At 43.3% G+C, this 48629-nt stretch carries 15 protein-coding genes, 3 tRNA genes, 2 rRNA genes, 1 pseudogene and 2 CRISPR repeat arrays (2 of these 23 running past the window's edge); of the genes and pseudogenes, 12 read left to right on the plus strand and 9 right to left on the minus strand.

The genetic code is table 11. The annotated features are described in order from the left end of the window. From ABWT76_RS01910 to ABWT76_RS01935, 6 genes and pseudogenes are all read left to right on the plus strand, one after another. Nucleotides 1–1491, plus strand: the 3' portion of a protein-coding gene (locus ABWT76_RS01910; protein ID WP_354635560.1) for an S-layer homology domain-containing protein. Its footprint begins 15 nt before the window's first position; the window shows 1491 of its 1506 coding nt (coding positions 16–1506); its start codon lies off the left edge, out of view; it ends in the stop codon at nt 1489–1491. Between the two features lie 412 nt (nt 1492–1903). Continuing rightward, entirely contained in the window at nt 1904–3508 is a 1605-nt protein-coding gene (locus tag ABWT76_RS01915) for a B12-binding domain-containing radical SAM protein (RefSeq protein WP_190878005.1), read from the plus strand. A 100-nt stretch (nt 3509–3608) separates the two neighbouring features. After that, on the plus strand, nt 3609–4394 hold the full coding sequence (locus tag ABWT76_RS01920) for a YdcF family protein (RefSeq protein WP_242049866.1): 786 nt from the start codon (nt 3609–3611) through the stop codon (nt 4392–4394). Between the two features lie 210 nt (nt 4395–4604). Then, nucleotides 4605–4677, plus strand: a tRNA-Glu gene (locus ABWT76_RS01925). 344 nt (nt 4678–5021) lie between these two features. Beyond that, nucleotides 5022–6056 (plus strand): tRNA dihydrouridine(20/20a) synthase DusA, encoded by a 1035-nt coding sequence (gene dusA, locus ABWT76_RS01930; RefSeq protein ID WP_354635561.1) that lies wholly within the window; start codon nt 5022–5024, stop codon nt 6054–6056. Between the two features lie 359 nt (nt 6057–6415). After that, a CRISPR array of direct repeats spans nt 6416–10674; the repeat unit is 37 nt; unit sequence GTTGCAACTATATTGAATCCCTATTAGGGATTGAAAC. A 111-nt stretch (nt 10675–10785) separates the two neighbouring features. Next, a CRISPR array of direct repeats spans nt 10786–24938; the repeat unit is 37 nt; unit sequence GTTGCAACTATATTGAATCCCTATTAGGGATTGAAAC. Between the two features lie 42 nt (nt 24939–24980). Beyond that, nucleotides 24981–26052 (plus strand): annotated as a pseudogene (locus ABWT76_RS01935) (IS630 family transposase). Between the two features lie 260 nt (nt 26053–26312). On the opposite strand, the gene ABWT76_RS01940 reads toward ABWT76_RS01935, so the two are convergent. The 5 genes from ABWT76_RS01940 to ABWT76_RS01960 form a co-directional block, all read right to left on the minus strand. After that, nucleotides 26313–26666, minus strand: coding sequence for a DUF1257 domain-containing protein (locus ABWT76_RS01940; protein WP_054470250.1), 354 nt, complete (start codon nt 26664–26666; stop codon nt 26313–26315). A gap of 174 nt (nt 26667–26840) precedes the next feature. Next, nucleotides 26841–28361, minus strand: coding sequence for an AAA family ATPase (locus ABWT76_RS01945; RefSeq protein ID WP_054470251.1), 1521 nt, complete (start codon nt 28359–28361; stop codon nt 26841–26843). A 95-nt stretch (nt 28362–28456) separates the two neighbouring features. Then, nucleotides 28457–28825 (minus strand): hypothetical protein, encoded by a 369-nt coding sequence (locus ABWT76_RS01950; RefSeq protein WP_054470252.1) that lies wholly within the window; start codon nt 28823–28825, stop codon nt 28457–28459. Nucleotides 28826–29224: 399 nt separating this feature from the next. Then, nucleotides 29225–31645 (minus strand): hypothetical protein, encoded by a 2421-nt coding sequence (locus ABWT76_RS01955; protein ID WP_156332128.1) that lies wholly within the window; start codon nt 31643–31645, stop codon nt 29225–29227. 64 nt (nt 31646–31709) lie between these two features. After that, nucleotides 31710–32939: a glycosyltransferase gene (locus ABWT76_RS01960; protein ID WP_054470258.1), complete on the minus strand. Its 1230-nt coding sequence runs from the start codon at nt 32937–32939 to the stop codon at nt 31710–31712. A gap of 701 nt (nt 32940–33640) precedes the next feature. On the opposite strand from ABWT76_RS01960, the gene ABWT76_RS01965 reads away from it, so the two are divergent. Then, nucleotides 33641–34495: a hypothetical protein gene (locus ABWT76_RS01965; RefSeq protein WP_354635562.1), complete on the plus strand. Its 855-nt coding sequence runs from the start codon at nt 33641–33643 to the stop codon at nt 34493–34495. A 750-nt stretch (nt 34496–35245) separates the two neighbouring features. On the opposite strand, the gene ABWT76_RS01970 is transcribed toward ABWT76_RS01965, so the two are convergent. The 3 genes from ABWT76_RS01970 to ABWT76_RS01980 form a co-directional block, all read right to left on the minus strand. Beyond that, nucleotides 35246–38050 (minus strand): DUF1156 domain-containing protein, encoded by a 2805-nt coding sequence (locus ABWT76_RS01970; RefSeq protein WP_354635563.1) that lies wholly within the window; start codon nt 38048–38050, stop codon nt 35246–35248. Between the two features lie 335 nt (nt 38051–38385). Continuing rightward, nucleotides 38386–40185, minus strand: coding sequence for a serine/threonine-protein kinase (locus tag ABWT76_RS01975; RefSeq protein WP_354635564.1), 1800 nt, complete (start codon nt 40183–40185; stop codon nt 38386–38388). A 46-nt stretch (nt 40186–40231) separates the two neighbouring features. Then, nucleotides 40232–42505, minus strand: coding sequence for a serine/threonine-protein kinase (locus tag ABWT76_RS01980; protein ID WP_054470243.1), 2274 nt, complete (start codon nt 42503–42505; stop codon nt 40232–40234). A 129-nt stretch (nt 42506–42634) separates the two neighbouring features. Here ABWT76_RS01980 and mnmE point away from each other — a divergent pair, with 129 nt between their 5' ends. Next, nucleotides 42635–44047 carry a tRNA uridine-5-carboxymethylaminomethyl(34) synthesis GTPase MnmE gene (gene mnmE, locus ABWT76_RS01985; protein WP_354636378.1) on the plus strand — a complete coding sequence of 471 codons (1413 nt, stop codon included), beginning with the start codon at nt 42635–42637 and terminating at the stop codon, nt 44045–44047. A gap of 704 nt (nt 44048–44751) precedes the next feature. Here mnmE and ABWT76_RS01990 read toward each other — a convergent pair. Next, on the minus strand, nt 44752–45945 hold the full coding sequence (locus ABWT76_RS01990; protein ID WP_354635565.1) for an iron-containing alcohol dehydrogenase family protein: 1194 nt from the start codon (nt 45943–45945) through the stop codon (nt 44752–44754). A gap of 413 nt (nt 45946–46358) precedes the next feature. Between ABWT76_RS01990 and ABWT76_RS01995 the strand changes: the two genes are divergently transcribed. The 4 genes from ABWT76_RS01995 to ABWT76_RS02010 form a co-directional block, all read left to right on the plus strand. Further along, nucleotides 46359–47848: ribosomal RNA gene (locus ABWT76_RS01995) — 16S ribosomal RNA — on the plus strand. Nucleotides 47849–47961: 113 nt separating this feature from the next. Beyond that, nucleotides 47962–48035: transfer RNA gene (locus ABWT76_RS02000), tRNA-Ile, on the plus strand. 52 nt (nt 48036–48087) lie between these two features. After that, a tRNA-Ala gene (locus ABWT76_RS02005) sits at nt 48088–48160 on the plus strand. A 153-nt stretch (nt 48161–48313) separates the two neighbouring features. After that, nucleotides 48314–48629 (plus strand): 23S ribosomal RNA (locus tag ABWT76_RS02010); it runs 2570 nt beyond the window's last position. The 16S and 23S rRNA genes sit together here with 2 tRNA genes alongside, the layout of an rRNA operon.

Consider the following 48629-nt stretch of genomic DNA (forward strand, 5'->3'; position numbering starts at 1 on the left):
AGCCCATCTAATTCATTTAAAATTGACAACGATCATTGCTTAAATATGAATGTGATGCTGCCTAACCTATCCTGTTTGCGATTCCGCCTTGGCGATCGCGAAAGCAAATCGCTCATTTCCACGATTGTACTCTTAATGCTTCTGACCTCTTGTGCGAATAGTCCGGCAGGCGAATCACTACAACGTTCATTAGAAGCGGATCCGCAACTGAAAGAGAATCAGCCCGATCTCGTCCAACCAACCACTCCCACTCCGGCCCCAACCGTGGCATTACCCCAGGATTTCCCCTTTGAGATTCCTTTATATCCAGGGGCAAAACTGCTGGCAGTGGAAACCGAACAACTCCAAGCAGCTACGGAAACGCCGTCGGTTACCACACCGCCAAAAACCGGGCAGATCGTCTCTACCCGTTGGCAGACTGGTGATAGTCCCGAACAGGTGAGGACTTTTTGGCAATCGGAGTTGCAAAAAAATAATTGGCAGTTGGTTGGGGCATCCACCGATAGTCAACCGGATATTCAGGGAGATAAAATCATCGCTCGTCAAGAGAATCTAGAAGTCACTTTTTCCATAGTTCAAAAGCCCGATGCCGCAGCATCTAATCCCCAAAGTCCCACCCCTTTACCGACACAATATCTGATTTCTTACCATCGTCTTGACTCGGATGGGGTGGCAACTACCCCAGAAACCACCCCTGAGACGATCGCATCCACTGCACCACAAACCGCAGAAACTACAGAAACCGCGATTTCTACCGATCTTGACCAAGCCCCCGAACCGTTACGCTCATATATCCAAGACTTGAGTAAACTAGGGGTGTTGCAAATGCCCGTCAGTAAAGAAATCAATAGACAGAATGGTAAGGTCTTAGAACCGAATAAAGTTATTACTCGTCGTCAATACGCCCAATGGCTGATGTTGGCGAATAATAAAATTTATGCCAACCAACCGAGTAAACAAATTCGTGTAGCGACTACTAATGCTCAACCAGCTTTTCAAGATGTGCCCATCAGTGACCCGGATTTTCCGGTGATTCAAGGGTTAGCGGAAGCGGGAATTATTCCCAGTTCTTTGGCTGGGGAAACCACCACGGTGACTTTTAGCCCCGACCAACCCCTGACTAGGCAAGATTTGATCCTGTGGAAAGTTCCTCTGGATATTCGGCGATCGCTTCCCACCGCTTCCGTGGATACAGTTAAGGAAACGTGGGGTTTTCAAGACACCAGTAAAATTGATCCGAGGGCGCTGCGGGCAGTTTTGGCCGATCACCAAAATGGCGATTTGGCCAATATTCGCCGCGCTTTTGGTTATACCACCTTGTTTCAGCCCCAAAAGACGGTGACTCGCGCTGAAGCGGCAGCAGTGCTCTGGCATTTCGGCATTTCTGGAGAAGGGCGATCGGCTGCGGATGCCCTAGCCTTGTCCGCTACTCAGTCCACTCAGCCTACTCAGTCTACTCAGCCTACTCAGCCTACTCAGTCCACCCCATAAAGCTGCCAATTGTGCTGCTACGTTATATTATCGTCAAAAGTTATAATGTTCAAAAATTGCTGGAGGTTTCTGATTAAAATATTCTTTGAGATATGATGGAACTATTGCCTTTGTTTTAGAGAGAATGGTGCAACCAATGATGACTTCACGCGATTTTGAGGAAAACTAAACTAGGAAGTTGACAATGGCTTTGTCCTTGGAAATGATTTTGCCTTAGTAGGATCATCCCGATTGTGTAAATCAGCCTGTAGGGGCGAAGCATTCGCGGATTTATCTCTAAACCTAAGCCGAAAAGTTTATGCGCGAATGCTTCGCCAGGAAACTAAACTCCCCGCAGAATCAACCGATAAAGCCTGGACAATATATCCTAGTTTAGTAATTGATTACAAGTGTTGTTTCACAGAGAACATATATGCGAGTTTTACTGATTTATCCTCGATTTCCGAAAAGTTTCTGGTCATTTGAAAAAAGTCTAGAGTTAGTTGGTCGTAAAGCCCTGCTACCTCCTCTGGGTTTGATTACGGTCGCCGCCATTCTTCCTGATGAATGGGAATATAAATTAGTCGATCGCAATATTCAGGAAACCACCGAAGCAGATTGGGATTGGGCGGAACTGGTGATTCTGTCTGGAATGATTGTCCAAAAAGAGGATTTATTGGCGCAAATTCGGGAAGCCAAACGCCGAGGCAAACCTGTGGCTGTGGGTGGGCCTTATGCCACGGCATTACCCCATGAACCGGAAGAAGCTGGGGTGGATTATTTAATTTTGGATGAAGGGGAAATTACCCTGCCCATGTTTGTGGCAGCCCTAGAACGCGGCGAAACTCGTGGGGTTTTTCGGGCGAATGGAGAAAAACCCGATGTCACCTCTACCCCAATTCCTCGGTTTGAATTGGTGGATAAAGATGCTTATGATTCAATGGCGATTCAGTTTTCTCGCGGTTGCCCATTCCAATGCGAATTCTGCGATATTATTGTGCTTTATGGGCGCAAACCCCGGACGAAAACTCCAGAGCAGTTGTTAGCTGAATTAGACCGCCTTTATGAGTTGGGCTTTGACCAAAGTATTTTCTTGGTAGATGACAATTTTATTGGCAATAAACGCAATGTTAAGTTATTGCTAAAAGAGTTAAAGAAATGGCAAGAAGCACATAATTATCATTTCAAGTTTCATACAGAAGCTTCGGTGGATTTGGCTAACGATCCAGAGTTGATGGAAATGATGGTTGACTGCAATTTTATTGCGGTATTTTTGGGAATTGAAACTCCCGATGAAGCTAGTTTAACTCTAACTAAGAAGTTCCAAAATACTCGCGATTCTCTGAGCGATTCGGTGGAGAAGATTATTCGCGCTGGGTTGCGGGTGATGGCTGGGTTTATTATTGGTTTTGATGGGGAAAAACCAGGGGCAGGCGATCGCGTAGCCCGGTTTGTCCAGCAAACTTCCATCCCTATTGCCATGTTTAGTATGTTGCAAGCGCTGCCAGATACAGCCCTGTGGCATCGTCTGACGAAGGAAGGACGTATGCTCAACCAACAAGCGGCTGGCAACCAGACAACTTTGATGAACTTTGTCCCTACTCGACCGATTGAAGATATTGCTCGCGAATATATTGACGCCTTTTGGAAAATTTACGAGCCAATGCAATTTTTAGACCGCACTTATCGTCATTTTCTAATGTTAGGCGCACCGAGAAATCGGGTGCAACGGCGGAAGTTAGTTAGCTGGACGACGATTCGCGCTTTATTGATTCTGTTTTGGCGTCAAGGAGTGGTGCGGGAAACTCGCAGTAAGTTTTGGATTTATCTGTATAACATTTTTAAGCAGAATCCTCGGGTTTGGGATCATTATTTGACGGTTTGCGCTCACTTTGAACATTTTTATGATTATCGTGACCTGGTGCGTCAGCAAATCGAAAGCCAGTTAGCCGAATATTTGGCAGCAAAAGCGGCTACGGATCGGGCAATGGCTGAAACCGAAGCAATGAAACCGGAAATTGAGTCCGCAGCGGCTTAATCCCATTTTCGATAAATTCGGCAACAGATCCCCCCAACCCCCATACGCTCAGGGGCAACCACGGGGGGATTGCCCCTACAAAAATTTTCGCATCACTCGCATGAATTGCTATAGCTATAGTAGGGTGGGCAATATTTTGCCCACCCTACAGTTGCGATTTTCCCCTGTGAATATGAAACTTAAGTCAAAAGCCATATCCCGCAGTAGGTCGATCGCCAGAAGATTTAGCCGATTTTGCCTGGTTCTCTTTGCGGTTGTGCTGATTTTTGGCGTCAGTTTTATTCCCCTGCGAATTGCGATCGCCTCCTGGCAAGTACCGGAACCCCAGGCAATTTTAGTCTTGAATGGCAATCCTAACCGGATTAGATTTGCGGCTGAGTTGTGGCAGTCTCACCAGAGTTTGGATATTTGGGTTTCTGCGGGCTCGGAGAGGGAAAAGCGCTTATATAGCGGGATTTTTGCCGCAGCAGGTATTCCCCCAGAGCAAATTCACTACGATCCTTGTGCTACGGATACGGTGACTAATTTTACTTGCACCGTAGATGATTTTATTCGGGCCCAGCGGCGGCATCTCTATTTGATTACGTCCGATTATCATATCGACCGTTCCCGAGCGATCGCGACTTTTGTCCTGGGGAGTCAGGGCATCATTGTGACTCCCATATCTGTGCCTTCGGGAAATTTTCCCCGCGAATCAAGATGGCGCATTGTGAGAGACTGTATTCGTTCGATTGTCTGGATTTTTACCGGACGCACTGGCGCCAGCCTTAATCCCCGCGTGGAAACCGAGGTGCCCAATTCGGCTTTAGATGAAAGTCAGCGATCGCGCTTACGGGAGCGGTTGTGCCGGATGGTTCCGGGGTTCTGCCAGGGACATAAACGATAAAGCCTAGGCAGGACAAGGGTTATAGCCTTTTAAGTCCCCCGCCAACCCAGGGGTGATTTTGCCCCAAAAAAATTTTTTAAATTTTTTTTGGTTTAGGGGTTGACATATCTAAAAAGATAGGTTACGGTATTAAAGGTGTGAGGGACAAACGAACACAAAGCGCACAAAACGCTTAAGATAACGTGAGTCTCAAGCCCAAACAAAAACCTAGCCCCCATCGTCTAGAGGCCTAGGACACCTCCCTTTCACGGAGGCGACGGGGATTCGAATTCCCCTGGGGGTATTCCCAAAGGAAAAGCACCTCAAAAGAGAGTCACAAACAACAAGTGATTCTCTTTTTTGTTGTTTGTTGGTTGGGGTGTAGGGTGTAGGGTGTAGGGTGTAGGGGAAGAGAGGGTGTAGGGTGTAGGGAATAGAGAATAGTGAATAGTGAATAGTGAATAGTAAATAGTGAATAGTGAATAGTGATATTTATTTTGTACGGGCGAATGGCCATTCGCCCCTACGACTACGGGCGAATGGCCATTCGCCCCTACGAATGCATCACTTTCTTCCCCCACACCCCCCACACCCCCCACACCCCACACCCCACACCCTACACCCCACACCCTACACCCTGTTCTATAAATGATGACTCTGAAAGATTGCATAAATCCATTAACACTCCAGGGCAACCCGTTAAGTGTGGCGCCGATGATGGATTATACCGATCGCCATTTTCGCTATTTTATGCGGCAGATTACCCGTCGGACGCTGTTATATACGGAGATGGTGACGACCGCAGCGATTATTCACGGCGATCGCCCCCGACTGTTGGGTTTTTCTCCAGAGGAAAAGCCCGTATCCCTGCAACTGGGGGGGGACGATCCGCAGGAGTTGGCGGAATGCGTTCGCATTGGGACGGATTTTGGCTATGACGAGATTAATTTAAATGTCGGTTGTCCCAGCAGTCGGGTGCAAAATGGCAATTTTGGGGCTTGTTTGATGGCCCAACCAGACCGAGTTGCCCGGGCAGTGGAGGCTATGCAGCAAGCGACCCATTTGCCGATTACGGTAAAACATCGGATTGGGATTGACGATCGCGATCGCTATGAGGATATGGCGAATTTTGTCCGGGTTGTTTCTGGGGCTGGGTGTCAGCGGTTTACCGTTCATGCCCGCAAAGCCTGGTTACAAGGGTTAAGTCCCAAGGAAAATCGCGATGTTCCGCCGTTGCGTTACGGTGATGTGTATCGTTTAAAGCAAGATTTTCCCCATTTGTTTGTGGAAATTAACGGCGGTGTGACTACTTTGGCCGAGGTTAAAGCACATTTGCAGTTGGTGGATGGGGTGATGATTGGTCGGGCAGCTTACGATCGCCCTTATTTGTTTGCGGAATGCGATCGGGAGATTTATGGGGAAAATACTACGCCCCTGACGCGGCATCAAGTGGTTGAAGCCATGCTGCCTTATATTGAGTATTGGCTGAGTCAAGGGTTGAGTTTAAATAAGATGAGCCGACATTTGTTGTTATTGTTTAATGGACAACCGGGGAGTCGTGTTTGGAAACGATATCTGAGTGAAAATGCTCATGTTCCTGGGGCGGGAGTTGAGGTGATTCTGGCGGCTTTAGCCCAAGTTCCTCCCCCAGAGATGGCCGGTTTAACGGTATCAAATATTTGACAACGGTCTGAATCGGCTAGGTTATGGGGATGGGTGCTTATCGGTTTTGCGGTTGGTTATGGGCGGGGTATAATAGAGGTTGACCCGCAATCTGCGTCAGGGGATATTTGCGCGGAGGGGTGGGTGTAAAAACAGGGCAGGGCATTTTTTCCTCTGAACTGTTTATGGGGTCGAGGTTTGAGAGTTTTTGAGTCTCGAACCGATCCGCGCAAATCCTGAAATCCTTTGTGAGTCAGGGTTTTGGTTTATTCAGGTTTGAGGTCTGTTGACAAATTTGGGGGGTTGCATGGTATGATGAAGTCGATTCGCGCAAATGAACCTGGAAAATTAAATAAATCAAGGGTTCCGAGCCCCGGCCTGTTGCAACTATATTGAATCCCTATTAGGGATTGAAACGCTTAACCCGCTTACTTTGGGCGTAAGTATCCCAGTGGTTGCAACTATATTGAATCCCTATTAGGGATTGAAACTTGGCTTCTGGTAGCAGCGGGGTGTCGGTCGCGGGCGGTTGCAACTATATTGAATCCCTATTAGGGATTGAAACGCAACCCTAGATTAGCTTGTAAGTCGTAATTGCTGTTGCAACTATATTGAATCCCTATTAGGGATTGAAACAAGGCGCAAATTGATGCAATTTGTCTTGAAAACTGGTGTTGCAACTATATTGAATCCCTATTAGGGATTGAAACCACCACCCGAACCGAAAACGGACGGACGCTGACCAAGCTGTTGCAACTATATTGAATCCCTATTAGGGATTGAAACTTCCGGGTTGCGATCGCGCTTCTCTTAATAGCGGAAAGTTGCAACTATATTGAATCCCTATTAGGGATTGAAACTGGCAGGTAAGCAATACCCGCTACACCGGCCACCTTAAGTTGCAACTATATTGAATCCCTATTAGGGATTGAAACAACAAACAGTAAACTATTTACGGCTTCTGAAAAAGTGGTTGCAACTATATTGAATCCCTATTAGGGATTGAAACAAGCTTATAGGGATGCCAATGATGAATTTGAAGGCATAATGTTGCAACTATATTGAATCCCTATTAGGGATTGAAACCAACAAATGACCAATTCATCAGGTGTGCAGATATGAGTTGCAACTATATTGAATCCCTATTAGGGATTGAAACTAAAATATATAGATTTTAGAATGGATCCAGCTTGCCTGTTGCAACTATATTGAATCCCTATTAGGGATTGAAACGTTTGGGGTGTGGGATGCGGTGAATCTGCCAAACGTTGCAACTATATTGAATCCCTATTAGGGATTGAAACAGTTGCCGGGCCTCTGAGGGTGAAACCGACGGCCTGATGGCGGTTTGTTGCAACTATATTGAATCCCTATTAGGGATTGAAACAGTTGCCGGTAAATTTTGAGAATTTCCAGGCAATGTTGCAACTATATTGAATCCCTATTAGGGATTGAAACGACAGCAAAATTTCTGGGATATGCTTGATAAAGTAGAGTTGCAACTATATTGAATCCCTATTAGGGATTGAAACTTCTAACCGATTGAGAACCGAATAAACCGATTTAATGTTGCAACTATATTGAATCCCTATTAGGGATTGAAACTTGTAAATTTCTTTCTTTCTTTTTCCCCTAAAAAAATGTTGCAACTATATTGAATCCCTATTAGGGATTGAAACTTAGCTAGTAAGAAATCAGGCAAAAATAAACCAGAGAGTTGCAACTATATTGAATCCCTATTAGGGATTGAAACAGATACTGAGAGTGAGGGTCGGTTGCTGAAAGGTGTGTTGCAACTATATTGAATCCCTATTAGGGATTGAAACCAAAATGAACTTAACCAGTCTGGCTGCCTTCTCATGTTGCAACTATATTGAATCCCTATTAGGGATTGAAACTAGGGCTGACGAACGATCAAAAACTTTGGCTGACTCGTTGCAACTATATTGAATCCCTATTAGGGATTGAAACGTTATGCGGCAAACTGCTTAAAATAGCTTTGGCCAAACGACTCGTTGCAACTATATTGAATCCCTATTAGGGATTGAAACGTTATGCGGATCCAGAATTACCAGGGATTCTGGTTGAGTTGCAACTATATTGAATCCCTATTAGGGATTGAAACTGATGCGGCTTGTTGACTTGATTTATTGGTAGCAAGTGTTGCAACTATATTGAATCCCTATTAGGGATTGAAACTTCAGACAACATAAAGCCTCGGTCACGCCAGACTCCGTGTTGCAACTATATTGAATCCCTATTAGGGATTGAAACTGGGAATACGATCGCCCGGCTCCGACTCCGGCATGGTGTTGCAACTATATTGAATCCCTATTAGGGATTGAAACGATAGATAGGAAAATGTTGACCAAAAACTTCAACAAAGTGTTGCAACTATATTGAATCCCTATTAGGGATTGAAACGCTGCGGCCCAAACACCCCCGCGCTTGGTGGCGATGTTGCAACTATATTGAATCCCTATTAGGGATTGAAACCCTGAGTTGCAGCGTTTATCAGTCGAAAATTATGGTTGCAACTATATTGAATCCCTATTAGGGATTGAAACTCGCCAAAAACAAAAACCCCGACGCCTTACGGCATCGGGTTGCAACTATATTGAATCCCTATTAGGGATTGAAACTTAAACTATCACTTAACTGCTGACTTTTTTCCTTTGTTGCAACTATATTGAATCCCTATTAGGGATTGAAACAGCAACCACGCCGTTGCCGTAATGTTGAGAAGCGGTATGTTGCAACTATATTGAATCCCTATTAGGGATTGAAACCTCGAATTGCAGCACCGCGAAGCTGCAAATCATGTTGCAACTATATTGAATCCCTATTAGGGATTGAAACCGTTGCCGACGCGGGTAGTGGACTTCAAGGGTAAGCAGGTTGCAACTATATTGAATCCCTATTAGGGATTGAAACTTTTTTGAGCGATCGCACCCGACCTCCTACACCCCCAGTTGCAACTATATTGAATCCCTATTAGGGATTGAAACGGCTTTCATTTCATACACCCCCAAAAATTGCAGCGATGTTGCAACTATATTGAATCCCTATTAGGGATTGAAACGATGCTGTGGCAACCAATCAGCCCAGAAACCGGGGAAAAGTTGCAACTATATTGAATCCCTATTAGGGATTGAAACAATTGGATTACGATCATCAAAAATAAAGGCTATTTTAGTTGCAACTATATTGAATCCCTATTAGGGATTGAAACGGGGGGTGGAGCCCAGGAACCCAGCAATGGGATTCAGGAGAGTAATGTTGCAACTATATTGAATCCCTATTAGGGATTGAAACGACAGTTTGGCTGACATACTGTTAGTATAATGCGTTGCAACTATATTGAATCCCTATTAGGGATTGAAACGGCAATGTACAATCTGAGAATATTACCATATAAGAATGGTTGCAACTATATTGAATCCCTATTAGGGATTGAAACTGAGTCTCCACTGAGTTTTTTATTGGGAACCGAGACAGTTGCAACTATATTGAATCCCTATTAGGGATTGAAACCTGTTCGGTGGAGATTGAACGAAGTTATGGCAAGAGTTGCAACTATATTGAATCCCTATTAGGGATTGAAACAGAGCGATCGCTGAAATCCGACCCGCTACTGCCTCACTAGAAAGTTGCAACTATATTGAATCCCTATTAGGGATTGAAACTTGTAGTGACTGGCTGGAGACTTGCACTGATTGAGTTGCAACTATATTGAATCCCTATTAGGGATTGAAACACTTCCAGATACGGGCATCTTAGGTGATCAATTCCGGTTGCAACTATATTGAATCCCTATTAGGGATTGAAACCTTTGCATTGCCGGATCGTCCGTCTAGCCACGGCAAAGTTGCAACTATATTGAATCCCTATTAGGGATTGAAACAAGGCGCTCATTCATACCTTCGGCCCTTTCTCTCATTGTTGCAACTATATTGAATCCCTATTAGGGATTGAAACCGAGTTACTTGCTACCGTCCGTTACCACCGTTTGGTGGTTGCAACTATATTGAATCCCTATTAGGGATTGAAACCGATCCAGGGTGTCGGTTTGGCAATCATAAAGCTAGGTTGCAACTATATTGAATCCCTATTAGGGATTGAAACAATTTCGTCTGCCATCGGTGCCAGATTTTGTAGGGCTGGTTGCAACTATATTGAATCCCTATTAGGGATTGAAACGAAGGGATGGTTCTATGAGGCTACAAATTAACGAGTTGCAACTATATTGAATCCCTATTAGGGATTGAAACAGCCACGTTAGCACGCTTAAAATCTGCTTACCTGATAGGTTGCAACTATATTGAATCCCTATTAGGGATTGAAACCAGTACAGGCATTGACATCTCAGGCATCTATCAAAGTTGCAACTATATTGAATCCCTATTAGGGATTGAAACCTTGAGGCTCACTATCCGACGCGCCAACGGTCGGGTTGCAACTATATTGAATCCCTATTAGGGATTGAAACGGGGAGATCGCTCTGGCACCTTGACCACCCCCGACGGCGTTGCAACTATATTGAATCCCTATTAGGGATTGAAACGGCAAGTATCGCGGGCGATTCTGCACTCAAGAAAGCGAGTTGCAACTATATTGAATCCCTATTAGGGATTGAAACAATGCCTGTACTGCCATAGGTGAAATCCCATCGCCGTCACAGTAAGTAATGATGGATCCGCTAATTGAAACAATGCCTGTACTGCCATAGGTGAAATCCCCACAGATCGCCGTTGCAACTATATTGAATCCCTATTAGGGATTGAAACGAATTGGGTCACTATATCTTGGTGGGAAATGCCAGTTGCAACTATATTGAATCCCTATTAGGGATTGAAACATACCTTCAATTTCAGCGATCTTAACGGCAAGTGCGTTGCAACTATATTGAATCCCTATTAGGGATTGAAACATTAACGTCCCAGCAAATTAGCTATTTGCTGGGACAAGTGTTGCAACTATATTGAATCCCTATTAGGGATTGAAACTACAGCATTCCCATCATCGTCAAAGTCAAGCCCATAGGTTGCAACTATATTGAATCCCTATTAGGGATTGAAACAGAATTGCCACCTCCTAGGTCTAAAATGCCATTGATTGTTGCAACTATATTGAATCCCTATTAGGGATTGAAACCGGGGGGTGGGTTTTGGGCTGATTCTGAACCCTGAACGTTGCAACTATATTGAATCCCTATTAGGGATTGAAACTAAAATTTTGGAACTAACAAAGTTGGAATGAGAAAAAGTTGCAACTATATTGAATCCCTATTAGGGATTGAAACCGGTTAATATTCACGGTTTACACCCCCCCTAAAATTGGTTGCAACTATATTGAATCCCTATTAGGGATTGAAACACAGATGACCCTCGATCAACTAAATCACCTGGTGGCAGGTTGCAACTATATTGAATCCCTATTAGGGATTGAAACCTGTAGCCCGTGTCAGCGAATCTGCCAAGATTACGTTGCAACTATATTGAATCCCTATTAGGGATTGAAACACTGGCTTGAGTGGAAATAAAGGGACTACCCTTAATTGTTGCAACTATATTGAATCCCTATTAGGGATTGAAACCAGTCCCGCGTAAACCGTGGGAAACAATGGCATTGGGTTGCAACTATATTGAATCCCTATTAGGGATTGAAACAACAAAAAGTAAGCTGTTCACTGCCTCTGAAGTGTTGCAACTATATTGAATCCCTATTAGGGATTGAAACGCTAAAAGCTTTGGCTTTGCAAATAGTAGGGCTGCTCGTTGCAACTATATTGAATCCCTATTAGGGATTGAAACCAATTAATGCTTAAAGATCCTAAATCGATTTTTTCGTTGCAACTATATTGAATCCCTATTAGGGATTGAAACACGCACAAAACAGGCGCAAAGAAGCAAGCGGGCGAGGGGTTGCAACTATATTGAATCCCTATTAGGGATTGAAACATTATTTTTTCTACTTATATCAAATCTTTTGATGATGTTGCAACTATATTGAATCCCTATTAGGGATTGAAACTCCTACTCAGAAGAGATGAACACACCGGATCCGAGCGTTGCAACTATATTGAATCCCTATTAGGGATTGAAACTAAAAAAGAAGTATTGCAAATAGGACACCCTATGGTTGCAACTATATTGAATCCCTATTAGGGATTGAAACAACTCTTTTTGTTGATGAGGCGATCACAAGCCACCGTTGCAACTATATTGAATCCCTATTAGGGATTGAAACGCTCCACAAATTCACCGCTGCGGTGCCAATCTCCTGGTTGCAACTATATTGAATCCCTATTAGGGATTGAAACCGCTAAATTTAGCGGACGATGGGTGGACAACCATCGAGTTGCAACTATATTGAATCCCTATTAGGGATTGAAACGGGATTTTCTGATTTTAAAATCAAATTCAAAAAAATGTTGCAACTATATTGAATCCCTATTAGGGATTGAAACAACTTGCATTCCTTCAAAATTAGTAATTTTATATTGTTGCAACTATATTGAATCCCTATTAGGGATTGAAACTATACCAGGAACTCATGAATTTATTGAAAATGTTACTGTTGCAACTATATTGAATCCCTATTAGGGATTGAAACAATCCCATAGATTTATCGCCGCGATCGCCACCCTGCGTTGCAACTATATTGAATCCCTATTAGGGATTGAAACGGGGAAGGAAAAACCTATATTCAGGCACCCAAAATGTTGCAACTATATTGAATCCCTATTAGGGATTGAAACCGACAAGAAAACTGGTGAAATCGACAAAAAAGCCGGTTGCAACTATATTGAATCCCTATTAGGGATTGAAACGGGTTTATCAGATGCAAAAGAGAACCATTTTTCTGTTGCAACTATATTGAATCCCTATTAGGGATTGAAACCACCTATAGCCGGGGGACGAGTAGCGGAAGAGCCAAAGTTGCAACTATATTGAATCCCTATTAGGGATTGAAACTTGGACATTGGCGGCGGTAACTCTACAGGGTGTCTGTGTTGCAACTATATTGAATCCCTATTAGGGATTGAAACCGGGGTGATTGTATCCGGGCATTTTGTATAAGCGGTCGTTGCAACTATATTGAATCCCTATTAGGGATTGAAACCTTAGATTTTCTGGAACTGTGGGGACTTAGAAAATCAGTTGCAACTATATTGAATCCCTATTAGGGATTGAAACACGGCAGCAGCAATGATTCCGCTAAGGCTAATGTGCGTTGCAACTATATTGAATCCCTATTAGGGATTGAAACCCTTTTTGATGTTTTTTGCCGCATACTTAACGTTAAAGTTGCAACTATATTGAATCCCTATTAGGGATTGAAACGGGGCTACCTCTCACCGAGCCTCACCGAAAATTCCTCGTTGCAACTATATTGAATCCCTATTAGGGATTGAAACAGAAACATTTTCCCATTGCGATTGATTAAAGGTAAATGTTGCAACTATATTGAATCCCTATTAGGGATTGAAACTATTCAAGATTACTTGGATTATAAAATCAAACAAGAAGTTGCAACTATATTGAATCCCTATTAGGGATTGAAACATCCCCTGCTGACAACCGGGGCCGCAGTAAGTCACAAGCGAGTTGCAACTATATTGAATCCCTATTAGGGATTGAAACTGGACTTTTGGCTAAAAACGACCAGACGGCCGCACAGGTTGCAACTATATTGAATCCCTATTAGGGATTGAAACGGCAATCTGTGATTTGTGATGGGAGTATTAAACCAAGTTGCAACTATATTGAATCCCTATTAGGGATTGAAACTAGATAATTGATAGCTAACTCTGATTTACCGCTGCCCCGTTGCAACTATATTGAATCCCTATTAGGGATTGAAACTAAAGTTGCGATCGCCATAACAGAAAGTCCCTGATTCGTTGCAACTATATTGAATCCCTATTAGGGATTGAAACCCATTGCTTATAGTCCTTAAAATAGTTTGTCAACGTTGCAACTATATTGAATCCCTATTAGGGATTGAAACTAGCAACCGATTCTGGTAAACCTGAAAGTAGATTTGTGTTGCAACTATATTGAATCCCTATTAGGGATTGAAACGTAATTGACAAAAAGTAAGCTATTCACGGCTTCTGAAGTTGCAACTATATTGAATCCCTATTAGGGATTGAAACTTTTGTTTTGGATTTAGCCTTTAGCCGCCTCTAGCAGTTGCAACTATATTGAATCCCTATTAGGGATTGAAACAATGCCGTGTTGCGTTGTTGATTAACGCGGGTAATGAGTTGCAACTATATTGAATCCCTATTAGGGATTGAAACGTAATTGACAAAAAGTAAGCTATTCACGGCTTCTGAAAAAGGTTGCAACTATATTGAATCCCTATTAGGGATTGAAACATACAAAATGCAACAACCCCCCTAGACTTTCGGCTAGGTTGCAACTATATTGAATCCCTATTAGGGATTGAAACTTGAGCAATTACCTTTGCCCCCATCGCCAATTCAGGGTTGCAACTATATTGAATCCCTATTAGGGATTGAAACTCTAAGTTTGCTGACAGCGCTATAACTTAGCCCGCTTCGTTGCAACTATATTGAATCCCTATTAGGGATTGAAACGATAGCAGGATGGCTTGACGAGTGGGCAATTTTCGGTGTTGCAACTATATTGAATCCCTATTAGGGATTGAAACAAGACGCGATCGCCGCAAAAAGGGACTAGCTAACCCCCGTTGCAACTATATTGAATCCCTATTAGGGATTGAAACACAAGCCTCACTTGGATCCGCTAATTCTGCGATATGAGATGGGAGTTGCAACTATATTGAATCCCTATTAGGGATTGAAACCAACTGATCCATCCGCAGTCTCAGGCCGGTGATCACTGTTGCAACTATATTGAATCCCTATTAGGGATTGAAACAACGACACTGAACAACAAACCATCACCCTGATTTTCAGGTTGCAACTATATTGAATCCCTATTAGGGATTGAAACGACAAAAAGCAAGCTATTGACCGCTTCTGAGAAACGTTGCAACTATATTGAATCCCTATTAGGGATTGAAACCGGATGGACCCTAAATCAAGAACAACGCCGGATCCTCGTTGCAACTATATTGAATCCCTATTAGGGATTGAAACAGTGCGATCGCCACCTTCATAACTGATGGCGTCAGCAGTTGCAACTATATTGAATCCCTATTAGGGATTGAAACGCCCCCCGACAAAGACAAAAATTGCTGGTTGCAGGCCGTTGCAACTATATTGAATCCCTATTAGGGATTGAAACTAAAAGTTTCTTTGGCGGGCTTCGCCAATACAAAGCAGTTGCAACTATATTGAATCCCTATTAGGGATTGAAACCATTTATCGAGGTAAAAATGAAACGAAAAAATATCAAGTTGCAACTATATTGAATCCCTATTAGGGATTGAAACGAACAAGTCAAAGTTGAAGCCGAAAAGATAGGCCAATGTTGCAACTATATTGAATCCCTATTAGGGATTGAAACGGGAAGAACGGGCGACCAGTAAGGATCGAATCCGAGTTGCAACTATATTGAATCCCTATTAGGGATTGAAACCTCTGCCAATTTTCGAGATGCACTAAAGCTAGGAGTTGCAACTATATTGAATCCCTATTAGGGATTGAAACGGCGATCGCGAGTTCGATCAACTTGATTAATTCGTGTTGCAACTATATTGAATCCCTATTAGGGATTGAAACAGACTCCCAGGGGCGGATGAATGTGGACTTCATTCGTTGCAACTATATTGAATCCCTATTAGGGATTGAAACATCCATTGATTGATTATGACTACCAAGTTAATGAGTGTTTCAGTTGCAACTATATTGAATCCCTATTAGGGATTGAAACGATACTTTTACATTGCCAATTAATCGCATCATAGTTGTTGCAACTATATTGAATCCCTATTAGGGATTGAAACGTTCTGCTCCAAGGTGAAGTCGTAGGAGCCGGGGGGAGACTCATCGTTGCAACTATATTGAATCCCTATTAGGGATTGAAACATTGTTGCGATCGCTCCACCAAGCAAAAATTCAGCAGGTTGCAACTATATTGAATCCCTATTAGGGATTGAAACGGCTGCTCCCAAGGAAAATAATTCTCATAGTCAAAGTTGCAACTATATTGAATCCCTATTAGGGATTGAAACAACGCATTAAATTTAACGAATTTCTGATTAATAATTGTTGCAACTATATTGAATCCCTATTAGGGATTGAAACAAAACAAATCACCAGAATTTTGCTCAAACATCTGGTTGCAACTATATTGAATCCCTATTAGGGATTGAAACACCAGAACCTAATACTTTAGATCTAAAACTAATCATGTTGCAACTATATTGAATCCCTATTAGGGATTGAAACTCTTTTTCCGTTTTTAGTTTTTGGCATCTTTTTGTTGCAACTATATTGAATCCCTATTAGGGATTGAAACAAGGCGTGTAACCACCACTTCACTTACTTGCTGCGATCGTTGCAACTATATTGAATCCCTATTAGGGATTGAAACAGCAGGAGTCGAGCGAGCTTTAGAGTCTAGCGGATGTTGCAACTATATTGAATCCCTATTAGGGATTGAAACAACTTACGAACCTACCGCTTGCAAGATTACTTTTACAGTTGCAACTATATTGAATCCCTATTAGGGATTGAAACACTCTTGCGATCGCTCCACCAAGCAAAAATTCAGCAGGGTTGCAACTATATTGAATCCCTATTAGGGATTGAAACTCGTAGGTCTTGTTCCAGAACTTCTGGAGCTAGTAGTTGCAACTATATTGAATCCCTATTAGGGATTGAAACATAATATCTTCTCTCCTTAATTAATTCTCTACCTTGTTGCAACTATATTGAATCCCTATTAGGGATTGAAACGCGAAGGACAATCGGACTAAGTATTATCTATATAAGAGTTGCAACTATATTGAATCCCTATTAGGGATTGAAACGCCTTTTTCTCCCTTTTCTCCTTTTTCTCCTTTTTGTTGCAACTATATTGAATCCCTATTAGGGATTGAAACTTCTACTAAAACAAACCCTACTGCTGATTTCCAGAGTTGCAACTATATTGAATCCCTATTAGGGATTGAAACAACCAAAGCTGCACTGGCAGTAGTAGCACCAGTCGTTGCAACTATATTGAATCCCTATTAGGGATTGAAACGGGGCGATTATGAAAACATGGGTATTGCTGTAATGTTGCAACTATATTGAATCCCTATTAGGGATTGAAACTCAAAAATCATATAGCCAGTATTCAGAGTGGATAAAGTTGCAACTATATTGAATCCCTATTAGGGATTGAAACAGTGAATAGCTGTCTGTCTATGGCAGAAAAGGTGCGTGTTGCAACTATATTGAATCCCTATTAGGGATTGAAACCTACCCCCCATCCCCCCTAGTGTGGTCTCATGCGATGTTGCAACTATATTGAATCCCTATTAGGGATTGAAACTTGATAGTGAAACCATTCCTCATAAAATGAACTACGGGTTGCAACTATATTGAATCCCTATTAGGGATTGAAACTTGATAGTGAAACCATTCCTCATAAAATGAACTACGGGGTTGCAACTATATTGAATCCCTATTAGGGATTGAAACAACTCGACGGTAGCCGTGCCACCGGCTTGAGAAGATTGTTGCAACTATATTGAATCCCTATTAGGGATTGAAACCGGTTTTTCTCCGCTCGCTTGCGGCGCTAGGCTACGGGTTGCAACTATATTGAATCCCTATTAGGGATTGAAACGCTTCTACTGTGGATCAGATCGTAGCGGGGGCTACTGTTGCAACTATATTGAATCCCTATTAGGGATTGAAACGGGCTTTATAATCTGCCCAGAAATCCTTCCAGAGGTTGCAACTATATTGAATCCCTATTAGGGATTGAAACCGCCTGGTTTTGCGCTTGGCACTGGTATCCGCACGTTGCAACTATATTGAATCCCTATTAGGGATTGAAACCTCTCTCATCTGTTTTTGCTTCATTTTATAGTATTCAGGTTGCAACTATATTGAATCCCTATTAGGGATTGAAACGGGGAAATCCTTTGGGGACAGACCGAATGGGAAGACGTTGCAACTATATTGAATCCCTATTAGGGATTGAAACTCTACAACAAAATCTAGATGGCCTTTGCCACAGGGTGTTGCAACTATATTGAATCCCTATTAGGGATTGAAACCATAAGTGTCTATGGATGTCTTGGCCTAATTCTTTGTTGCAACTATATTGAATCCCTATTAGGGATTGAAACTGTTCATCGCGGGCAACCTCGTCTCTGGCCTTGAAAAGTTGCAACTATATTGAATCCCTATTAGGGATTGAAACCTAAACTTTCAATCTCAACTTTACGGGAGATAAGAGGGTTGCAACTATATTGAATCCCTATTAGGGATTGAAACGCAGTTGGGCCGAAGTCGAGGGACTTTTAGGATTCACGTTGCAACTATATTGAATCCCTATTAGGGATTGAAACTTTGGGGTGAAATCAGACCTAGATTCATTAGCTTTAGTGTTGCAACTATATTGAATCCCTATTAGGGATTGAAACATTAAGCCCGTGCCGAGGCTGATAGATATCATCCAAAATGTTGCAACTATATTGAATCCCTATTAGGGATTGAAACATTGCGATCGCACCCAAGGGGGGGGGTGATCGTGGGTGTTGCAACTATATTGAATCCCTATTAGGGATTGAAACGACAAATGCAGCGGGCACTGATAGGATGTAATTGCGATGTTGCAACTATATTGAATCCCTATTAGGGATTGAAACGACTAAAAAGACAACTGAAAATAAATGAGGAAAATGTTGCAACTATATTGAATCCCTATTAGGGATTGAAACCCTCTGTATAGATCGCGAAAAGATAGAAAGTTTCTGTGTTGCAACTATATTGAATCCCTATTAGGGATTGAAACAAATTCGCTAGTCGTACGCAAGTACGCGAAAGCTTAGTTGCAACTATATTGAATCCCTATTAGGGATTGAAACAAGTTCTTGATGATGCTCCAGTTTTTTATTGCCATTTTGTTGCAACTATATTGAATCCCTATTAGGGATTGAAACTACGGATTAAACCTTTGAAGGAAAATATCAAGCTTTTGCGGTTGCAACTATATTGAATCCCTATTAGGGATTGAAACGGAACACACCCACAATGGCTCAACAAACATATTTTGGTTGCAACTATATTGAATCCCTATTAGGGATTGAAACCTCTGGTTTATATATATAATTCTAGCGACCTGGTTGTTGCAACTATATTGAATCCCTATTAGGGATTGAAACACGGATTAAGCCACTCAAAGAAAATATCAAGCTTTTGGTTGCAACTATATTGAATCCCTATTAGGGATTGAAACAGCGATCGCATCCGCATCCACATCCGAGGTCGGGGTCGGTTGCAACTATATTGAATCCCTATTAGGGATTGAAACATCGTATCCCCGTCTGAAATGCGATCAACTTGCCACGTTGCAACTATATTGAATCCCTATTAGGGATTGAAACCCAGATGGGGTTGACTGCGATCGATTCAGCGGCGGCGGTTGCAACTATATTGAATCCCTATTAGGGATTGAAACAAGTGGGCCGGGGGTGGGTGGGTGGGCGTGTTGGTTTTGTTGCAACTATATTGAATCCCTATTAGGGATTGAAACGATTTTCTCCTGATTTTGGTGTTTGCGGTGAGTATTGTTGCAACTATATTGAATCCCTATTAGGGATTGAAACAAGTGGGCCGGGGGGCGGGCGGGTGGGCGCGTTGGTTGCAACTATATTGAATCCCTATTAGGGATTGAAACACCGCCGACGATTACCCCGGCCTATACCGCAATGGAAAGTTGCAACTATATTGAATCCCTATTAGGGATTGAAACTCAAATACTTATCGAGGTTTGGTCGGAAATGAATAGTGGTTGCAACTATATTGAATCCCTATTAGGGATTGAAACCAAGGTGAAGCGATCGCCATTCCGGGATAAAACATGGGTTGCAACTATATTGAATCCCTATTAGGGATTGAAACTGGAAATCTTGATCGGAGAGGGTAGCCGGTGCTATGCCGTTGCAACTATATTGAATCCCTATTAGGGATTGAAACGTCAAACTTAGCGCTGATGCGGGTTTTAAAGTTTTTTGGTTGCAACTATATTGAATCCCTATTAGGGATTGAAACTTTGCGATTTAAGCGGGGTGAGGCTGAAAAGCTTGTTGCAACTATATTGAATCCCTATTAGGGATTGAAACAGGGTAAAGCGATCGCCATTCCGACTAAGAACATGGCGGTTGCAACTATATTGAATCCCTATTAGGGATTGAAACTTGGGTATTTCCGACAAAAGGGAAAAATTAAAAGTCGGGTTGCAACTATATTGAATCCCTATTAGGGATTGAAACGCGATTTGAACGCGCGATCGAGGGCTTATGAGGCTTTTGTTGCAACTATATTGAATCCCTATTAGGGATTGAAACGGATTAAATCTTGTTGGGGCAGCGACTCCAGAATGTTGCAACTATATTGAATCCCTATTAGGGATTGAAACACACTCTAACCAAGTGCAAAAAAGTGCAGGGCAAGCGTTGCAACTATATTGAATCCCTATTAGGGATTGAAACCTCGGGCTAATGAAAGTAAAACTATTTATGTTTCCAGTTGCAACTATATTGAATCCCTATTAGGGATTGAAACGATTAAGAGTTAGAGAATTTGCTTGCAAGTTGGCTGTGGTTGCAACTATATTGAATCCCTATTAGGGATTGAAACCGCAGCATTTCCAGGGATATTCCCAGATATTTGAGCGGTTGCAACTATATTGAATCCCTATTAGGGATTGAAACACATTTTGCATAATTTTTTCACCAATTATCTTACATAGTTGCAACTATATTGAATCCCTATTAGGGATTGAAACAAGTCCGACGGGGGTTGTTCAAGACCCGATTACAAAAGTTGCAACTATATTGAATCCCTATTAGGGATTGAAACGGAAACAGATTTTTTGTCGAATATCCCCAGCAAATGTTGCAACTATATTGAATCCCTATTAGGGATTGAAACGTAAGAGGTCTGATGGGTGCAGCCGCAGGTGCCGCGTTGCAACTATATTGAATCCCTATTAGGGATTGAAACGTAATCAAAGGTGATTCCAGCAAAGAATCTTATTGGTTGCAACTATATTGAATCCCTATTAGGGATTGAAACGATTCTGGGTAAGCAGTCCCAACAACCATAAAGCTAGGGTTGCAACTATATTGAATCCCTATTAGGGATTGAAACGCTTGGAAAGCAGGGAAGCAATGCCCCACATCCGCGAGTTGCAACTATATTGAATCCCTATTAGGGATTGAAACCAGCCGAACCACTGGTGAGGCAATCCTCCGGCAAGTTGCAACTATATTGAATCCCTATTAGGGATTGAAACAACCACCTTCGCGGATGTGGGGCATTGCTTCCCTGCTTTCCAGTTGCAACTATATTGAATCCCTATTAGGGATTGAAACATCTCGGTTACAAACCACTCTAATTTTGATGTTTTGTTGCAACTATATTGAATCCCTATTAGGGATTGAAACTTTCCCGTGCCTGTGGGGGGGGATAGCAATACAAAAGTTGCAACTATATTGAATCCCTATTAGGGATTGAAACGTAAAATGGTCGTTTTTTGCGGGTAAGTATTGATCGAGTTGCAACTATATTGAATCCCTATTAGGGATTGAAACATATAAGAATTCGGAAGTGCTGGTGCCATTGAATTCATCAAGTTGCAACTATATTGAATCCCTATTAGGGATTGAAACCTCTACATCTTTGGGTGGGTAGTAGTCTCCTCGCGGTTGCAACTATATTGAATCCCTATTAGGGATTGAAACTTAATGACTCAATCTCAGATTCTAGGGATTGAATGTTGCAACTATATTGAATCCCTATTAGGGATTGAAACCATTTCCGATTGCTCCCGAACCTTGACAAGTATTGTTGCAACTATATTGAATCCCTATTAGGGATTGAAACGCCTTCCGTGCGGATAACTATTACTTTGTACCCAGTTGCAACTATATTGAATCCCTATTAGGGATTGAAACCGGATTCTTATCGCGATCAGCCAGCGGGCTACAGTTAGTTGCAACTATATTGAATCCCTATTAGGGATTGAAACGCTCTCTGCTTTCCGATTGAGCGATTCTTCGGAGACGACGGAGTTGCAACTATATTGAATCCCTATTAGGGATTGAAACTTCCTATTGATTGCTACTTATTTTTGATTTAGTCTATGTTGCAACTATATTGAATCCCTATTAGGGATTGAAACCAGGACTTTGGATTCTCAGCAGTGTAGGAGTGATAGAGTTGCAACTATATTGAATCCCTATTAGGGATTGAAACAAGCATTTTTTACCCCCTAAAATGGGATTGATGAATCATGTTGCAACTATATTGAATCCCTATTAGGGATTGAAACAGGAACTTAGACGATTTCAACAATCAAACCATAACCAGTTGCAACTATATTGAATCCCTATTAGGGATTGAAACAGGAACTTCGACGATTTCAACAATCAAACCATAACCAGTTGCAACTATATTGAATCCCTATTAGGGATTGAAACTGGAACTGGACGGCTTAAGGGAAAAGCCTTTTTGTTGCAACTATATTGAATCCCTATTAGGGATTGAAACTGAGCAAAAACTAGAAAGTTGGCTGTCAGAATGGCTGGGTTGGTTGCAACTATATTGAATCCCTATTAGGGATTGAAACCGAAAAAATCTGAGCCTTCCCCGCTTGCGGTAATTGTTGCAACTATATTGAATCCCTATTAGGGATTGAAACTTTTGCTTCGTTGAAGGTGGGGCCGAAATCTATTAGTTGCAACTATATTGAATCCCTATTAGGGATTGAAACGCTCAAGAATCGGCGGTTACACCAGTCGCGGCGGCTGTTGCAACTATATTGAATCCCTATTAGGGATTGAAACAAGACTCAGAGAATGAATCGAACGAAGTGGGAGTCTGGTTGCAACTATATTGAATCCCTATTAGGGATTGAAACTAACCGAGTTTGTAGGTACGTGGATCGATACCGCTCGTTGCAACTATATTGAATCCCTATTAGGGATTGAAACAGGATTCTCTTAGAGAATCCATAGGGAGTGCGAGGTTGCAACTATATTGAATCCCTATTAGGGATTGAAACCCTACCCTTCTGTGTTCGACTGCAACGATAGAAATCAGAGTTGCAACTATATTGAATCCCTATTAGGGATTGAAACGATTGATTTTCTTTGCGCTATTGATTGCACAAAAGTGGTTGCAACTATATTGAATCCCTATTAGGGATTGAAACTCACCCTCGCTTTCACTTTCGCTACAGGGTGAAAAGTTGCAACTATATTGAATCCCTATTAGGGATTGAAACAGCCTACAAATTCTTACGGAATCAAGGCACTTTCAAGGTTGCAACTATATTGAATCCCTATTAGGGATTGAAACCGACCGTTGCCCGTTGACTGCCATCTTGACCCGTCCAGTTGCAACTATATTGAATCCCTATTAGGGATTGAAACTTGTACAGGATGCGGACTTATTTAAAGAGCTTGCAGTTGCAACTATATTGAATCCCTATTAGGGATTGAAACCCGAACCTTGAACCGGGTTCGGTGAACCCGTGAACCCAGGTTGCAACTATATTGAATCCCTATTAGGGATTGAAACCGACAGCGAGCGGCTAGACTTTGGTAAAACTCATCTAGTTGCAACTATATTGAATCCCTATTAGGGATTGAAACCAGAAATAAATGGTTAAACAATGAATAAAACAATGCGGTTGCAACTATATTGAATCCCTATTAGGGATTGAAACCCTGAAGCTTATTCGATGTGGCTGAATAATCAGGGGTTGCAACTATATTGAATCCCTATTAGGGATTGAAACGCCATTCAGGGATTTGGCTGTCCCGTCCAACTCGCTAGTTGCAACTATATTGAATCCCTATTAGGGATTGAAACTTAGGTGTAGAAGTAAATTCAACTTTAATTCTCTGTTGCAACTATATTGAATCCCTATTAGGGATTGAAACGCCGAGGACAATCGGACTAAGTATTATTTATACAAGTTGCAACTATATTGAATCCCTATATTGAAACAATCTGTGCTCGATGTATGCCGACATCTATATAGTGTGGTTGCAACTATATTGAATCCCTATTAGGGATTGAAACTCTCAGATGAAAGCTTTAACTAATCTTGTAACTTGTTGCAACTATATTGAATCCCTATTAGGGATTGAAACCGGATTTTTCGTGCCGCCAGAGTACCGCCACAAACTGTTGCAACTATATTGAATCCCTATTAGGGATTGAAACTTAGGTGTAGAAGTAAATTCAACTTTAATTCTCTGTTGCAACTATATTGAATCCCTATTAGGGATTGAAACGCCGAGGACAATCGGACTAAGTATTATTTATACAAGTTGCAACTATATTGAATCCCTATTAGGGATTGAAACAATCTGTGCTCGATGTATGCCGACATCTATATAGTGTGGTTGCAACTATATTGAATCCCTATTAGGGATTGAAACTCTCAGATGAAAGCTTTAACTAATCTTGTAACTTGTTGCAACTATATTGAATCCCTATTAGGGATTGAAACCGGATTTTTCGTGCCGCCAGAGTACCGCCACAAACTGTTGCAACTATATTGAATCCCTATTAGGGATTGAAACACAAATTATCAAAGTGCATTGCAAGCTAGTTTTGACTCGTTGCAACTATATTGAATCCCTATTAGGGATTGAAACAACAAAGAAAGCTTTTGCAGAATTGGAACTAGAAGGTTGCAACTAAGTAGGTAGGTACAAAAAATCCTATGTAAAGATAAGTAAAGACCAGTCAGCTCGTTGGAGGAAAAAATTATGGGCGCTCGTCTGAGAGTATTTCTGACCCCGGAAGAAGATCGAACCTTGTTTGAACTTAGAAAGGCAACCACTCTACCTCAAAGGGTAAAAGATAGAGCCTCCGTTGTCCGGTTGAATGCTGATGGATGGTATGTTGAAAAGATTGCGAGTCACTTTAACTGGTCTGTTGAGAGAGTCAGGGACACACTGCATCGTTGGGAGAAGAAGGGACTAGGGGGACTGTGGGACAAACCGGGCCGCGGAAACAAACCGAAGTGGAAAGAGGCTGATATAGCTTATGTAGAAGAATGTCTTAGGCAGGAGCCACGCACCTACAACAGTAAACAACTGGCTAAAAAACTGGCGGCAGAACGGCAAGTTTACCTAAGTCCAGATCGCCTCAGACGAGTTCTAAAAAAAAAGGGAATAATTTGGAAACGAACAAGAATCAGTCATAAAAGTAAGCAAGACCCAGAAGAAAAAAAGATAAAACAAGCCGATCTAGATCTGCTGGAATTCGCCGCAGCAGAGGGAGAAATTGACTATCAAGTATTTAGACGAGTCGGGGTTTTGTTTATGGAGTTCAGTCGGTTATACCTATTTTCCGTCCAAGGAACAGAAACGTCAGGAACAAACGCCAAGACGAGGGAGAAGACTGAGCATTTTAGGAATAATGCAACCAAAAGTGAGCTTTAATTATGGCCTTGCTATTGGAAGTTTTACCAGTAAATCTTATATGAAAATGATGGAAATAGAAGCGGATGAAGCGGCGGAAGAGTTAACCAAAACCGGACGAATTAGAGTAATAGTGCAAGACAATGGTCCGCTTCATAAAAGTTTAGAATTTCAAAAAAAATGGTCTTCATGGGAAGAGAAAGGATTGTACATTTTTTTACTCCCTAAATACTGTTCTGAAATGAACGAAATTGAATTAGAGTGGCAGCATTTGAAACGTGATGAATTGGCCGGACTTATGTTTGAAGATGAACTAGACCTAGCTTATGCGGTTATGGCAGGTGTAGAGACCCGAAGCGCAGAGGGAAACTATACAGCCAAACGGGTTAAGTTTAAGTCTGGCCTATCTTCTTAACATATCTTTACTTAGTCTTGATTTTTTTCACCTACCTACTTAATGGTTAAGTTTGAGTAAGTTTTAGAGATCGGTGAAGGCGATCCTAAGAATAGAATTAGCCATATTTTTTTCCTAAACTTACAGTCCAATATCTCAACATGATTTATTTGATAGATCAAAAAGCGATCCAATCACCGATCCAATCGCTTAAAAAATGCAAAAAAACGGGTCAACCCGCATTGGTTAACCCGAAAGGTTGGGAACGCGCTGTTGCCAGACTACTTTTGAACAACCAGCTTCACATTGGCGTTTTGCAAGCCTGGACGACGAACTTCCGTCAAAGCTTTATTCACCGCATACTTTTGATTAATCGAGTTGATTAGTTCAGTTTGGTTATGCTTCTTCGCCACACCCCAGAGGTCAGCGATCAGGTCAAAAGAACCATCACTGTTGCGAGACCAACCGAGGTCATAATCGCCTTCGAGCACCGCTACGATGTCCGCCCGAACCTGCTGTCCATTGTAGCCACGGACATCAGCTTCGGTCTTGATATTAATCCCCAGATCGCGCAGAGAGTTCTTGAGGATTTCGGCATCGGTGATTTTGGTGCGGAGAGTGCTAAAGTGAGACATTGGGATTTCCTCCAAAAAAATAAGCAATTCGACAAAAACGACAACGATTTAATCAACTGTCATTCCCGTGAAAACGGGAATCCACGACGATTCCGCATAAAATGCGGTTGTTTGATGCAATGCCAGCATTAGATATTGCTGACCTTTCCTCCTGTGGGAAGCAGGAGAAAACCTTTAGAACTCCATGCGCTGATATTCAGCCAGGGAGGACGCAGCCGGTCGCGCTCGCTGACGAGCCCAGTCGCGCAGAGCCGTGACTTGTTCGGTCATGGTCTTCGACAGCGGTAGCGTTGATTTGATCGCGGCAATAATATCCAACTGCGTAAACTCTCGATCTTGAGCAAATGCCTCATACATAGCAGCGATTACGGCTTGCTCAATTTCTGCTCCAGAGAACCCTTCAGACACCTTAGCTAGTTGATCGAGATCAAAACGCGAGATGTCTTTGCGGCGCTTGGACAGATGAATTTTGAAAATTTCTTGCCGTTCTTCGTTGTTGGGAAGGTCAACGAAGAAGATTTCATCAAAACGGCCTTTTCTGAGAAATTCTCCGGGTAATCTTTCGACTCGGTTGGCAGTCGCCATCACAAATACGGGTGATGTTTTTTCTTGCATCCAGGTTAGGAAAGAACCAAAGATGCGACTTGATGTGCCTCCGTCCGAGTCAGCAGATCCAGCACTACCAGCAAAGGCTTTATCCAATTCATCAATAAATAGGATAACGGGGGAAATTGATTCAGCGGTTTTCAAGGCGCTGCGTAGGTTCGCTTCTGAGCGACCGACCATTGAACCGTCATAGACACGGCCAATATCTAGACGCAACAGGGGCAGACCCCACAGCCGGGAAGTGGTTTTGGCAATCATCGACTTGCCGCACCCAGGAACGCCTAAGATTAGCATTCCTTTGGGTTGAGGTAAGCCATATTCCCTAGCCCTTTCCGTGAAAGCATTGGAGCGTTGTTTTAACCAGCGCTTTAATTCTTCGAGTCCACCGACTGATTCGATGGTTTCGTCGTCTTCGATATATTCCAGGATACCGTTACGGCGAATTAGCTGCTTTTTCTCCGAGAGAACAATTTCCACTTCCCCTTCGGTGAGACGACCAGCGGTGACTTGCGCTTTGCGATAGACCTTTTCCGCTTCGTCTTTGGTTAAACCGAGGGCAGCTTTGACCAGTTTTTCTCGGGTTTCCGTGCTAATTTTCCGCTGGCGAGTCAATTCTAACTGGTGCGAGAGCACTTGATTGATCTCAGCCATTTTCGGCAGAGGAAAATCTAGTACAACGACTTCTTTTTCCAGTTCGATGGGGATTTGTTGTACCGGGGACATGAGGACGATCGCTTTTTCGGTATTTTTGAAGGAGGCGATCGCATCTCTGAGCCACCGAATTACCACCGCATTACCCATCGCCTCAATAAAGGGATGTAAATCCTTAAAGACGAACAAACCGGGTTCTTTTTGCCGAATCACCCACTCGATCGCCGCTTCTGGCGATACGGTGTTGTGACTCATACTGGTGTTGCTTTGACCACACTCGACAATTCCTCGAGTCACCGTCCAGGTATAGACTCGCCGGGGGGGGTTGCTTTGTTCAGCAATCTTGGCGATCGCTTGCTCGGCCCGTTCTTCCTCGGCGGTGACGAGGTAGATCAGAGGATATTGAGCTTTTATTAAAATATTGAGCTCTTCTTGCATAGCCAAAAGACCTATTAAAAACGGTGCCTAATGTTTGCTTATCTTTGCTGAATTTCCTGCCCCCATTTGGATAATGTGGAGCGAAGGTTAAACCTTTAGCATGTAACCAATTGTTCTTCTGGTTGATGCTCTTTATTGCCTTGGATTTTGTTGCCTTGGATTTTTTGCACTTGCTCTAGTGGTAATTCTTCATCAGAAATCAACACTGTTGCTTGATGATTTAAAGCCACCATTTCTCCATCACGAATAATCAGAGATGAGGAACATTCTGGGCAAGTGTAAACCCGATGAGTCCGCCCGTAGGATGATTCTATTTCGTCTACCTCTGGTGAATGATTCATATAAAAAGCAATAGCTTTTTCGGCGATGGTAGACATTGATTCAGAATCAACTGCTGCTTTAATTTTTAGTTGACGATGCAGTTCAGGCGGTATATATAATGTAACCTTCTGCTTATCTTGCATAGGTGGGACTTGCATTTGATTTACCCGGGTATGAATCTCAAGATAACCGCATTTTTAGAAAGCGTCAAGAGGTTTTACCACTATGACGGCAATATTGTAATATTTCGTTACAATTCGCCCCGATTCGCTCGAAATTTAGACGGCTTAAATGGATTTAAACCACTATATATAGCTGCAATGGAGAATTACGATTATATATATAGTGTTTTATGGCAATTTACCAAAATTTAGTATCGTTTGTAACGATCACGGTCAGGAAGGATACAAAACACAGGGGTAGGGTGGGCAAGAATTTGCCCACCCTACGAGTAGTCTTTCCCCAACCACCGATCGCACAACCAACAACCAACAACCAAGGGTGTAGGGTGTAGGCTGTAGGGTGTAGAGGGAAGATTTCGTTTAAAATTCAAACCGACGGCGATCGGATGACCAACGCTGCAAAGTATAGCCCTTAGAACCTTCCACCACCAGGGCAGTAAATCCGCCGTCTTTAACTTCAGCAATGCCTGTCACCGATTGACCTTTGGCGCTGGTAAGCTCGCTATAAATCAGTACCCCGGTGTCCTCTAAAATCAAAGTGCGGGGGCGAGAATATTGACGGGTGGGGTCAGGTTTCAGGGTCAAGACGGCTTCCGGTTTGTCGTTGCCGGTGAGATCGATCAGTTGTACCAACCAATCACTCATTTGGGTCAGCATCATTTCGGGACTGGTCTGAAGTCCGGGCAATACTTCTCCTCCTAGCTGAAGTTCATACCAAAGTACCGGGAGTATGGCACTGACCCATTGGGGATTTTGCTGGTTTAGTTGTTTGAGGGTCAGATTTCGGGGCGATCGCCATTCTAGGGCTGAATTAGAGACCGCCAAAGGCTTAGACATTTCCGCACTGCCGGTTAGGGCGATCGTCGTCGGATCCGCCGATGGGATGGCTTTTCCCGCAGCTAATAAATTCAAGACACCATTTTGGAATTGAATGGCTTTGACGGTGGTAGTGACAGTTTGCTGTTCCCCATTTGGCATCCAGACAATAATTTGTAAATTGGGGTCATTGTGCAAACCGAGGTGTTTCCACAGAAAGTCACTGCTTTTGTAACGAGGCAGTTGCAAGTCATTAAAGGGAAATTCATGCCATAAGACACTATCGTGAAATCCGATAACTTGAATTTGATACCAAATTTCCCCAGGGGCTAAAGAAATAGACGCACCGTTTCCGGGCTGCCATTGTTCGGGATTGATTTCAGCGAGAATTAACCCATTGCCAACAATGCGACTGCGATGATTCTTAATCTTTTGGTTGCGCTCGATCGCTTGGGAACGTTTTTCTAATAAATCCAGCAACCGTGCTCGATCTTCTTCTTTGGCTGACTGTTGATTCAACCAATCTTTAGCTTGCCATTCCCCATCCTGGGCGGCAATAATTAAAGCCCCCCAAGCTTGTAAATCAATATTTTTCGGATTGACCCGCAAAGCCATCTCTACCCGTTCCCACAAGTCAACCTGATCCGTATTGAGCAAATCATTCATCGTATTCCCCAAAGCCAACTGTGACTCATAGATTTCCAGGGCTTGAGTCCAGCGACCATCCACCAAAGCCATTAAGACTTGTTGACTGGGGTTACGCCAACGGGCATTTGCTTGGGCTTGGCTAACTTGGGCATGAAACCGAACCACATCCATTTGTGCTTGGGCTGCCGCTGTCCAATTACCAAGACTCTCCAGGCTTTGTTTTTGATAAGCCATCATTTCCCAGGCGGGTGACCATAACCCGGTACTGGCTAACCATAAAGCATCTCGATATCCCTGAGTTTTGATCCCTGGGGTATTCAGAGTAATTTCTTCAAGCTCAATGGGATTGACCACAAACTTAACCGGCTGGATTTGATAAATACTTAAATTAGGCTCAATGCCCGTGGTGCGATCGATAATTAATTCGGGATGGCCGCCCCCGGTAACTTCTTGCCAGCCCGGGGGCTGGTTATTGGGAGAAGCCCACTGCATCATTTCACTCAGGTAACGAGTTTCGTAATTGTAGTGAACGATTTTGCCGAAGGTAATTTTTTCGCCCTTATATGTCTTTTGGCCACTGAGTTGAAACCAAATGCCGGTATTCGGTGCTTTGCTGTAAAACCTTTCTAACTGGGTCAAAGGCAATGGTTGACTTGACCCATTGATATATGAGTCATTCAGTTGGCTAATCACATAAGATTCTGCCGGCCCATTAATGTTCAGTTCACTAATTTTCTGATAATAAACTTGAGCATCATCGGGGTGATCGGGCGATCGCACCTGCAAATACAGTTGTAACTGGACAATTTTTTGACAATCTTCGGCTTCGGCACCACTGGTTTGAGAACATCTAGCCATCACCGGCAAGAGAATTCCGGTTTCATAACTCCAAAGTCCTTCATTGCTTTGAGGACTGGGTAACTTGTCGAGGACTAAAGGTCGGGCGGGAATCAGTCCTTGGGCGGAAATCTGGGCTTGAATCACCTCAAGGGACTGGGGGGCTTGTCGGTTCGCAAAAGGCACCTGACTCCAAGCGGGAACCAAGGGTTCCAACCACTTCACACCCTCTGGGTTCATCATCAGTTCTAAGCTCATGGAAACCCCACCAACCATTAAGCAAAAGGTACTGGAGAATGCGGCAATTGTACCTAGGGCTGTTTGGCTGCGCCAAATGGGTGACAATGCGATTTGCCAATTTCTCAGTCGGTGTCGTCTAGAGAGTCTTTTTGGGCTGGCGGGGTTGAGGGATGTTCTCTGGCGAATCGGTGCCAGAGATGCGGATGATGAAAACATTCGAGAGCGTAAATTATTGTTCATGCGCTGGAAATCCCCGTTCTTCGACTGATGATGATAGTTTGATACTTTTTTAATTGGTAGAAATTTAGGTGAAAGAAAATTTACACAAGACTTGCTCGTAAAGCTTGCCAGCAGTGTTCCAAGTATATTCGCTTTCAATTAGCGATCGCCCTTGCAAGGATAACTTTTTTCTCAGACTGGAGTCATCAAATAAGCGGCTAATTTGGTGAACATACTCAGAAATCCCATTAGCCCTTAATGCCCGGAGGGGAACATTTGGCCCATCGACGGTTAGCCCTTCCAAACCGCGATCGCTTGCCACCACGGGAACCCCGGCAGCCATTGCTTCCAAGGTTTTGTTTTTAATCCCGTACCCGGTTCGCAAAGGCACCACACAAACCGCAGAACGATGGAGTTCATCACTCATAGAATCAACCTTGCCTGTCACCACCACTCCGGGAATACTTTGCAAATCCATGACTTCTGGGACTGGGCGATCGCCAACAATGGCAAACGTCACATCAGGATAATGCTTTTTGAGTAAAGGTAGCACTTCCACGGCAAAAAAGCGAGCCGCATCTATATTATGGGAAGCATCCATTGCCCCGGTAAACACCAAGCGGTGATTTCTCGGATCCCCTTGCCGGTAGGGAAATAAGTCTAAATCCACCCCATTGGGAATCACTGCAATATTGGCATCGGGGGCGAACTCCTGAAATTGCTGCTGGTCGTCTTCAGTTGTCACCACAATTTGGGAGAATTTGGCGCTGTAGCGTTTTTCATAGTTCAGCAGTAAAGGCAAATAGAGGCGATCGCGCAGAGTATTTTGGCTGGCTCCCATCTCCAAATGGTTGCGCGTCCACCCATAAACCGAACTATGCACATTCACCACCGTGGTTACAGACTGGCAAAACTCAGGGCGAATATAAATCTCATTCACACTATGCTCGCAAGTAATCACCTGATATCGTTTCTGTTCCACAGCCCGATCAACAAACGCCTGAAATTCGGTAGAATAGCGTTGCAACACATTGGGCGGGGTGCCTTTGAGTAATGAGACACCAAACCGGCCTAATTTCCCGCCAAATCCTTGGGATTGTGGATCCTTGGGCAAGGGAAACATGACTAAATCGCTCACCCATTGCTGCAATTCCCTCACCTCCGCATCCGTCACCGTAGCATGGCGCTGGGTGACGAGAGTAATCTGATGTTGCTGAGTCAGGTGTAAATATTTCAGCAGATTAAAAGTTCTAATTTCTGTCCCACCACGATTCGGTGGATAGGGAAAGGTAGACGAAAGCATTAAAATTTTCATAAAACTTAAGAATTTTCAGGAAATCTCTTTAAATCCTTGAGTGTATCTTTAGAGATTCTGTTTCCCTAAAGGATCCCGGTGCGATTTCGCTTTCGCGATCGCGAAAGCGACTCGGCTTAAATTAGGGAGGATCAATGTATGAGAATATTATAACACATTTTATGGCGGATTCGCCGCTGAGATGATGATATTTTTTTTTGTTCAAATACCAATGACCTACATCGATTTGATTAGGAAAATTCCTCATCAAATCAAAAATATATAGTCGGTTTTAATTTTCAACTTAGGGTGGAAAATAATTTGCCCACCCTACTAATAATTCAAAGATATTTTTGTGTTTTTACGATGTAAATATATTTTTATTTGAATAACAATCAATAACAATCAATATACTTATGGCAAAATTATAAAAAGCACTCTAAAAAAGGGGGGTTGGAGCGATCGCTATTCGTTGATGTGGGATGATCAACTATGATGGGAATAATTCTCATAAGTAGACGGGCAGAAATAAATTCACCACAGACCCCATGGTAAGAAAAGCTGTCATTCCCGCCCCACGCCTAAGCGCTCTTCGCGCAGGCTTCGCGCCTTCGCGGGGGTAAACTCCGACGGGAATCCAAAGCCTATCGGCGGGGAACGAAAAGTGCAATTAATTATGTTCACCTACTTATTGTTGTTGCTATTCGGACTAGAGGATAATTATGAATGTGGTGGAGCTAAAATTTTTGTTAAAATTACTGGCGTTTCCGAATTATCGGGGACTAATTAGTCAAATTAAACCTAATCCCAAAACTAGCGCCAGTGAACGAGATAGCATTTGTCGCACCCTGAGCGATCGCGAATTAGTCGCCTACAGCACTGAAATCACAGAATTTAGTATCACTCCTGCGGGTCATGCGCTTTTAGCGCTCAACACCAGCCAATTACCCATTTCCGCAGCGGAACTCCAATTGCTCAAAGCTGCTGCTTCTGGTTTGACCATTGAGGCGGAAACCAGCATTCCCGTATCCCTTAGACAAACCACAATCCAAAATTTAGTCGATCGCGGCTTAATCAAAATTGAAAAAGCTAAAATCCAAGAGGTTTGGCTGACCGAACGCGGGGCAGAATATCTCACTGATGAATATAATCCCAGTGGCAGTGAACCAGTAATTAGTTTAGATTTACTCACTAACTACCTGCGCTTTATCCGCAAATCCCTACGGCAAAAAGAATTAGCGGTCACACCAACGATCGATGAAGTCAAGAGCGAGTTTTCCGATCCAGCATCAGTCCATCATCATCGGCCCGCAGATGCAGAGATTTTGAAAATGATTCAAAATTTAGACCGAGAACTCGCCACTGATAATTATTTACCAATTTTTTATTTGCGTCAGAAGTTGCAACCCCCCTTATCCCGCGAAGAAGTGGATCAAGCCTTATATCGACTGCAACGCAACGACAAGATTGAACTGAGTTCTTTACAAGAAGCGATCGCCTACACCCCAGAACAAATCGAAGCGGGTATTCCCCAAGATATTGGTGGCCCACTCTTTTTTATCATTGTCACCGAATGATGAGATGCTTTTTAGGGTGTAGGGTGTAGGGCAGCGGAGGAGCGGGGATGCAGGGGAGCGGAGGAGCCGCCAATCGTGCAGGGGAGCGGAGGGGCAGGGGCGCAAGCATTGCGCCCCTACATCACCAACCAAACAACAAACAACAAACAACAAATAACCACCAACAAACAACAAACAACCATCAACAAAGAATGTTAGGGCGAAGCATTCGGGTAATAAATTGTTTGTTTTTTCCGGTAGGGGCTTGTAGGGGCAAAGCATTCGGGCAGTTAATTCTCGCTTTTTACGATCAAGATAATTATCCGAATGCTTTGCCCGAACCCGGCAGTTAATTCTCGCTTTTTACAATCAAGATAATTATCCGAATGCTTTGCCAGAACCCGGCAGTTAATTCTCGCTTTTTACAATCAAGATAATTATCCGAATGCTTTGCCAGAACCCGGCAGTTAATTCTCGCTTTTTACAATCAAGATAATTATCCGAATGCTTTGCCAGAACCCGGCAGTTAATTCTCGCTTTTTACAATCAAGATAATTATCCGAATGCTTTGCCAGAACCCGGCAGTTAATTCTCGCTTTTTACAATCAAGATAATTATCCGAATGCTTTGCCCGAACCCGGCAGTTAATTCTCGCTTTTTACAATCAAGATAATTATCCGAATGCTTTGCCCGAACCCGGCAGTTAATTCTCGCTTTTTACAATCAAGATAATTATCCGAATGCTTTGCCCCTACTTTGCCCCTACAGAAATCATAAAATCGTCAATTGTTCATAAACCACCTTAGCCTTAATCTCATCCATTGCTGACCACAAATCCAGCAAATTCCGTTCTTCTGAGATGCGTTTTTTCTCCTCCCCAATCCGGGGAATAGCCTTTAAAGCAACCTCGATCGCCTTCATAAAATTATCATTAGTCACCAAATTGGTATCTTGCATAAACTTACGGACTGCTTGGATATCTTTTTCCTCCTCATAAATAGCGATAATGGCATGAAGTCCATCCACCAAATAACGGCAAGAAAAATCTTTGGCTTCCGTGGAAAAAGCCCGTTTTTTCCATCGTTGGGTTGGAGTTAAGAGTTTACAAGTACCTCCAGAAGCACTTAGCAATTTATGAGTTTTGTCCAAATCGGACACATTAAAACCGCCAATAGCTAAAGCTAATTGTCGCGCTTCATCATAAGGAAATTCGCGGGCTTTAAAAGCATCCCAAGCCAAAAAATACCATTGAGTTAAAGAGTCAAATCCCTGGGTATCCGTTTGGACTAATTTGCGGAAACGATAAGCTGCGATCGCTTTTCGGGCTTCCGCAAAAGCCACCTCTGGGCGAACTTCATCCCCACTGCTATTATAAATGGGATAAGACCGACTAAACACATTTAAAGCCGGACCAAAAGCACTTAAATATAAATCGATTCCCGTAATATCATTATCCTCAAATTCCGGGGCGCGTTGTTCTACCAAATTAGCCACTTCCGGGCGCAAATCATCCCACCAAGCGGGTTCAGCGTTCGGGTTGCGTTTGCGGCAAACTAGCAACACCGTACTAGAAACAGAATTTTTCTGGGCTTGATGTAAATTTTGGGGATTTTCTGTGCTCACAGACCAAGAAGCGGTAATTTCAAAACCCGCATCAATTAATGATTTAGTCAGCACATCCCAGGCGCCGGAATCTTTATGATTAAATTGTACGGTCATCACCCCATCATCCCGCAAAACTCGATAATATTCGCCAAAAGCCAAGGCCATTTTTGCCTCATAATCTTGGGCGGCTAATTCATCGGCTGAAGTACCCATATCCCGAAAACGAGACGGGTTCGCGACCGCTTCTCGGTGTTTATCCGTGAGTTCTGACCAGAATAATTCGGGGAAAATATCCCCTAACGTCCGTTTCATCCAAACATAGAAAAAATCGGAAAGTTCCGCATATTGTATCGTAGCATAATAGGGCGGGTCAGTGACAATTGCATCCACAGATTTATCGGCAATATGATACAGGCTATCCGCCGAAGCCGCATCAATTTTAATGCTTTTGGGTTCAGTTTCTAGGATACCCGGTAAGCTGAGAGAGTGGGACTTTGTGCCGAATAATTCACAAAGTTTAGTGTAGTCATATGTCAAGGCATCTACGCACCAATTCCACAAGCGAGTCACTCCATTAACTTCTGGATAATTCCACATTAAATTTAAAGCGTGTTGTCCACTAGCGAGTTGAATTTGTGACGTGGTTGCACTCCAATGGGCTAAACGAGAGTTTGCATCAACACATCTATCTAATACTAAAGCCAAATAAGTGCAAATTGCCTCTACTTTTTCTGGTTCATATTCAGCCCGGATTAACTCCTTCGCTTCGTTGATAATTTCTACATAAGTCACCAGGGTTAAAAGCTGACGCGGGTTAAACATATCTTTCCATGTCGGACAAAATATTCGGATTTGTTCATCCAAATCTTTGCCTTCAGGAATAAATTCAATAGGAATTAAAAATTTATGTTGTAAATCATCTATATTTTGGTCTAAGTATTGTTGAGCTTGAACGCAAGCATTCAAGTCAGTATTATTAGGAATTCTAAATTCTAAGCTGCCTTTACCTTTTTTATAAGCCACTGCATATAACTGATGTCCTAATCCGGTTTTCTTAGCAGTTTGCATAATCACTTTATTTTCAATATTATTGCCACAATTAGGACATCTACCCACTCCTCGACTAACCGTACTGTAATCATCAGGATTGTATTCGTCCTCATCGGTTTTAATCGTTGTTTCTTTCCCTTTTTTCCCCTTAATTAACTCAAAATTAACCCGCTTTTCTGTCAGATTGTGAATTGGTTTCACCGCGTACCAATCACTCTTAACTTTTCTAGCTTGTCCTTTTCCAGCATAGTTACTTGTTTTACTTAACCACCAATTAGGACTTAATGGCACCACAGACTGACAACTAGGACAAACTACAGTATGTGCCCATAAATAATTTTGCACAACTTCCTCACTTTTGGGGGTTGAAGGGAAAAATTCCGCTAATCTTTTCTCCGCTTCATCCCCGACCCACTTCACCCAACGGTCAATATCCACTTGTAAATCGGGTCCAAATTTTACCGGATATTCCATTGCAGCTTTCATAGTCACAACTGCCACCGGATTCAAATCCGAAGCTAACACATTTAACCCATATCTAGCCGCTTCAAAAGGAATACTCCCCCCACCAGCAAAAGCATCTAAAACTGTAGGGTTTCGGTTGCCCCAAACTCTCTCACAATAATCATGGACTTTCCCTACTCTAAAATATCCTGGGGGCACTTTATAAAGTCGCAAATTAGCATCAGGTTTTAACCCCTCCCATTCTGGATGTAATCCCAGTAAATATTCAAACTCATCTAATGAGATATCCTCTGGCAACAGAGAAGCCAAAACCGAAGCGCGAGAGAAAGATAACGGCTTCCGAGAATACCAGCGATGTAGTCCTTTAAATGGATTGCCCCCATGTTCATAAGCCACCTGTTGATTTAACAGTTTCACTGGGATAATTCTCTCGATAAATAATCTATCTTTGTTCATGGTTATTTGTTGGTTGTTGTTTGTTGGTTTTTGGGTAGGGATTCTTTGTTTGTTGGGGAACGAGGAACGGTTATCAGGGAACGGGGAAATTTATAAGTGAAAAGTTAAAAGTTAAAAGTCGTAGGGGCTTTCTGGCCATATAGCCTGACGGATTATGCTTCGCAAGGACGCCCGTACAAAAGAAATATCACTATTTACTATTTACTATTTACTATTTACTATTCACTATTCACTCTCTCCCCCGCACGGTGAGCGAAGCCTGTCCTGAGCGCAGCCGAAGGGCCGAACCGCCGGTCCCCCGCACGGTGAGCGAAGCCGAACCGCCGCTCCCCAATTTACTGTAACTTTTCCAGTTTCGCCTTGGGATCGATATCACATTCAACCGTGGGCAATTCACAGAGTTCAGCCGCTTTCTGAAAATCACTCTCGGCGTTTTGGCGATGATTTAATTTCAATCTTGCCAGACCGCGATAATAATAAGCTGCCGCCAAATTAGGATTATATGTAATTGCCTGGGTATAATCAGCGATCGCATGATTGAGTTCTCCCAAGGTTTGATAAATTAAACCTCGGCCATAATAAGCATCATATTGAGACGAATTCAAGGCGATCGCCTGATTACAGTCTGCTAAAGATGCGGCTAGGGATTTTTTATCCCCAATCCCAATCAATGCCAGACAGCGATTTGCTAATGCATCCGCATAATTGGGATTAAGTTTAATAGCATAGGAACAGTCGGCGATCGCGGCGGAAAAATCAGACAAATATCGATAAGCTACACAGCGGTTAGCATAAGCCCCAGCATCTTGGGGATTCAATTTAATCGTCTGACTATAATCTGCGATCGACCCTGAATAATCTCCCATTTGAAAACGAATTCTCCCGCGACTATAATAGGCGGATTCATAGTTGGGTAATAATTTAATGGCTTGATTCAAATCTGCGATCGCCGCTTCATTTTTGCCATTTTTTGCCTTTTCCACCGCTTGATTATACAGTCTTTTAGCTTCTAAACTAACCAAATTTTCCCATAAAAAAACTGAAAAGCCTATCGTCAAACCCCCTGCCATAATCAAAATTAATTTGCCCGAAATTACCTGATTTTTTTTTAATCTACTTATAAAACTTTTTTTCAGAAAATTATGGCTATTTTTGCTATGGCTAAAAAAATTTGTATCTGTAATTTTACTTGATAAATTATTTTTTTTATCTTCAAAATATTCATCAGCATCCTGTAAAGTAGACTCATCTGTTTCAAAATTATAATCTACATTTTTTTTGCCCAAATTACCTGATCCAAACCGATATTTAATTTTTTCTAAATCAGCTAAAACTTCTGTAGTAGATTGATAGCGTAAATGATAATCATCCAAAATCATTTTATCAATAAGTTTGGTAAATTCTATGTCAACTTTTGCCAATTGTTTCCAGTGAAAAGAACCACTACTAACCTGATCCATATTTTTAATCATTGGCAGTTCGCGGGGGTGAACCCCAGTTAATGCTTGAATGGCAATCATCCCCACGGCATAAATATCGCTGTTGGGTTTTGGATTGCCTTGAAATTGCTCAAGGGGCATATAAGCAGGAGTACCCGTGGCCATTGTTCTAGTCTGAGATGAAGCATCCCCTTCATTGATTTCTTTAACCGCGCCAAAATCGATTAAAAATAACTGACCATCTGACTGTCGGCGGATAATATTCGAGGGTTTAATATCTCGGTGAATCACGCCATTACTGTGGATAAATGATAGGATTTCTAAGATTTCTTGGATTAAGTTGATCGTATTTAGATCACTCCATTTCCATCCCAAGGTTAACTCGCTAGTCAGAGGATAACCCGCAATATATTCTTCCACTAAATAAAATTGTTGATTTTCCTCAAAATATGCAAAAAGTTGAGGAATATGAGGGTGTTTTCCCAGTTTTTCTAAAATTTTAGCTTCTCGGCTAAATCGACGCTGGGCAGTTTTCAAATTTTTGCCTATTTTCGGAGTTGGCAAAAGTTGTTTCACCACACAAGTCGGGTTTCCTGGTAGACGAGTATCCACCGCTAAATAAGTGGTGCCAAAAGCCCCAGAGCCGATAAATTCAATAATGCGGTAGCGTTTAGCTAAAAATTGGCCGGAGGTCACTAGATTATCACTAAATAAATGAATATTACTTATTGTGGCACTGTTTTTATGGTTTATTTTGCTGCAATAAATTAATTTGATACTGAGCATCATGGTAGCAACCTGTTCTCCCCCGATCAAGACAAAGCTTGCCTGCTGTTTGGAAATCAGCGATCGCCCCAGCCGTATCTTTGAGTTGCACCCGAATCAGACCCCGTTTATAGTAAGCCAGGTCATAATCTTCTTTTAATCTGATTGCTTGAGTATAGTCTAACAGCGCTTCGGGATATTGGTTTAAATCGTAATACACCGTCCCACGATTACCATAAGCTACCGCATCATTCGGCGCTAATCTAATCGCTTGAGTGTAATCATCAATCGCCCCTTGAAAATCATTGGCCGCAGCACGAGCCATTCCTCGATTAGTATAAGCTTTTGCCCCGTTAGGTTCTAGAGCGATCGCCTGGGTACAATCGTTGATCGCCTCTGGATATTTTTGTAAATTCGTATAAGCCAGACAACGATTACTATAAGCTTCAGGATATTCGGCATTTAGTTGAATCGCCTGAGTACAATCTGCGATCGCCCGATCGTACTGCGCCAAATTCAAATAAGCCCCACAACGATTCACATAGATATCGGCATCATCGGGAGTAATTCTTAATGCTTCAGTATAATCCTCCATTGCCCCCTGATAATCTGCCAAAAAAAACCTAGCTCTACCGCGACTATAATAGGCTTGAGCATCATTCGGATTTAATCTAATCGCCTGAGTATAATCCGCGATCGCGCTTTGTTTGTTATCGGCGGCTGAATATGACAATCCCCGATTGGTAAAAGCTGTAGCATCTTCAGGATTCAACTGAATCACCTGAGTATAATCCGCGATCGCCGCTGGATAATTTTTCAGGCGATGATAAGCCAAACCTCTTTGATAATAAGCATCTGCATCCTGAGAATTATTCTCGATCGCCTTAGTATAATCATCAACTGCTGCCTTAAATTGATTTAATTTTAAATAAGCCAATCCCCGATTAAAATAAGCTGCTACATAATTGGGATCTTTTGCCAAAGCCGCCGTATAGTCTTCAACCGCTGCTTGATAATTACCCAGGTCTAATTGAGCATTGGCTCTTTGATAATAAGATTCTGCCGTAGGTTTCAGAGATATTGCTTGAGTAAATTGTTGAATCGCCGCCTGTCGATCCCCACTTGCGGCTCGTTCTTGGGCAATACTTTTTAACTCGGCAATCCGCTGATTCGTATAATTTTTCTTATATAGCCACCCAGCCCAGCCGCAGATAAAAATTAGCAGTCCTACGGCCATCATCATTTTTAGGCTTCTCACCTTTGACCCAGACATCTTCGATGAAATTGCCAAGTTTTCCGGTTGAGTTAAATCAATCGGACGTGGAGCCACCCGCGCCACCCCTTTTAATTGGGCAACTGGGGGGGGCGGTGGTGGCACGGGGATTGATCCGGGCTGAAGCTTTGATGGTGGTACTTTTAACTTTTTCAAAGCCGCCAAAACTTCCGGGGCTGACTGATACCGCTCCTCTGGATTTGAATGCACCATTTTATCCAGCATACTCACTACTTGGGGTCTGGCTTTGACCTGATCGTGCCATGCCAAAATTGGATTTTGGGGATTTTGATGATCCGATATCTGGATTAAATCTTTTCCCTGCAAGCCCGTCAGGGCTTGAATTGCAATTAAACCCAATCCGTAAATATCGCTACTGGTTGACTGACTTTGGCCAAATTCTAACACCAGTTGACTATCGATATTTTCAGAGTCATTCTCTGAAGATTCCCTATAAGTTTTTAGCAATTGAGTATTAATATCTTTATCTTGCACCAGCCCAAAATTAATCAACACCAATTTACCATCAGAACTCCGTCTAATTAAGTTCTCTGCCGTCACCTGGCGATGCACGATCCCATGTCCGTGAACAAAAATTAATATTTCCAAAATTTCCTGCAACAGTTTACATAGCTGGTCTTCGGGCATGGGTATCCCGTGGCCAATTTCATCCACCAGGGAATGACCTGTAATAAACTCTTCGACTAAATAAAATTCTTTGTTCTCTTGGAAAAACGCTAATAATTGGGGAATTTGGTTGTGTTTGCCAAGTCTTTCTAAAAATTCTACTTTTTTCTTTAAAATCAATTCGATAATTTCTATGGATTTACCCTGATTTCTGGGAAGAAGTAGTTGTTTGACAATGCATTTTGGTTCCCCAGGCCGATGAGTATCCACAGCCAAATAGGTTTGTCCCAAACCATTGGAACCTAATTTTTTCTCAATGCGATATCTTCTATCTAATAGTTGGCCAATCATTGCGGCACCCTGCGCTATGTTTGGTGGTGATGTTTATATTGTATTCAATTTGAGAATTTGATGCTGACCACGGCGGTCGGATTTACCATGAAAGTTGACCATTGGCAAACAGGGAAAAATATGTCCAGAATGTCCAGAGATTTTAGTCAAGGAGATACGATCGCCGCGATCGCCACAGCAATTGTCCCACAACAAGGGAGCATTGGCATAGTCCGATTATCTGGAACCGATGCTTTGGCGATCGCGAGGACTTTATTTCATGCTCCCGGATCTCAGCCCTGGGAAAGTCACCGCATCTTATACGGCTACATTTGCCATCCTCAAACGCAACAAGTGGTAGACGAAGCTCTGCTTCTGATCATGAAACCACCCCGGTCTTATACCCGCGAAGATGTGGTGGAATTTCACTGTCACGGTGGGATTATTCCCGTGCAACAAGTTTTGCAGCTTTGCCTAGAACAAGGAGCTAGACTGGCTAATCCTGGAGAGTTTAGTCTGCGAGCTTTTTTGAATGGACGCATTGACCTGACTCAAGCGGAAAGTATTGCTGATTTAGTCATGGCCCGTTCAGCGACTGCGGCTCAAACGGCACTGGCTGGTTTACAAGGTAAATTAACCCAACCGATCCGGCAACTCCGCGCCTGTTGCTTAGATATTCTGGCAGAAATTGAAGCCCGGATTGATTTTGAGGAGGATTTACCGCCGTTAAACGAGCCAGAAATTATCGCCAACATAGACAACATTTTGGCAGAAATGTCCAGAATATTGGCTACAGCGCATCAGGGAGAACTCTTGCGGTCTGGGTTAAAAGTCGCGATTGTCGGGCGACCAAATGTGGGCAAGTCCAGTTTATTAAATGCTTGGAGTCGGAGCGATCGCGCCATTGTCACGGATCTTCCAGGCACCACCCGCGATGTTGTGGAATCTCAACTGGTGGTTAAAGGCATTCCCGTGCAAGTTCTCGATACGGCGGGAATTCGCGAAACCGACGACCAAGTAGAAAAAATTGGCGTAGAGCGATCGCGACGCGCTGCCCAAGCTGCGGATTTAGTGATTTTTACCATTGACGCCACCGCTGGTTGGACATCAGCCGATGCCGAAATTTATACCCAAGTTAAACATCGTCCTCTGATTATCGTCATCAATAAAATAGACTTAGTAGAAAAATTGCCCAGTTTGCCGGAGGGTATTCTTGATGCTAAGACTTCTGTAGAGGCGATCGGCACCTCCGCTACCCGGTTCGATCTTTTTTATGGGCAAGGTATCGAAGACTTAGAAAATGCCATATTAAAAGCCGTCAATCTGGGTGACATACAAGCCGCCAACTTAGAATTAACTATTAATCAACGGCAAGCCGCTGCCTTAACTCGCGCTTACACCGCCCTCAAACAAGTCCAATCAACCATTGCCGATAGTTTGCCCCTTGACTTCTGGACAATTGACCTACGCGGAGCCATTCAAGCATTAGGAGAAATCACTGGGGAAGAAGTCACCGAATCCGTGCTTGATCGAATATTTAGCCGCTTCTGTATTGGCAAATAGTGTTCAAAAAAACCCGGTTTTTCAAAAAAACCGGGTTTCTCTGCCAGCGGTTATTCGGCGCAATTAAGTTTGGGAGAGAAACCCGGTTTTTTCACCCTAGGCGATCGCCGCCATCATTTTGGCTTTAACAGGAATAGGTGAAGTCATAGCGCAGTTATAGCGCCGAATGATGTTTTACTTAGAAAGCGATCCATAGATAAATTTTAAGTCACATCTTCTATCTAACAGAATCACAGATAATTTGTATGTTAAATAAACATTAATTAAACTTCAATTAAGTATTAAATTTTGTTAATTATTTTTAATGTCTGCCAATAATTTTTTTAACTTTAAACAAAAAAACTGAAAATATATTAATTTTTATATTTCCTGAAAAAAAATTAATCTTAATCATAGCCACTATAATTAATATCAATTAAATCATAATCGTCACCTGTAGGCCTATTTGAAACTGATAGCCACAGCCAAAAGAGTCCGTTACGGACTACAATCAATGCAACAGTTACAGTTGTGAACTGTCCCACAATTCTCAACATCCAAAACTCAACTGTTTTTAATATTAAAATTAAACGTAAAAAAAAGCCTATTCGCCTTTGAATAGACTTTGTGGTAAAATTTAAGGGTGATTTAAGGGTGAAGGGATTTAGCGCAATTTGCGGAGTTACTTCCCCTAATCTCTGATGATTTACTTATTGACCACTAGATCATTCTTTTGGAAAACTCCCTACACGCTCTACAGATTGACTATTGCCTAAACGTTCTACGGTCGCCGTTGTTGACACCATTGCCGCCAGGAGTTGATCGGGAACCACCGGAAAAGGCAATCGATGAATATCAGAATTAGGACCACAAGATATTTCTGCCGCCCCTTTCAAATCTTTTAGAGTAATATTTTCCAGCCCCAGGTCATCTAACGTTGCTGGCAAACCAATTTCCCCATAAAATTTCAAAAGCTGCTGTCTAGCAGTGGCAGCTAGTTGGTTGTTTTGCACCATTTCTTCCAGACGCAATTGCACCAAAATGCCGTAGGCTACTTTTTCTCCATGCAATGTGTGATGTTTTGGATCCACATGAGTTAAACCATTATGAACCGCATGAGCGCCGACGGTGCGACATTGAGCGCCCCCTAGTCCGCCGATCGCACCGGCCAGTAAAACAGTGGCGTCTACTACTTCCCGCCAGACTTCGCTCCCCGGTTGTTCCAGGGCAGCGGCGGATTTTTGCAAAAGAATATCCCGAAGCACTCGCGCTTGTTGTACGGCAGCTACTAATAAAGTTTGCTCAGAATGACCGCTACTCACTGAGGCTTCATACCATTTAGCGATCGCATCCCCAATTCCGGCCACTAAAGTCCGTTTCGGCGCTGTAGCAATTAACTCGTAATCCAAAATCAGCAAATCAGGACAACCACCATCCAGAGGCACATCGTAAAGAAACGCCCCGCGATCGCTATATATATTAGACAAAGCCGTCCAAGCCGCACAGGTAGCCGCCGATGAGGGAATAGTCACCACAGGCAAATTACAACGGTGGGCAACCAGTTTCGCCATATCCAGAGATTTACCACCCCCAGTCCCAATAATGAAATCTGCTTGATGCCTCTCCACCGCTGCCATCAGCCTAGCAAGGCTGGCTTCGCTACAATCCGGGCGATAAGACCCTGGGTGAGTCACGATCTGCTGTGCGGCTAAGGCCGGTTGTAATCTTGAAAGGGTGACACTCAGAGAGGAATCTCCCCCGATAATTAAAGAATTTCTGCCGAACCTAGCCAAGATGTCTCCTACTTGTGCCAGAATCCCAAAGCCCCGCATCACTTGTTTGGGGGCTACAGTCAAAGTGGGCAGCGAAGCGAACTCGGCTGTAGTGCTAGGAAAGTTTTCAGAAGTTTTTTCACACATAATATTGGTTTTCCTGAATATCGTTCAATTGATTTGCCTACTGGCTTTCGATGTGGGGGGAAGATCCACAATCACTTCCTTTTTACTTTAGATCCCATAAAAGTAGAAGCGAGCGATCGGCCTCAAAAAAATATTTTCAGAAATATAAAATCCCAAAAAGCTTACCAGACAATGGTTTTGGGGGATAAAAAAATTTTTTTCAAAAAAAGTTGGTCAAAGGGGTTGACAAACCGATTTAGGTTTGTTAGATTAATAAAGTGCCTGACGGACAAAACAACCCACGGCACCCCGCACCTCGATAACTCAATAGTTTGAAAGCCTATCACATTTTGTTGGATCTCGTCAAGTTAATCCTTTTTTCACGAGTTCCCCTCAAAAATTTTTGAGGTAAAGAACTCACATCAAACCTCTTCAACATGGAGAGTTTGATCCTGGCTCAGGATGAACGCTGGCGGTCTGCTTAACACATGCAAGTCGAACGGAATCCTTCGGGATTTAGTGGCGGACGGGTGAGTAACACGTGAGAATCTGCACTCAGGATGGGGACAACAGCGGGAAACTGCTGCTAATACCCAATGTGCCGAAAGGTAAAAGATTTATCGCCTGAGAATGAGCTCGCGGCCGATTAGTTAGTTGGTGGGGTAATGGCCTACCAAGACGGCGATCGGTAGCTGGTCTGAGAGGATGAGCAGCCACACTGGGACTGAGACACGGCCCAGACTCCTACGGGAGGCAGCAGTGGGGAATTTTCCGCAATGGGCGCAAGCCTGACGGAGCAAGACCGCGTGGGGGAGGAAGGCTCTTGGGTTGTAAACCCCTTTTCTCAGGGAAGAAGTTCTGACGGTACCTGAGGAATCAGCCTCGGCTAACTCCGTGCCAGCAGCCGCGGTAATACGGAGGAGGCAAGCGTTATCCGGAATTATTGGGCGTAAAGCGTCCGTAGGTGGTGGGGCAAGTCGGCGGTTAAAGACTGGGGCTTAACTCCAGAAAGGCCGTGGAAACTGCACCACTAGAGGGCAGTAGGGGTAGAGGGAATTCCCGGTGTAGCGGTGAAATGCGTAGAGATCGGGAAGAACACCAGTGGCGAAAGCGCTCTACTGGACTGCAACTGACACTCAGGGACGAAAGCTAGGGGAGCGAATGGGATTAGATACCCCAGTAGTCCTAGCCGTAAACGATGGATACTAGGTGTTGTCTGTATCGACCCAGACAGTGCCGCAGCTAACGCGATAAGTATCCCGCCTGGGGAGTACGCACGCAAGTGTGAAACTCAAAGGAATTGACGGGGGCCCGCACAAGCGGTGGAGTATGTGGTTTAATTCGATGCAACGCGAAAAACCTTACCAGGGCTTGACATGTCGCGAACCTCGCTGAAAGGTGAGGGTGCCTTCGGGAGCGCGAACACAGGTGGTGCATGGCTGTCGTCAGCTCGTGTCGTGAGATGTTGGGTTAAGTCCCGCAACGAGCGCAACCCTCGTTCTTAGTTGCCATCATTCAGTTGGGCACTCTAGGGAGACTGCCGGTGATAAACCGGAGGAAGGTGGGGATGACGTCAAGTCATCATGCCCCTTACGTCCTGGGCTACACACGTACTACAATGGGTGGGACAAAGGGCAGCGAACTCGCAAGAGCCAGCTAATCCCATAAACCCATCCTCAGTTCAGATTGCTCTCTGCAACTCGAGAGCATGAAGGAGGAATCGCTAGTAATCGCAGGTCAGCATACTGCGGTGAATACGTTCCCGGGCCTTGTACACACCGCCCGTCACACCATGGAAGTTGGCCATGCCCGAAGTCATTACTCTAACCCTTCGGGGAGGAGGATGCCGAAGGCAGGGCTGATGACTGGGGTGAAGTCGTAACAAGGTAGCCGTACCGGAAGGTGTGGCTGGATCACCTCCTTTTTAGGGAGACCTGAGAGATGAATTGAGTCCAAACGCACCAATCATAACTCTCATATCCCAGGTCGTTCGAGGTCAAACAAAAAGGCTTTCAAACTAACATCAGGTCGGGACATGGGCTATTAGCTCAGGTGGTTAGAGCGCACCCCTGATAAGGGTGAGGTCCCTGGTTCGAGTCCAGGATGGCCCACTCCCCGCCATCAGTCAGCGCCCAAGCGCTTTTCTGAAAGCGGCCAGCTTTTGGGGGTATAGCTCAGTTGGTAGAGCGCTGCCTTTGCAAGGCAGATGTCAGCGGTTCGAGTCCGCTTACCTCCAGAGAAGACAACCACTGTCAAGCAACTGCACTGGGAATGAACCAGACAGACTGCTGGACAGAATCTGTCCAGAATGAACCTAGAAAATTACATAGAAACCGAATCAAAGGTGTATCCATTTTCGAGAAATCGAGGATATGAATCAAGCCAATGTGGTCAAGCTACAAAGGGCTAATGGTGGATACCTAGGCACGCAGAGGCGAAGAAGGACGCGGCTACCGGCGAAACGCTTCGGGGAGCTGGAAACAAGCATTGATCCGAAGGTGTCCGAATGGGGCAACCCCTAGTACGGCTGACTGAATCTATAGGTCAGCACGAGCCAACCGGGCGAACTGAAACATCTTAGTAGCTCGAGGAAAAGAAATCAAACAGAGATTCCCTGAGTAGTGGTGAGCGAAAGGGGAAGAGCCTAAACCAATGGTTTTTACCGTTGGGGTCGTGGGACAGCCACAAGTGACTGTGAAGGTTAG

It is taken from the genome of Planktothricoides raciborskii GIHE-MW2 (assembly GCF_040564635.1).
GTDB lineage: Bacteria > Cyanobacteriota > Cyanobacteriia > Cyanobacteriales > Laspinemataceae > Planktothricoides > Planktothricoides raciborskii.

Bases quoted from the DNA above. Each gene is read 5' to 3' on its own strand.
- ABWT76_RS01990 (WP_354635565.1), bottom strand. From the start codon at position 45,945: ATGTGTGAAAAAACTTCTGAAAACTTTCCTAGCACTACAGCCGAGTTC.
- ABWT76_RS01940 (WP_054470250.1), bottom strand. From the start codon at position 26,666: ATGTCTCACTTTAGCACTCTCCGCACCAAAATCACCGATGCCGAAATC.
- ABWT76_RS01955 (WP_156332128.1), bottom strand. From the start codon at position 31,645: ATGAACAATAATTTACGCTCTCGAATGTTTTCATCATCCGCATCTCTG.
- ABWT76_RS01980 (WP_054470243.1), bottom strand. From the start codon at position 42,505: ATGATTGGCCAACTATTAGATAGAAGATATCGCATTGAGAAAAAATTA.
- mnmE (WP_354636378.1), top strand. From the start codon at position 42,635: ATGTCCAGAGATTTTAGTCAAGGAGATACGATCGCCGCGATCGCCACA.
- ABWT76_RS01950 (WP_054470252.1), bottom strand. From the start codon at position 28,825: ATGCAAGATAAGCAGAAGGTTACATTATATATACCGCCTGAACTGCAT.
- ABWT76_RS01965 (WP_354635562.1), top strand. From the start codon at position 33,641: ATGAATGTGGTGGAGCTAAAATTTTTGTTAAAATTACTGGCGTTTCCG.
- dusA (WP_354635561.1), top strand. From the start codon at position 5,022: ATGATGACTCTGAAAGATTGCATAAATCCATTAACACTCCAGGGCAAC.
- ABWT76_RS01915 (WP_190878005.1), top strand. From the start codon at position 1,904: ATGCGAGTTTTACTGATTTATCCTCGATTTCCGAAAAGTTTCTGGTCA.
- ABWT76_RS01960 (WP_054470258.1), bottom strand. From the start codon at position 32,939: ATGAAAATTTTAATGCTTTCGTCTACCTTTCCCTATCCACCGAATCGT.
- ABWT76_RS01945 (WP_054470251.1), bottom strand. From the start codon at position 28,361: ATGCAAGAAGAGCTCAATATTTTAATAAAAGCTCAATATCCTCTGATC.
- ABWT76_RS01970 (WP_354635563.1), bottom strand. From the start codon at position 38,050: ATGAACAAAGATAGATTATTTATCGAGAGAATTATCCCAGTGAAACTG.
- ABWT76_RS01920 (WP_242049866.1), top strand. From the start codon at position 3,609: ATGAATTGCTATAGCTATAGTAGGGTGGGCAATATTTTGCCCACCCTA.